The sequence below is a fragment of the Photobacterium angustum genome, assembly GCF_003026365.1.
Classification (GTDB): domain Bacteria; phylum Pseudomonadota; class Gammaproteobacteria; order Enterobacterales; family Vibrionaceae; genus Photobacterium; species Photobacterium angustum.
Map to the genome: position 1 here is coordinate 115,344 of NZ_PYOM01000006.1, position 57,671 is coordinate 173,014.

At 37.9% G+C, this 57,671-nt stretch carries 54 protein-coding genes, 2 tRNA genes and 1 pseudogene (2 of these 57 cut by a window edge); 28 read left to right on the top strand and 29 right to left on the bottom strand.

What is annotated here, in order from left to right:
- Positions 1–141, bottom strand: the beginning of a protein-coding gene (locus CTN01_RS08000) for a TetR/AcrR family transcriptional regulator (RefSeq protein ID WP_045149974.1). 447 nt of this gene lie to the left of the window's left edge; the window shows 141 of its 588 coding nt (coding positions 1–141); it begins with the start codon at positions 139–141; its stop codon lies off the left edge, out of view.
- Positions 142–386: 245 nt separating this feature from the next.
- Here CTN01_RS08000 and CTN01_RS08005 point away from each other — a divergent pair, with 245 nt between their 5' ends.
- The 3 genes and pseudogenes from CTN01_RS08005 (at position 387) to CTN01_RS08015 (ending at position 1,628) form a co-directional block, all read left to right on the top strand.
- The gene (locus tag CTN01_RS08005; protein WP_045082508.1) at positions 387–698 is read left to right on the top strand and encodes a hypothetical protein; all 312 of its coding nucleotides are present in this window, start codon (positions 387–389) and stop codon (positions 696–698) included.
- Positions 699–768: 70 nt separating this feature from the next.
- Positions 769–1,400: pseudogene (locus CTN01_RS08010) on the top strand (HD domain-containing protein).
- Positions 1,401–1,537: 137 nt separating this feature from the next.
- Positions 1,538–1,628 (top strand) — tRNA-Ser (locus CTN01_RS08015).
- 130 nt (positions 1,629–1,758) lie between these two features.
- Here CTN01_RS08015 and CTN01_RS08020 read toward each other — a convergent pair.
- Positions 1,759–3,273: an adhesion domain-containing protein gene (locus CTN01_RS08020; protein ID WP_244156093.1), complete on the bottom strand. Its 1,515-nt coding sequence runs from the start codon at positions 3,271–3,273 to the stop codon at positions 1,759–1,761.
- A gap of 4 nt (positions 3,274–3,277) precedes the next feature.
- On the opposite strand from CTN01_RS08020, the gene CTN01_RS23005 reads away from it, so the two are divergent.
- On the top strand, positions 3,278–3,505 hold the full coding sequence (locus tag CTN01_RS23005) for a hypothetical protein (protein ID WP_244156092.1): 228 nt from the start codon (positions 3,278–3,280) through the stop codon (positions 3,503–3,505).
- A 574-nt stretch (positions 3,506–4,079) separates the two neighbouring features.
- Here CTN01_RS23005 and CTN01_RS08025 read toward each other — a convergent pair.
- Positions 4,080–4,589, bottom strand: coding sequence for a hypothetical protein (locus tag CTN01_RS08025; protein ID WP_045149973.1), 510 nt, complete (start codon positions 4,587–4,589; stop codon positions 4,080–4,082).
- 248 nt (positions 4,590–4,837) lie between these two features.
- Here CTN01_RS08025 and CTN01_RS08030 point away from each other — a divergent pair.
- Positions 4,838–4,928 (top strand) — tRNA-Ser (locus CTN01_RS08030).
- 214 nt (positions 4,929–5,142) lie between these two features.
- On the opposite strand, the gene rpoS is transcribed toward CTN01_RS08030, so the two are convergent.
- Positions 5,143–6,003 (bottom strand): RNA polymerase sigma factor RpoS, encoded by an 861-nt coding sequence (gene rpoS / locus CTN01_RS08035; protein WP_052666696.1) that lies wholly within the window; start codon positions 6,001–6,003, stop codon positions 5,143–5,145.
- A gap of 280 nt (positions 6,004–6,283) precedes the next feature.
- On the opposite strand from rpoS, the gene CTN01_RS08040 reads away from it, so the two are divergent.
- The gene (locus tag CTN01_RS08040) at positions 6,284–6,658 is read left to right on the top strand and encodes a hypothetical protein (RefSeq protein WP_045149969.1); all 375 of its coding nucleotides are present in this window, start codon (positions 6,284–6,286) and stop codon (positions 6,656–6,658) included.
- A 17-nt stretch (positions 6,659–6,675) separates the two neighbouring features.
- The gene (locus tag CTN01_RS22755) at positions 6,676–6,828 is read left to right on the top strand and encodes a hypothetical protein (RefSeq protein WP_005364124.1); all 153 of its coding nucleotides are present in this window, start codon (positions 6,676–6,678) and stop codon (positions 6,826–6,828) included.
- A gap of 46 nt (positions 6,829–6,874) precedes the next feature.
- Here the strand turns inward: CTN01_RS22755 and CTN01_RS08045 are convergent, their stop codons facing one another.
- Positions 6,875–7,765: a LysR substrate-binding domain-containing protein gene (locus tag CTN01_RS08045; protein ID WP_045149968.1), complete on the bottom strand. Its 891-nt coding sequence runs from the start codon at positions 7,763–7,765 to the stop codon at positions 6,875–6,877.
- Between the two features lie 172 nt (positions 7,766–7,937).
- Between CTN01_RS08045 and CTN01_RS08050 the strand changes: the two genes are divergently transcribed.
- Positions 7,938–8,489 carry a YbhB/YbcL family Raf kinase inhibitor-like protein gene (locus CTN01_RS08050; RefSeq protein ID WP_425259202.1) on the top strand — a complete coding sequence of 184 codons (552 nt, stop codon included), beginning with the start codon at positions 7,938–7,940 and terminating at the stop codon, positions 8,487–8,489.
- Positions 8,490–8,562: 73 nt separating this feature from the next.
- Here CTN01_RS08050 and ald read toward each other — a convergent pair whose 3' ends face one another.
- The gene (gene ald / locus CTN01_RS08055; RefSeq protein ID WP_045149964.1) at positions 8,563–9,681 is read right to left on the bottom strand and encodes an alanine dehydrogenase; all 1,119 of its coding nucleotides are present in this window, start codon (positions 9,679–9,681) and stop codon (positions 8,563–8,565) included.
- Positions 9,682–10,079: 398 nt separating this feature from the next.
- Positions 10,080–10,472 (bottom strand): H-NS histone family protein, encoded by a 393-nt coding sequence (locus CTN01_RS08060; RefSeq protein ID WP_045149963.1) that lies wholly within the window; start codon positions 10,470–10,472, stop codon positions 10,080–10,082.
- A gap of 958 nt (positions 10,473–11,430) precedes the next feature.
- Between CTN01_RS08060 and CTN01_RS08065 the strand changes: the two genes are divergently transcribed.
- From CTN01_RS08065 to CTN01_RS08085, 5 genes are all read left to right on the top strand, one after another.
- Positions 11,431–12,804: a lytic polysaccharide monooxygenase gene (locus tag CTN01_RS08065; protein ID WP_045149962.1), complete on the top strand. Its 1,374-nt coding sequence runs from the start codon at positions 11,431–11,433 to the stop codon at positions 12,802–12,804.
- 68 nt (positions 12,805–12,872) lie between these two features.
- Positions 12,873–13,157: a hypothetical protein gene (locus CTN01_RS08070; RefSeq protein WP_107342132.1), complete on the top strand. Its 285-nt coding sequence runs from the start codon at positions 12,873–12,875 to the stop codon at positions 13,155–13,157.
- 358 nt (positions 13,158–13,515) lie between these two features.
- Positions 13,516–15,426 (top strand): BCCT family transporter, encoded by a 1,911-nt coding sequence (locus CTN01_RS08075; RefSeq protein ID WP_045128101.1) that lies wholly within the window; start codon positions 13,516–13,518, stop codon positions 15,424–15,426.
- Positions 15,427–15,614: 188 nt separating this feature from the next.
- Positions 15,615–15,968 carry a putative quinol monooxygenase gene (locus CTN01_RS08080; protein ID WP_005364132.1) on the top strand — a complete coding sequence of 118 codons (354 nt, stop codon included), beginning with the start codon at positions 15,615–15,617 and terminating at the stop codon, positions 15,966–15,968.
- Positions 15,969–16,056: 88 nt separating this feature from the next.
- Complete coding sequence (locus tag CTN01_RS08085) at positions 16,057–16,335, top strand: hypothetical protein (RefSeq protein ID WP_045149959.1); 279 nt, start codon at positions 16,057–16,059, stop codon at positions 16,333–16,335.
- Positions 16,336–16,393: 58 nt separating this feature from the next.
- Here CTN01_RS08085 and CTN01_RS08090 read toward each other — a convergent pair whose 3' ends face one another.
- From CTN01_RS08090 to CTN01_RS08105, 4 genes are all read right to left on the bottom strand, one after another.
- Positions 16,394–17,200: an ABC transporter ATP-binding protein gene (locus CTN01_RS08090; RefSeq protein WP_045149958.1), complete on the bottom strand. Its 807-nt coding sequence runs from the start codon at positions 17,198–17,200 to the stop codon at positions 16,394–16,396.
- Between the two features lie 46 nt (positions 17,201–17,246).
- On the bottom strand, positions 17,247–18,971 hold the full coding sequence (locus CTN01_RS08095) for an ABC transporter permease subunit (protein WP_045149957.1): 1,725 nt from the start codon (positions 18,969–18,971) through the stop codon (positions 17,247–17,249).
- Between the two features lie 736 nt (positions 18,972–19,707).
- Positions 19,708–20,658 carry a magnesium/cobalt transporter CorA gene (gene corA, locus CTN01_RS08100; RefSeq protein ID WP_005364138.1) on the bottom strand — a complete coding sequence of 317 codons (951 nt, stop codon included), beginning with the start codon at positions 20,656–20,658 and terminating at the stop codon, positions 19,708–19,710.
- A 542-nt stretch (positions 20,659–21,200) separates the two neighbouring features.
- Positions 21,201–22,244 (bottom strand): GMP reductase, encoded by a 1,044-nt coding sequence (locus CTN01_RS08105; protein ID WP_045082497.1) that lies wholly within the window; start codon positions 22,242–22,244, stop codon positions 21,201–21,203.
- 410 nt (positions 22,245–22,654) lie between these two features.
- Here CTN01_RS08105 and CTN01_RS08115 point away from each other — a divergent pair, with 410 nt between their 5' ends.
- Complete coding sequence (locus CTN01_RS08115; protein WP_045128010.1) at positions 22,655–23,008, top strand: hypothetical protein; 354 nt, start codon at positions 22,655–22,657, stop codon at positions 23,006–23,008.
- A gap of 73 nt (positions 23,009–23,081) precedes the next feature.
- On the opposite strand, the gene CTN01_RS08120 is transcribed toward CTN01_RS08115, so the two are convergent.
- Positions 23,082–24,089, bottom strand: a complete 1,008-nt coding sequence (locus tag CTN01_RS08120; protein ID WP_045149955.1) for an AraC family transcriptional regulator — start codon at positions 24,087–24,089, stop codon at positions 23,082–23,084.
- A 171-nt stretch (positions 24,090–24,260) separates the two neighbouring features.
- Here CTN01_RS08120 and CTN01_RS08125 point away from each other — a divergent pair, with 171 nt between their 5' ends.
- Complete coding sequence (locus CTN01_RS08125) at positions 24,261–24,632, top strand: MFS transporter (protein ID WP_045149954.1); 372 nt, start codon at positions 24,261–24,263, stop codon at positions 24,630–24,632.
- Complete coding sequence (locus tag CTN01_RS08130) at positions 24,625–25,848, top strand: HlyD family secretion protein (protein WP_045149953.1); 1,224 nt, start codon at positions 24,625–24,627, stop codon at positions 25,846–25,848. The genes CTN01_RS08125 and CTN01_RS08130 overlap by 8 nt, the downstream gene beginning before the upstream one ends.
- A 57-nt stretch (positions 25,849–25,905) precedes the next feature.
- Here CTN01_RS08130 and CTN01_RS08135 read toward each other — a convergent pair whose 3' ends face one another.
- Both CTN01_RS08135 and CTN01_RS08140 read right to left on the bottom strand, forming a co-directional pair.
- The gene (locus CTN01_RS08135) at positions 25,906–27,078 is read right to left on the bottom strand and encodes a cation:proton antiporter domain-containing protein (RefSeq protein WP_045132172.1); all 1,173 of its coding nucleotides are present in this window, start codon (positions 27,076–27,078) and stop codon (positions 25,906–25,908) included.
- A gap of 213 nt (positions 27,079–27,291) precedes the next feature.
- A complete protein-coding gene (locus CTN01_RS08140) occupies positions 27,292–27,606 on the bottom strand; it encodes a hypothetical protein (RefSeq protein ID WP_005364154.1) in 315 nt (104 codons plus the stop codon).
- A gap of 315 nt (positions 27,607–27,921) precedes the next feature.
- Between CTN01_RS08140 and CTN01_RS08145 the strand changes: the two genes are divergently transcribed.
- Entirely contained in the window at positions 27,922–28,245 is a 324-nt protein-coding gene (locus CTN01_RS08145; protein WP_107342133.1) for a hypothetical protein, read from the top strand.
- A gap of 118 nt (positions 28,246–28,363) precedes the next feature.
- Here the strand turns inward: CTN01_RS08145 and sstT are convergent, their stop codons facing one another.
- The 7 genes from sstT to CTN01_RS08180 all read right to left on the bottom strand — a co-directional run bounded on the left by sstT (position 28,364) and on the right by CTN01_RS08180 (position 37,087).
- A complete protein-coding gene (sstT, locus tag CTN01_RS08150; protein ID WP_045082492.1) occupies positions 28,364–29,605 on the bottom strand; it encodes a serine/threonine transporter SstT in 1,242 nt (413 codons plus the stop codon).
- Positions 29,606–29,972: 367 nt separating this feature from the next.
- On the bottom strand, positions 29,973–31,667 hold the full coding sequence (locus CTN01_RS08155; RefSeq protein WP_045149952.1) for a BatD family protein: 1,695 nt from the start codon (positions 31,665–31,667) through the stop codon (positions 29,973–29,975).
- A 19-nt stretch (positions 31,668–31,686) separates the two neighbouring features.
- Complete coding sequence (locus CTN01_RS08160; RefSeq protein WP_107342134.1) at positions 31,687–33,726, bottom strand: VWA domain-containing protein; 2,040 nt, start codon at positions 33,724–33,726, stop codon at positions 31,687–31,689.
- Positions 33,719–34,684, bottom strand: a complete 966-nt coding sequence (locus CTN01_RS08165) for a vWA domain-containing protein (protein WP_045082489.1) — start codon at positions 34,682–34,684, stop codon at positions 33,719–33,721. The genes CTN01_RS08160 and CTN01_RS08165 overlap by 8 nt, the downstream gene beginning before the upstream one ends.
- The gene (locus CTN01_RS08170) at positions 34,677–35,186 is read right to left on the bottom strand and encodes a DUF4381 domain-containing protein (protein WP_045149951.1); all 510 of its coding nucleotides are present in this window, start codon (positions 35,184–35,186) and stop codon (positions 34,677–34,679) included. The genes CTN01_RS08165 and CTN01_RS08170 overlap by 8 nt, the downstream gene beginning before the upstream one ends.
- 3 nt (positions 35,187–35,189) lie before the next feature.
- Entirely contained in the window at positions 35,190–36,134 is a 945-nt protein-coding gene (locus tag CTN01_RS08175) for a DUF58 domain-containing protein (protein WP_005364170.1), read from the bottom strand.
- Positions 36,131–37,087: an AAA family ATPase gene (locus CTN01_RS08180; RefSeq protein WP_045082486.1), complete on the bottom strand. Its 957-nt coding sequence runs from the start codon at positions 37,085–37,087 to the stop codon at positions 36,131–36,133. Before CTN01_RS08180 ends, CTN01_RS08175 begins: the two co-directional genes overlap by 4 nt.
- A gap of 695 nt (positions 37,088–37,782) precedes the next feature.
- On the opposite strand from CTN01_RS08180, the gene CTN01_RS08185 reads away from it, so the two are divergent.
- The 6 genes from CTN01_RS08185 to CTN01_RS08215 all read left to right on the top strand — a co-directional run bounded on the left by CTN01_RS08185 (position 37,783) and on the right by CTN01_RS08215 (position 43,142).
- On the top strand, positions 37,783–38,523 hold the full coding sequence (locus tag CTN01_RS08185) for an SDR family oxidoreductase (RefSeq protein ID WP_045149950.1): 741 nt from the start codon (positions 37,783–37,785) through the stop codon (positions 38,521–38,523).
- Positions 38,524–38,571: 48 nt separating this feature from the next.
- The gene (locus CTN01_RS08190) at positions 38,572–39,777 is read left to right on the top strand and encodes an acetyl-CoA C-acetyltransferase (RefSeq protein WP_005364181.1); all 1,206 of its coding nucleotides are present in this window, start codon (positions 38,572–38,574) and stop codon (positions 39,775–39,777) included.
- A 70-nt stretch (positions 39,778–39,847) separates the two neighbouring features.
- On the top strand, positions 39,848–40,198 hold the full coding sequence (locus CTN01_RS08195) for a phasin family protein (protein ID WP_005364186.1): 351 nt from the start codon (positions 39,848–39,850) through the stop codon (positions 40,196–40,198).
- A gap of 120 nt (positions 40,199–40,318) precedes the next feature.
- Positions 40,319–42,094, top strand: a complete 1,776-nt coding sequence (gene phaC / locus CTN01_RS08200; protein ID WP_045149949.1) for a class I poly(R)-hydroxyalkanoic acid synthase — start codon at positions 40,319–40,321, stop codon at positions 42,092–42,094.
- A 249-nt stretch (positions 42,095–42,343) separates the two neighbouring features.
- Entirely contained in the window at positions 42,344–42,748 is a 405-nt protein-coding gene (locus CTN01_RS08210; protein WP_045149948.1) for a DUF4332 domain-containing protein, read from the top strand.
- A gap of 97 nt (positions 42,749–42,845) precedes the next feature.
- Positions 42,846–43,142, top strand: a complete 297-nt coding sequence (locus CTN01_RS08215; protein WP_230626997.1) for a DUF1496 domain-containing protein — start codon at positions 42,846–42,848, stop codon at positions 43,140–43,142.
- Between the two features lie 58 nt (positions 43,143–43,200).
- Here CTN01_RS08215 and CTN01_RS08220 read toward each other — a convergent pair whose 3' ends face one another.
- The 7 genes from CTN01_RS08220 to CTN01_RS08250 all read right to left on the bottom strand — a co-directional run bounded on the left by CTN01_RS08220 (position 43,201) and on the right by CTN01_RS08250 (position 52,000).
- Positions 43,201–43,500 carry a DUF406 family protein gene (locus CTN01_RS08220; RefSeq protein ID WP_045082482.1) on the bottom strand — a complete coding sequence of 100 codons (300 nt, stop codon included), beginning with the start codon at positions 43,498–43,500 and terminating at the stop codon, positions 43,201–43,203.
- A 115-nt stretch (positions 43,501–43,615) separates the two neighbouring features.
- On the bottom strand, positions 43,616–45,532 hold the full coding sequence (locus tag CTN01_RS08225; RefSeq protein WP_045149947.1) for a RecQ family ATP-dependent DNA helicase: 1,917 nt from the start codon (positions 45,530–45,532) through the stop codon (positions 43,616–43,618).
- Positions 45,533–45,643: 111 nt separating this feature from the next.
- Positions 45,644–45,988, bottom strand: a complete 345-nt coding sequence (locus CTN01_RS22915; RefSeq protein WP_080901984.1) for a hypothetical protein — start codon at positions 45,986–45,988, stop codon at positions 45,644–45,646.
- A 147-nt stretch (positions 45,989–46,135) separates the two neighbouring features.
- Positions 46,136–46,624: a TIGR00645 family protein gene (locus tag CTN01_RS08235; protein WP_045082480.1), complete on the bottom strand. Its 489-nt coding sequence runs from the start codon at positions 46,622–46,624 to the stop codon at positions 46,136–46,138.
- 171 nt (positions 46,625–46,795) lie between these two features.
- Complete coding sequence (locus CTN01_RS08240) at positions 46,796–47,659, bottom strand: phospholipase A (protein ID WP_045149945.1); 864 nt, start codon at positions 47,657–47,659, stop codon at positions 46,796–46,798.
- A 176-nt stretch (positions 47,660–47,835) separates the two neighbouring features.
- A complete protein-coding gene (locus CTN01_RS08245; protein ID WP_107342135.1) occupies positions 47,836–50,883 on the bottom strand; it encodes an efflux RND transporter permease subunit in 3,048 nt (1,015 codons plus the stop codon).
- Positions 50,884–50,887: 4 nt separating this feature from the next.
- The gene (locus CTN01_RS08250; protein WP_425259174.1) at positions 50,888–52,000 is read right to left on the bottom strand and encodes an efflux RND transporter periplasmic adaptor subunit; all 1,113 of its coding nucleotides are present in this window, start codon (positions 51,998–52,000) and stop codon (positions 50,888–50,890) included.
- A 186-nt stretch (positions 52,001–52,186) separates the two neighbouring features.
- Here CTN01_RS08250 and CTN01_RS08255 point away from each other — a divergent pair, with 186 nt between their 5' ends.
- Together CTN01_RS08255 and CTN01_RS08260 are read left to right on the top strand one after the other, a co-directional pair.
- Positions 52,187–52,786, top strand: coding sequence for a TetR/AcrR family transcriptional regulator (locus tag CTN01_RS08255; RefSeq protein WP_045149944.1), 600 nt, complete (start codon positions 52,187–52,189; stop codon positions 52,784–52,786).
- A gap of 200 nt (positions 52,787–52,986) precedes the next feature.
- Positions 52,987–53,364, top strand: a complete 378-nt coding sequence (locus CTN01_RS08260; RefSeq protein ID WP_045128026.1) for a YgiW/YdeI family stress tolerance OB fold protein — start codon at positions 52,987–52,989, stop codon at positions 53,362–53,364.
- Positions 53,365–53,426: 62 nt separating this feature from the next.
- Here CTN01_RS08260 and yidA read toward each other — a convergent pair whose 3' ends face one another.
- Complete coding sequence (gene yidA / locus CTN01_RS08265) at positions 53,427–54,239, bottom strand: sugar-phosphatase (RefSeq protein ID WP_045149942.1); 813 nt, start codon at positions 54,237–54,239, stop codon at positions 53,427–53,429.
- Positions 54,240–54,562: 323 nt separating this feature from the next.
- Between yidA and CTN01_RS08270 the strand changes: the two genes are divergently transcribed.
- The 3 genes from CTN01_RS08270 to CTN01_RS08280 form a co-directional block, all read left to right on the top strand.
- The gene (locus CTN01_RS08270; RefSeq protein ID WP_045149941.1) at positions 54,563–55,564 is read left to right on the top strand and encodes an ABC transporter substrate-binding protein; all 1,002 of its coding nucleotides are present in this window, start codon (positions 54,563–54,565) and stop codon (positions 55,562–55,564) included.
- Positions 55,565–55,661: 97 nt separating this feature from the next.
- Entirely contained in the window at positions 55,662–56,555 is an 894-nt protein-coding gene (locus CTN01_RS08275; protein WP_005364222.1) for an ABC transporter permease, read from the top strand.
- Positions 56,552–57,671 carry the 5' portion of a quaternary amine ABC transporter ATP-binding protein gene (locus CTN01_RS08280; RefSeq protein WP_045149940.1) on the top strand. The gene runs 140 nt beyond the window's last position, so only the first 1,120 of its 1,260 coding nucleotides appear in the window; its start codon is at positions 56,552–56,554; its stop codon lies beyond the right edge, outside the window. The genes CTN01_RS08275 and CTN01_RS08280 overlap by 4 nt, the downstream gene beginning before the upstream one ends.

The following is a 57,671-nucleotide window of genomic DNA, read 5'->3' on the forward strand; positions in this document are numbered from 1 at the left end:
ATAATGATAAAAAGAGCCTTTAGGTACTTCTGCCGCACTTAATAATTGTGATAAGCCAACACTCGTAAATCCTTTCGTGACCACTAGCTGGTAACCAACATTAAGAATGTGCTGCCGTGTATCAATTGTTTTTTCGTTCATGAAGTTACTATAGAATAAATTAGACCAGTCGTCTAGTGCTTAGGTTTGAATGATTTTACTATAAATGAGCTTAAGAGTAATGATTTGATGTTTGATGCTCTATTTTTAAGCATGCTCTGCTAAGACTGGTCACCCATTTACTGTGGGGTATTTGTTTTATTGTGTGTAAAACAAGATTATGAAACTATAACGATCTTCAAGCAGAACGCTTTTCTGCTTAATTTATTAGTTAAAAAGGTTAAGTGATGGATTTTCAAAATTACTACGAGATCATTATAGAAGTACTGGTTGATAATTTTGATTTAGACGATGGCGAATACTATGGCGAGGTCATCTTAACGGATGAGCTTTATCAAACAAGCTGCGATATCGCTAAAAAGTTTGATGTTGGCTTTAATGACGAGCATACCGCATTGGCTGTACTTGAAATGTCTAAGCAAGCAGGTGTAGAGCCAAATACATTCTCTGTATCATCAGCCGCTGTTGGTTGTGTTGTTGATTACTTAGAAGATAACTTTGTTGTCGAATTCGATGATGAAGAGTTTGACGAAGAGTAATTCGTCGTATAAAGAAATATACCAATTGAAGCCGACATGATGTCGGCTTTTGATTATCAGAGGCGATGATATGCATCTCAAGACATTAGAATCAATATTAATGACAAAGCTTGAGCTGTTAAATAGTGCAGATGCGGCGCATGATAAAGCGCATGTTTTACGTGTGGTAAAAGTAGCAAAACAGCTTGCTAAGCAAGAGCAAGCTCAATTAAACATTATTCTGGCTGCGGCCTATTTACATGACTGTGTTGCCGTTGCTAAAGATGATCCTCGAAGAAAACAAGCTTCCACACTTGCCGCTAATGAAGCGATTGAATTTTTATCAGGAAAACAGTTACTAGTGAACATCATGATGAGATTCATCATGCGATTGTGGCGCATAGCTTTAGTGCTGATATTAAGCCGTTAACATTGGAAGCAAAAATTGTTCAAGATGCTGATAGATTAGATGCACTTGGCGCGATAGGTTTAACACGGTGTATTCAGGTTGGCACATCTTTAGGTCGACCATTGTATGCCCTTGACGATCCTTTCTGTCAAAAACGGCAACCTGACGATACGACATATACCCTAGATCACTTTTATATTAAGTTACTCGGTTTAGCTGACACCATGCAAACAGACGCAGCGAAGATTGAAGCGCTTAAACGGATTGAGTTCATGAAAAATTATCTCCTACAGTTAGAGTCAGAGATAGGGTGAGATAGTATAAAGAATAAACATTTATGCTGTGTTTGGCATTGCTGAAAGATTAAATAGTTAGATAACGTTGTAATAGTAACCACTTAATTAAGTTGGTTATTTACAACCGCGTATTATCTCCGTACTATTCGCGACATGGAGAGATGGCTGAGTGGTTGAAAGCACCGGTCTTGAAAACCGGCATACGTTTATAGCGTATCTAGGGTTCAAATCCCTATCTCTCCGCCATATTTTAAGCCTCGTCAGAAATGACGGGGCTTTTTTGTTTTTAGAGTAGTGATTAGATGAATAAATGATAAAAAAACCAGTTAGTTTATTCCAACTGGTTACCTGTAGTGATCACAGATGAAGAGATATTTTAATTCGTTTCAGGTACGCAAACACTAAAATTAAAGGTTGCATCTTCTTCGGTATAGCTTTCACCAGTATGAGTTAAATCTTTACTTATGTGTGTATTTGTCTTTGTACTGGGAACCGTACTTGTCCAATAATTAGCGGCATATATAGGCCAACCATAAGCTTCTTTAAGATCATCTATAGTGGTTTGAAGTATATTTAATTCATGTTCAGTTGCTAGCCTTTTTTCTAAACCTTGGCAACTAATATTAGATTGTTGCCACGTACCAACGCCCCAGTTTGTTTCCTTTTCATTAACGAATTGGGGGTTATTCACGTCAAGCATGAGTTCAGATAAGCTAAAAGTAATACCCATTACCGAAAATTCTTTTTGTACATAGATGCTGGTCAGGGCTTCTTTGTTACTGGTTATTTTACTTTTATTTGTACTGGTAGCATATATGGTTACAGGAGTATTAGTTAGTAACTGTGCAATAACAATGTTTCCTGCTTGAACAAAAGAATTTGGAGCCTGTTCTTGATCTAAATGCCAATTAACATTATTCGTTATATCTAAAGAGATCACGTCACTTGATTCTTCCGTAATATAATCCCCCATAGCTTTGAAAATGCGAGTTCGCTTTAAAGGTACAGATAATGGATACTGATGTATTTCAGAAATTGTAATGTTAGTTAATGTTCCTGGCTTAATATTAAATCTTTTTGCAGTTGAAGAATTATTATCAGTAACTTCTGCTGTAATTAGGGCTGTCTTAAAATTCCTCTGAGGGAGAAAAGTATTGTATCCAGTTTGTTTTAGAATGGTTTGATCTGAGCTTGACCATGAAACAAATGATGTTAAATCTGCAGTAATGTGTAAGCCTGTAATGCTGTCTGAAATTGCTGATGTATAATGGCCTATAGCTGAAAATGACGCTTCTACACCATTAATCAAGGTGTCTGATTTATCCGGCCCCACAATCTCAATAGAATCTAATAAAGCATCAGCAATCGTTAGTTCCTGTTGATTACTTTTAATATTAATCATTTTTGCAGAGATAGTCGCTTTACTATTTGCAGTAGTGCTGTAAGCCGTGAAAATATTACTATTATTGATATTATAGAAGATGTTAGGCGCATCTGAAATCCACTCGACATCATTTGTAATGTTAATATCTTTAGTAGTTACGCTATCAATCTGATAAGTACCAATAGCCGTAAATCCACGACTTGTACCATATAATACATCACTAGATTGTGATGTGTTTGTTGATTTTATGGTGATGTTTTTTAATGTAGCATCGCTGACTTCTAATGAAATAACATTGCTACTGACGCCATGAATAGATGCTGTTAAAGAAGTGATTTCGCCAAAGTTACCTACAGCTCTAAAACGATTGTCTTCAGACAAATCTTGAGCAAAGCTTGTATCATTTAGCATCCATGAAACATAATTATTACCATTACGTTTTGAGTTATCACTCCATTCAACAATTGTATCTAATGTTATCGATGTCCCTCTGGGAACGAAAGTCATTTGGGTGTTATCAAAATCCGCAGATTTTAAGCTTGGTGTAATGGTAACAGCGACAGGTTCTAAAATAGAAAGAGGCCAAACCGCAGTTATGTTATTTGCTTTTGCTGTAACATTGATTTTACCTATTTTATTTGTATGTAATAGTGAAGAATTTTTAAAGCTAGCAATAGTAGGATCACTACTAATCCATTGGGTTGATGCGGTAATATTATCTGAACTACCGTCGCTATAATGACCAATAGCTTTTAATTCAAACGTTATATTAGATTAAGCTTCATTCGCGTTTAAGCCATCGAGCTCTGTAAAGGTACGCTCGATTGTGATTTTTTTTAGCTGCTTTTTAACTGGATCTGTATTGCTGTCATTACCACCGCCACATGCGGTTAATGTCGACGTTACTATTATAAAAATAAATGTTATTGAAATTGGGATTTTAATTTTGTTCTTTATTTTTTGTAATAACATAAGTTAAATAGCTTCCGATTGAACATTTAGAACAGTGTATTTTATAGCTTTGAAATATTAACGAATAATAATATGGGGACAATAAACATCATAATGTGGACAGTTTTTTTATTTTAAGACGTTATGTGAAAAATTATGAATGGAATGAGGCTAAAGTTGCTTAACCAATAAATAAGGTTAGAAGATAATGGAAATTTAGCGGATAGGTGGATGTTTGTAACCGTAGCGCTAACTTTATTATGAGTCTACGATAAAGATCGTTAGACTATGAAATATCATCGTGGAAGCTTCTTGAAAAGAAAAGCATTAAAAATAGTTATTATTTTTAATGCTTAATCTTTTTAGCATTGAGCATATTGGCTAATAAAATCCGCTTGAGCCATTGCCATAATTGATGCGGTTAAACGTAGAGCTGCATTTATAGCATCATCAGACTCATTTAGTGACCGTAATAACTCAACATGTCCATCTAAACAACTGTAGCCTTGGTTTACCATACAGGCTGCAATACAAGCATAGTAGTAAGCTGTTTCATCATCGATATCCAAACTATGTAATGGTTTGAGCTCTAACGCATTACTTTGTTTTATATTGGATAAATGTAAGTTTTGAATTGCCATATAGTAATTATTCGTCATTGCCATACGCATGACGGCATGTTTAATATCGGCGAATTGTAAGCTATTAATATCACCAACTTGCTGTTTGATACGTTGTAGCACAGTACTATTTTGTGTAGCGAGTGCTGCCGCATAAGCAATATATTGAATTCGGTTATTCGCAAGCAACGATTGCCGAGAAATGAGTGAATGAAGTAACTCTGAATTATCAAAAGTAGTGTCAGTTGGCATAGCAATGCTTCCTTTACGCTAAGAAAATGTGCGAGATAACTGCACGATTGCTTTTAATGATATTCCCTTCATTCAGCGACGCAATTGTCAGTTATGCAGCATTACTGTGTAGAAATGATCAGAATTGTTGATGAGTAACGTTGTGATAGGTAAGTGATTTAGTGAAATAGACGTTTTTGTTTCTTTCTTAAGCAGTTAAACGGCTATTTATTTACATAACTAAAAATAGTGAGTAGTATTCGCAGAATGGAGAGATGGCTGAGTGGTTGAAAGCACCGGTCTTGAAAACCGGCATACGTTTATAGCGTATCTAGGGTTCAAATCCCTATCTCTCCGCCACATTTTAAACCTCGTCAGAAATGACGAGGTTTTTTATGTCAAAATATTATTGATGACCATCAATAACCCCGACCCGAAGAGTGTTAAAAAAAGCGTTAATAGTTGTAAGCTATTTGGGCTAAAAGCTTATTTATCTCTGAATTTAATTGTTTGTTGAAAGTTTATATTTGTCACCCTTAGAAAATTTTCACAGTAGATAACCTTGATTTATTTTTTAAGCCATATTTGAGAATAAGATTTCTAAATCATAATTTTCTCGTGCCAGTGAACGTTTTAAACTACTTAAGGATTTTATTTGAAGTTGACGTATACGTTCTCTTGTTAGTCCAACAGCATCGGCAACTTCTTGTAATGTATGAGGCTCGTAGCCCATCAAACCAAAACGACGACAGATGATCTCTCTATCTCTTCCATTAATACTATTTAGTATCAAGTTCGTGATTTTTACCATGTCATCATTATCTACTTCCGCACTCGGCGATGTTATTTGTTCATCCGCCACTAAATAAGCAATGGTGTGTGATTTTTCAGTATCACCAATAGTTTGATCGAGTGAAACGACATTAACTTCATTAGAGAATAAGGCTGATATTTCTTTACTTTCTTTGTTGAGTGCTTGCGCAATATCTTCGTGAGTAGGTTCATTATTATTTAGCTTCATTAGCTCACGATGAGTACGAAGTAATGTATTGATTTCTTTGGAGATATGGACTGGTAAACGTATCGTTCTATTTTGATTGTGAATAGCTCTTTCAATGGTTTGTTTAATCCACCATGAAGCATAAGTGGAGAAACGAAACCCTTTTTCAGGATCGAATTTTTCAACGGCAGTCATTAAACCAATGTTACCTTCATCGATAAGATCATTTAATGAGAGATTAGAAGCCCGATATTTTTTTGCAATGCTAACAACAAGCCTTAAATTAGATTCAATAAGAACTTTTTTTGAAGTAAGATCACCAGTTAAAGACTTACGGCTATATTGAATCTCATCATCTTTATTAAGTAAAGGTTTATTTGAAATATCATTAAGGTATAGGCGTACTACATCCACTTCAAAACTTGTCGTTTCCATTTTATTGTCCTTAATAAAAGAAATGCAGGGTTGCAATCAATCCGTGAATGCATTGTTAAGCATATAAATATAAAGGTTAATAAAATGCAAAGGATTAATTGTAACATTTCTGTAATATTTAAATGTCGAGTGTTATATCTTTAAAGTGATTGGCTTTATATCTAAACTGAGTAATCGAAAAACGTAATATTATTTTTATATTACTTTTTTTTTTCTGATTATATGTTATTGCAGTATATATCGTCGTATTATAAAAAAAATAAATATTGAGTTTATAAACATGTCATCATTAATTAAAAAAGTGTCTCTATCAGTCGCGCTGTTATCTTCTTTATGTTTTTCTTATGCTAATGCAGCTGAGATATCTGGTAACTCGATTGTGGTTCAATCATGTATTGAAAACCAAAATTTTGATGAGCAAGGTTTGATTCACTGCTATCAACAAGCTGAAGCAACAGCAAAAGATCAAGTTTACAATTTATCAGGTCAAGGTGAGCATTATAAAAATGCTATCGATACCCAATGTCAAAAGTTACAAGTAAAACTTAATGCAGATGCATCAATGATTAAATCTGACAAAGAAGCCAAAATAGCGGTTTGTTATGCTAATGGCTGGTCTCGTGCTCGTGATGAAGTGTTAAATGAAAAATACTAATCTAAATGTGAGGGATTATGCGCCATTTATCTGACTATCAACAACAAATAGACGTAATTGTTCAAGAGCATTCAGGAAGTCTTGAGCAATCACTAGAGTCTTTACAGCGATTACTAGATGCTATCGCTGATGATACGGCATTAACAGATAGTCAATTAAAACAGGATTAAGTTTGCTTTAGGAATAAACGGATGAAGATACAATGCTCATCCGTTTTTATTTGATTTTAGATAGTTGTAAAATGGAATTGTATAACAAAGTTGTAGATGAATTATTTTTATTTTCTTGAGGGCATACGAGATAATACGTTGGCATTTTATCGTTAATGTAAACGATATTGAGTCGCTCAACCAAGGTACCATCATTGAGTTGCTTTTGGACTAAGATTCTATTAACAAAAGCAATGCCTAAACCGTTACAAGCCGCCTCTATGGCTTGAATTGAATTCTGGAAAAAAACTTTGCTCTGATTTTTGTTCGGTTTGATCTTCATGTTGTGTAAAACAAGATCCCATTGAATTAGACGATTAGTCGTTTCTATCAATGTGATTTCACTTAGTAGTTGCTCGGTGAGTTTTACTTTAGATGAAGGAATATAATCAGGGGTACAAACTGCAACCATCTTTTCTTTAAATAAGACATCATATTCATGGTGCTCTGGTGGTTCTAATCCATATCGAATCGCAATATCTATATTCTCTTTACCGAAATCGAGCGTTTCTAATGTATCAATAAAGTTGAGCGAGATCCCTTGCTGAGATAACTGTCGTATATTAATAAGTGGTAAAAGCCATTTATTTAATAATGTTGGTGGTATCGCGATGGTTAACTTTTGATTTTTAGAGATACCGAGATCGGTCGTCGCCTGTTCTAACTCATTTAAAATAATAGTCGTGCGGCTAAAGTAGCGAAGTCCTGCATTAGTCAGAGTAATACTGCGGTTGTGTCGTTGAAATAATTTTTGTTCGATAAAATCTTCAAGTGTGTTGATCTGATGACTTACAGCACTAGGTGTTACACATAATTCCTCTGCGGCTAATTTAAAGCTTTGTAGTCTTGCTGCGGCTTCAAAATAGATAATGGCTTTTATTGGTGGGATGACCCGCATAGAGATACCTTCAGGTTATTTTTTCTCAATTTACAACGTATTTTTATGAGTTTGTAGAATTAATTGTTTAAGAACATAATTTTAAAAAACAAAATACGTTTGGCAGTATACCAATTTAGAGTGCTTTTATACTGCTAGAACGTTATTTATTCTATATTGATGAGAAAAAATGATGAAGATCAAACAAGTAGTCGCAGCCGTACTTCTAGCAGTTCCTGCATTTATGTCACAAGCGATGGTACTAACTAGCCACGATATTACCAATGATAAAACATTACAAAATCAGCAATTGTTTAATCAATGGGGCTGTACAGGTAAGAATGTATCGCCACATTTAACATGGAAAGATGTTCCTGCTGGAACAAAAAGCTTCGCTGTTACTATGTATGATCCCGATGCGCCAACAGGAAGTGGCTGGTGGCATTGGAGTGTTATTAACATTCCTGCAGATGTGCATAGTTTAGCGGCGGGTGCGGGTGCTGTTGGCGGAAAAGCGTTGCCGAAAGGCGCAAGTATGGTAACCAATGATTTTGGCTTCAAAGGTTTTGGTGGTGCATGCCCTCCACCTAATGCAAAACCACACAATTATGAAATTACAGTATATGCATTAAATACGGCGAAGATTAAATTACCTGAGAACGCATCACCTGCATTAGCGGGTTACAACATTCTTGCTCATGTTATTGGTAAAGCAGAACTTGTTGCACCAACAAATGCACGTTAATTGAGATTAAATGAAAAGCCACTTATCTAAACTGATAATAGTTTTTATAAGTGGCTTTTTATATCGACGAACTTTATTCATTCAGCTTTTTCTCTGCTTCTATGTAAGGGAGGTGAAGTGATAGTGCAACGTTTTTACAGGTTATATCGCCCTGATAGATATTGAGTCCATCACGTAGATGTTTATCATCGAGAAGAGCTTGTTTATAGCCTTTATTTGCTAACGCAACAATATAAGGCAGTGTTGCGTTATTTAAAGCAACGGTTGAGGTACGGGCAACGGCGCCTGGCATATTAGCGACACAATAATGTACAACGTCATCAATAATATAAGTAGGATCATCATGTGTTGTTGGATGCGATGTTTCTACACAGCCACCTTGGTCAATAGCAACATCAACAATGGCAGATCCAGGCTTCATTTTTTCTATCATTGCTTTTGTGATCAGTTTAGGTGCCGCAGCGCCTGCAATAAGTACGCTTCCAATAACAAGATCTGCCCTAATTACATGATCTTCTATTGCAGTATTCGTCGCATAGATTGTATTAATTTTACCTCCAAATTGTATATCCAATTGGCGTAATACATTGATATCGCGGTCTATAATAGTGACATTAGCTTTTAAGCCAATTGCCATTTGAGCTGCGTTACTGCCGACGACGCCTCCACCAATGATTACAACATTTGCCGCATTAACACCGGGAACACCACCTAATAAAATACCTTGTCCACCGCGTGATTTTTCTAATGCAAATGCTCCTGCTTGAATAGACATTCTCCCAGCGACTTCAGACATTGGAGCAAGCAGGGGAAGTTTATTGTTATGATCAGTGACTGTTTCATAAGCAATACAAATAGCTTTAGATTTGATTAAGTCTTTAGCTTGTTCGAGATCAGGGGCTAAGTGAAGGTAAGTAAAAAGAACTTGTCCCTCATGTAATAGTTTACGCTCACTGATTTGAGGCTCTTTTACTTTAATGATCATTTCAGCAGTAGAAAAAACATGTTCAGCTGTTGGTGAAATAAAGCCGCCAGCGTCAACATAGTCTTGGTCGTTAAAGCCAATACCAGTACCTGCTAGGGTTTCTATATAGACATGATGCCCGTAGGCTGTGAGCTCTTTTACTGCGGTTGGTGTCATACCAACACGATACTCGTGGGGCTTGATCTCTTTAGGTACGCCAAGAATCATAGTCTTACCTCCTTCTATGTTTAGAAAAGCAGCAACGATTATCTTTTTGGAGTAATAAATAGATTAAGTAAAACGTCTAGACCCAAGCAACTTGAAAATAACCTACGATTACATGGGTTGATTTCTTTGATGCAAATCCGTAACAAGAGTTTGCAACTTAAGCTCGCTTAGGTATAACTGTATCTATGTGTCTCTATATTATTATAACGTAACATTTTGAGATCATTTGTTTTTTTATATTATTGTCAATATCTATTACTATTATTATATGGGTGCTAGAGAACAATAAAAAAACAGACAATATAAAAAGATAAGTAGAGGGGGAGGTATTAACAGTGAATATTAGGAAGAAGTAAAAGTCGCTATTTATTAGCGACTTTTCACTTAATGTCACGAAATTAAATTTCGAACTCAGAAAGTTGTGCGCCATTATCTAGCAGTTGTTGCAGTACTTTTGGGGTACGGCCTTGGCCTGTCCATGTTTTTTCTTCGCCGTTTTCATCAGTAAACTTATATTTAGCAGGTCGAGCAGCGCGTTTTTTCTTTGCTTTTGGTGCATCACCTAAAAGTGCTACAAGCTCTTCTGCAGTAATACCTTCAGCTTCAAGCATGTCACGGTATTTTTGAAGCTTGGCTTCTTGCTCTTTGTTTATAGCATTTGCCGCTTCTTCTTCCTCACGTCGTTCTTCAACAACTTGAGTGAATTTCTGTAGGCCTTCTTGAAGATCTGCAACTGACATTTCACGTGCTTGTGCACGCAGTGAACGTAGGTTTAAAAGAATATCAATCATGTAATTTGATTCTGAAATAAAAGAAATATTAGAACCTATTGTACTTAAGTTTTTAAATAAGGCACGAAAAATAAAGCGTTATATTTGAAACTAAATCTCATTTTTTAAAATTAATAAAATACAAAAACAGTAATTGTAAATATAGAAATGAAACACGCTAAATATTGAACGCTATTTTATCTAGAATGCGAAGATGACGAAGTGTAAGCATAAAATAACGTTTGTTTTGTGAACAAAGTTCAGGAGAGCCAATACGAGCATTCACTCACTTCAACTGTCATTAAGTCATTAGTTATATCTTATTCGTTGTTGCTTAGTTAGAAGGTGAAATTCGCCACGAAAAGATATGCTAAAACTGACAACCAATCTTTAATGAAAATCATTATCATCTATTGTGTGATTTGAGCATTGACCTCTCATATATTCGTTGTAAATGATTTTTCATCTGTAGTGTAGTAAAACCCTTAATAAATTAATGTTTAAAATAAAACTGACGATTAAATAATAGGTTGCTTGTAATCTTAAAACATTTTTTAATTATCGGTTGTCGTTATATTGACATATTTAGAGTTGGTTTTTTGACGCTGGAATAATATATTCTTAATTTTAATCTTTTTTATTTTAATAATGGTGATGTGTGACGTTTATTTTTGAAATATATGTCAAATCAACATTTTTAAATGTAACAAAAAGTATACTTTCAACGTATTTGTGATGAGGTTAATTGTTTAAAAACAATTGTTTGAGTTGTTCTTGTTTGTAATTTTATCGTATTGATTAATTTTGTTTATTATACGTTTCTTGTTCTATGATTTATAAAATGCAGCAGCGGAAGGAATGAGTTCTTTCGCTTTCACTGTATAAAAAGAACCATAAAAATGGATTAACACAGTGGTCAAAGAATAGTGATGTAGATTTTAAAAAACTTAGATCACGACACATTTATTGAGAGAAAATAATGTCATCTAAATTAAAACAACTATCTTTATCTGTAGCATTTGCTCTAGCTAACGTTGCTGCAATTGGTACTGCAAATGCTCACGGTTGGGCAGAGTTTCCACCTGCTCGAACTGTTATTTGTGATGCTGACGGTAACTACTGGGGCGGTCAAGCACCAAACTTAGCGTGTCGTAAGTTATTTGCTGAAAATGGTGGTTGGCCATTTACACAGAAGAATGAAAACGCTGCAAACACTACAGATTATAAGAATATTGAAGCTGTAAAAGTTTCTGTTCCGAATGGTTTGTTATGTGCCGGTGGTGATACTAAAAAGGATGGTTTAGATATTCCTTCTCAGCACTGGCAAAAAACAGAACTGATCCTTGATGAAAATGGTGAGTTCGATTTTGTGTGGACTGCAACCGCGGCACATAACCCATCTTATTGGGAATTTTACTTAACCAAACCCGGTCACGATTTTTCAAAACCTTTAAACTGGGATGATCTAGAGCTCGTTGATACGGTTGGTAATGTGATGCCAAATGCTGGTTCACCATATAAAACGTATAACTTTAAAGTGAAGCTTCCAACTGATCGTTCAGGTGATGCTGTACTTTATTCTCGTTGGCAGCGTATTGATCCTGTGGGTGAAGGTTTTTACAACTGTAGTGATGTTATTATTAAGCAATCTGACAATGAAGGTGAAGTAACGCCTCCACCAGTTGTTGGTGGTGACATGAATGCAATTCCTGGTTACTTTGTTCCTGTTGGTTACCAAACTCCAGCTGTTGGTGAAACAGTACGTTTCCGTCTAATGGCACCAGTAACAGGCGCTGAAGTGTTTGATCACCGTTTAGTGATCACTGCAGCTAACCAATCTACATGGATTGAAACACTAGCGACTGAAATTAATGCTTTAAATTCAGAAAAACTATTTGTTGGAGTATGGAATCAAACTTCAGGTAAATACGAGTTTGATACTTCGAATGTGCATGCCAATAAAGTTTGGGTATCAGAGAAAGATTACGCATTTGCAGTAAGTATCTTTGCTGAACTTGAACCATTACCACCAGTTCCACCTGTTGATCCTGAATTACCAGAAGGTAGTTGGAATAAATCTGCAACTTACTTAGCTGGTGATGAAGTAACACATGCCGGTAAAACATGGAAAGCCGGCTGGTGGACAACAGGTGATGAACCAGGTAAATCAGAAGTATGGAAAGTTGTACTAGGTGAGGGTGAAACACCTGAAGTTGGCGCTTGGTCAGCAACTCAAGTTTATAATGAGAACGATGTTGCAACCCACAACGGTTCAAGTTGGAAAGCCGGTTGGTACACTAAAGGCGAAGAGCCTGGAACAACGGGTGAATGGGGTGTTTGGCGTAAGCTGTAACCTCAACTAAAAGAGAAGCCTATATCTACATGATATAGGCTTTGTTTCATTTGATAAGTTAGAAATATATGAGTTCGTCAGATATTTTGTCGGCAAGAATAGAAAAAAGTTTTGATCGCGCTTTATCTAAAAAAGGCTATCTATCATTATGCTCTATTATTGAAAGCCAATATAAAAGTAAGCAAAGTTACCCAATGGTATTGCGCAAAAACACAGATAAAACAGTGCAGTATTCCGTCTTTAAAGATCAAAGCATAAAAGGGGTTGATCTGGCTCGATATAAAGTTAAGCAGCCCAAAAAAGAAGGTGAAAGTAAATACTTATCAATGACCTCATTATTTGATTTAGCTTAATCATCATTTATGAAGCGAAGCCCGAAAAGGCTTCGCTTTTTTTAGGGATATTTATGAGCTGACCAGTTATAGATTATTAATAGTCACTTATAAGAGTACGTTTTTTTGGAAGAGAAAGGAGATGTGAGGAGGGAAGTAATACCCCTCAATTGTATCAAAATGTTAATTCAGTAACGTGTTATTGCCTGTTTTTTAATATATATGCAGGTTAGTGCTCAGAAAATGAATAAAAACAGAATTGATAAAAAAAACTTATAGCCTCAATTAAGTTTTCTGTTTGTGTTGTTGTTGTTAAAAGATGAACATTAGTTTTACTTTTACGGACTATGTGTAGCAGTAAGGAAACATAGTGAACACAATACAAAAAAACTTTAAGTTGATCGATAAGCCAACATTCTTTGGCGCACTAGCAATGTTGATCTCGGTGGTTGTTCCACTGATCCTTTTTCCTAAAGAAGGGGCAATCTGGATTGCGACAGCAAAAACATTCATGACAGATAAACTAGGTTTCTTATATCTAGCGTTAGGTTTGGCTGCTGTATTTTTTATGGTTTACATTATCTTCTCTGATATTGGCCAAATTAAATTGGGTGATGCAGACGAAGAGCCTGAATTTAAAACCGCTTCATGGGCTGCAATGCTATTTTGTGGTGGTATTGGTGCAAGTATCCTTTATTGGGGTGCTATTGAGTGGGCTTACTACTATCAAAGTCCGCCTTTCCAATTAACACCAGGAAGTGAAGAAGCGGTTCGCTGGGCTGCTACTTATGGTGTATTCCACTGGGGACCTGTTGCGTGGGCTATTTACCTTGTACCGGCTGTGCCAATTGCTTATTTCTTCTATGTTCGTAAGCAGCCTGTATTAAAAGTTTCTGCAGCACTAATGCCTGTTATTGGTGAAGCGCGTAGCTACGGTTGGACTGGTAAAGTTATCGATGTTCTTTTCATTTTTGGTCTATTGGGTGGTGGTGCAACGACATTAGGTTTAGCCGCTCCTCTTATTACTGAAGGTGCTAACTATTTATTCGGCACGCCAAAAAATACAGAAACACAAATTTTCGTACTACTAATCTGTACTGTAATTTTTGGTTACTCTGCTTATGCGGGTATGGAAAAAGGGATTAAGATCCTAAGTAATATCAACTTCTGGGGTGCGTTAGGTTTACTTGCGTTTATCCTTGCTGTTGGCCCTACCATTTTCATGCTTGAAACGGGCTTAGATTCTCTAGGTCGCATGCTGTCTAACTTCTTTGTTATGGCAACATGGGCAGAACCTTTTGGTGGTTACGGTTCGTTTGAAGATACTCACTTCCCACAAGATTGGACAATCTTCTACTGGGCATGGTGGTTAGTATTTGCACCAAGTATGGGTCTGTTTATTGCGCGTATCTCTCGTGGTCGTACAATTAAACAAATGGTTGCAGGCTCTATCTTCTTCGGTTCTATGGGCTGTTTCCTATTCTTCATGGTACTTGGTAACTTTGGTTTATCGCTACAGTTATCAGGCCAGTTAGATGTGGTTTCAATCTTGAATGCAGAGGGCGCGACTAAAGCAATCTTCTCTATTCTTGAGCAGCTACCATTTAGTACGCTTGTTATTACCGTGTTTACATTGCTGTGTTTGATCTTTACAGCAACAACGTTTGACTCAATCTCGTATATTCTGGCATCTGTAGTACAGAATGATGTAACTGAAGAACCAATGCGTTGGAACCGTTTATTCTGGGCTTTTGCAATGTCGTTCATGCCATCGGTATTGATGTTCATGGGGGGGCTAGCAACGCTTCAGACTGCGGCGATTGTAGGTGGTTTACCATTACTGTTCATTACTGTAATGCTAATGATTTCAGCCGTTAAAGCTGCAACATTAGACTTGAGTCACCAAGAAGGCTACGAAGATCCTGTTATTAACATCGAAGATTTACCGGATGTTGACCCATGGTCAAAAGAAGGTATGGCGCTAGCGAAGTTTGAGCAATTAAAAGATGTTGCGATTGAAGCGGCAGATGCTGAGCGTGATGCACTGAATGCAATCTGGAAAATTAAGAAAACTATTCGAGCTGAAGCATTAGCCCGTGGTGATAGTGGCGCGGATATGGGTGAAGTTCCTGCTGAATTAGCAGAAGAGTTACACCGCCTAACCACAGAAGCGATGGCAGCGAAAGAAACCAAGCTTGAAGCATCAGCACAAGCACAGGAAGCACGTGTTGCTTTCAATGACCTGATGAAAGAAAAAGAACAAGCCGCAATAACTGAAGCAACAGCTTAATAGCTAACGTTAAAGAGTTAATGCAGTAATAAAGCGATCCCTCGGGGTCGCTTTTTTTATATTACTGGTATTGAGATAATAAAATAAAAATAACAAAGATTTAACAAGTATCTTTGTAAACATTGATACGTTAAAATTTGCAACTTATCGATATGCATCATCAATATGGCACAAGAAGGAGAATAATAATGACAAGCCGAGTATATGTACTTGCTCAATTTAAACCAAAAGCAGGGAAAGAAGCTGAATTATTTAATGTGTTAAAATCATTAGAGCCGGATTCATACCGTGAAGAAGGTTGTATTCAATATATGTTGACGCGTCAGATTGATCATCCAAGTGCAACTCGAAATGATTATCCGATTGTTTTTAATGAAATCTGGCAAGATGCTGAATCTTGGGCCGCTCATGGTCGACGTAAACAAATTCAACATTTCTTTAATAGCCAAGTTAAAGATCCAGCTGGATTAGTCGAAGATGCCATTGTCACCGCTTACAGTGATGAAGGTTATGATTATGATGCGCCGTGTTTTGATGTATAGCTGTTTATAATATTATTTTCAAAATCTGACACTGTGCCTTAGTTATATCGGAAAATAACTAGGGCATTTTTAATTTACGGATGTAGTAATGCGAAAAACTGATAAAAAACGAGATAATACTATTGTCTCGGTATTAACTCAGGTATGTCACCTTGCTCAAGAACAAGATCAAGGTTTTCAATGGTTAACGCATAAAGTGAATTACCAAGATTTTCCAGGCAGTTTAACGGTTACTTGTGTTTATGATGTAATGCCTTCTGATGATGTCAAAAAACAAATGTGCGAACTCATTCAATCAAGATTGCAACAGCAAGCAATTTTATTGAAAACCCCTGCTCGACAAGTGCTGTTTAAGGTAGAAAAATAGGTTAAAAAGCTCGTAAGATCCTTGTCTTTACGAGCTTTTGTCTTTCGTTACAAATTGTTCATTCGTTGTGCATTAATTGTTCGACGATTTCTGCTTTTAAGGCGCTTAAAGCTTTATCATTTAGGTTTCTTGGTCGTGACTGATCAATACTAATATCGCTCTGAATGCGCCCAGGGTTACTACTCATAACAATGATACGATCAGCCATTGTGATTGCTTCATCAATATTATGGGTTACCATTACAATGCTTTTAGTTTTAAGGTTATTTGAGTCCCACAATGAAATAATATCATCTCTAAGACGTGTTGCTGTGAACATATCAAGAGATGAAAAAGGTTCATCCATTAACAGAATTTCTGGCTCTACAACAAGTGCTCTTGCGATGCCTACACGTTGTTTCATTCCGCCAGATAAAGCACTTGGTAAGTTTTCAACCTCAGCTTCTAACCCAATCATTTTGATGGCTTCAATGGCTTTTTTATGGCGAAGTGCAGGTGACATTCCTTGAGCTTCAAGCCCAAATGCCACATTTTCTTTAACCGTAAGCCAAGGTAATAAAGCATAACTCTGAAAAACCATAGAAATATCACCAACAGGGCCTATCATTGGCACATTACAATAATGGACACTCCCTAACGAAGGGGTAATTAGTCCAGCTATGATTCGAAGTAGTGTTGATTTACCTGTACCTGAGCGACCAATAATTGCAACGATCTGATCTTCATACAAATTTAAGTTAATGTTGCTGAGCACTGTTTTTTGCTCTGTACCTTGTGTAAAAGTGTGCGTGATCCCGTTTAAGGTCATCATCTCTGTATCATTTGAGAAGTTGTGCTTGTTAAGTGAAAGTGTTGATTGAGTCATAGTAAGCCTTTAATTTTTTGAGTTATAAGTTCTGGTTAGCATGGCGTTAGGATATTTTGTATTTGCGCTCTGTTAACTTATAAAGTGGATTCCATATAAATACGATACACAAGCCAACTAATACAGACATGGCCACACAGCCTAGTGCTGCCTGTGGTAATGCATTATCTATTGTGGCTTTAGAGATATAGAAGCCAAGCCCTGAGGTATGGACGGTCGATACTCCCCATTGCAATAGTTCAGCACAGATTGCTGAGTTCCAAGCCCCACCTGCGGCGCTGATCACTCCGGTTAGAATATAAGGAAATATTGCTGGCAGCATAAAACGTAACCACCATGTTCGGCCTGTTAACTTAAAGAGTTTTGCTAGTTCAATCATTTCTTGCGGTAAAGTTGTAACGCCAGCAATAACATTAAAAAGTACATACCAAGTTGTCCCCATCATAATCAATGGGATGGTCCATAAGTTTAATGATGTATTGGTTGCCATTAATGCAATAGTAACCAATGGAAAAAAGATATTTGGTGGTAATGCTGAGCCTATTTGAATAATAGGCTGCGCGATACGAGTTGCTTTAGGGCTCAAACCAATCCAAACACCGACAGGTACGCCAATAACTAAGCTTAATAACATTGCCGCTAATACGCGTAATGTTGTTTTTGTCATTAGTGGAACCATGGACAAAATTTCATTTTTAGGTACGTAATGCCATAATTCATAAGACCATGTTGTACAAAAATACAGCACAATTGCATACCACGATATCACCGAAAATAGTTTTAATGTTTTTGGTAAAGCGTAGCTGCTCCTAGTTGGTAAATAGCGGCGACCACCATTTACAAATATTTCTGCTGTATTTTTGATAGGGCGAATAATGCGCTTTAGCAATAAAGTGTCGCTTAATACGTTGTAAAACCATGAAGTATTGTGTTTATGAGTTTTTACCGATTCATATTTAAACTTTTCAGACCAACGAACTAACGGACGGAAAAATAGTTGATCGAAAACCATAATGTTTATGATTATGGCGAGCACAGCCCAAATAATCATTTTCACATCAGCATTATTTAGAGCAATTTGAATAAACGTTCCTACGCCATGTAAAGGCATATCTTTACCTGATAGTGGAATAATTTCAGCAGCGACAATAGCAAACCATGCTGCTGATTGAGAGACCATCGCATTCCAAATTAATCCAGGAATAGTATATGGAAATTCGACTCGCCAAAACTTTTGCCAAGGTGAGAGGTTAAATAGTTGCGCTGCTTCTTGGATCTCTTTAGGAACGATCCTAAGTGTTTGATAGACCACTAACGCCATATTCCAAGCTTGTCCTGTGAAAACACCAAAAATAGCAGCGGCCTCTAATCCCATCACACTGTTTGGAAATAAGTTGATAAATATAATCGTGGAAAAAGTAATAAATCCAAGTAAAGGTACTGATTCCATAATATTGATAAAAGGTAGAATTATTCGTTCTAAATGTTTATTTTTAGCGGCAGCAACACCTGCTGTGATAGCAAATATAAAAGAAAAGAACATACCAATTACAAGCCGCATTGTGGTACGTAACATATCGTAAGGTAACTGAGATAAAGACCCTTTAACTTCTGGTTGAAATTGATCTAAAGAATGGTGCATATCATGCCAACCATGCTTATAAAGAGTAATAGCGATAATAAAAATAGTAAAAGTAATAATATCTTTACTATTGAGTGAGAAAATAAAAGGCTTATTGTTTTTAAGCTGCTTTTGTAATGCTAAGGACATGAAAAGTCCTCCATAAATATCATGGATATAGTATGAGTAATATCAATTATAAAAAGAATATTACAATATAATGAATATTTAGGTTGAAAACGAAAATATATTTTAAAGATGAAAACTGCTTAGTAATGAGTCATATTTATTACAGTCGACAACAGATGCTTAAATTTTATTTAAGGTATTGAATATCAATTAGAAAATATGACATCGCATAAAGCTAGTCTTTTTTTATGGGTGGTGGTTGTAATGAAAGGTAACGAACCATGATGAAACTCCATTTTTTCAATGGATTAATACAATGCTGTAAAGCAGTTATAAAAGGGGGAAGTTATTTTAGTATCTACAAGGAGGCTGTAGAGGAGTTGAAAGTGTTTTCATCTTTTTCTCCTAAAATATCTTTAGTTAATAGTAATTAATGTGTCTTGCTGTTTACGCTGGTCATAATAGTATGGATAAGAATAATGTAAACCTTTTTTATCAACTAAATTAAAGTTACATAATTTCATTCAAGTTATATTCAGATATAAAAGTGAAAGATATATGAATAAATTAAGTTGATTACGGCTTATAACAGCAATATTTGATTATTAATTAAATATAATAAGTAAGGTTTATTGGTAAGTGAAATTTAGTTTTTAATAACTCATAATTGTTATATTTTAAAAGATATAAAAAAGCCCACAATGAAAGAGGCACTGAGGGCTAGTGTTTTCGTTATAGTTATATTCAGGTTAACTTGCTATAACCAACCTTTACGTTTGAAGTAAAGATAAGGCGCAAGAGCTGCTAACACCATCAGCAATAGAGCATAGGGGTAACCTAATTTCCAATGAAGTTCCGGCATAAACTCAAAGTTCATTCCATAGCTTGATGCAACCAGTGTTGGTGGGAGGAATACGACAGACACAACAGAGAAAATTTTAATGATACGGTTTTGCTCGATATTAATAAAACCCATAGCTGCATCCATTAGGAAGTTAACCTTTTGGAACAGAGACTCATTGTGTGGCAATAATGATTCAATATCGCGTAATACTTCACGTGCCTGTTCAAGTTCACTAGCAGGTAAACGGGCTTTTCGAACTAAAAAGCTTAGTGCACGTTGGGTGTCCATTAAACATAAGCGGATTTTCCATCCAGCGTCTTCTTGCTCTGCAAGATTAGATAAGGCCTTGTCGAAGTGTTCGCCCGGTTTACCACCTAAAATGACTTTACCAATTGACTCTAATGCGCTGTAAATGTCTTCAATAACATCAGCCAGTTGCTCAATTTTTGTTTCAAATAGATCTAACAGCAATTCATAAGCGTTACCTTGTTGTAAATGTTGAGTACGTGCTCGCATTCGGTAAAGACGAAATGCAGGTAATTCACGCTCACGTAAGGTAAATAAGCGACCATCACGGATGGTAAAAGCCACTGTTGAGTTATTGGCATAATCTTCAGCATCTTCATAATAGAAGAATGAGTGAATATGAAGACCGTCTTCATCTTCAAAAAAACGCGCGCTAGCCTCAATATCTTCAAGTTCAGGGCGAGTTGCTAACTCTTGACCTAACTCTAGTTGAACGCGATCTCGTTCTTCTTCATTGGGTTCGATAAGATCAACCCATAATGCAGATGAAATGGGATCTTGTGCTTCCAAATCTAAACGTTGTAAACGGAAATCGTTTAATTTAAAGGCGTTCAGCATGTTTTATATCTCAAATAATAGACAACACTTTAAAGCATGATTTGAAGTTCAATGAATACAACTTCTACCAATAGAAAACTGGCGTAATAAGATTTTAAACAGAGGCACGAAAATAAGAGGTGGTGCATGTTGGCAGCTAAGTACTGTCAACTCACATGTCATAAAAAGGGAGGACAGCTTAACAGGAAAAAATCTCAATCCAGTATCGACTGGGTATGTTCAAAACGGTGTCCTCTTAAATAATGGTGAGCGGATATTACGCCTGACAACCCAAGTCAGCAACTTGCGCTATTGCAACATTAGATTTGCACTAAGATAAGTTAGGCAAATAGTTTATTCAGTGTTGATTCAGGAAGGTTATTCTGAGCTGATAATCAGTGGGGCGGTGGTTGGTGTTATTTAGAGAGGTGTTTTCTATACTAACGTTAGGGTGTTAATGAAGAACTATGGTAAAGAATAAAGCCTTCTTCAAACACGGAAGCCGCGAAGAAAAAGGCAATATCAATTTATGCTAGTAACAACATCAATATTTAATCAATAACTTACTCTTTACCAAATACGTTGTTTTCTTGCTCTTGCACACGAATAAATGTTGTACGCTTAGTTAGCTCTTTAAGCTGTGCAGCGCCAACATAAGTACATGTTGAACGAACACCACCCATAATATCTTGGATTGTATTTTCAACAGGACCACGGTAAGGAAGCAATACAGTTTTACCTTCTGCTGCACGATACTTCGCCACGCCACCTGAGTGCTTGTCCATTGCACTTTGGCTCGACATACCGTAGAACTTCATGAATGTTTTGCCATCTTGCTCGATAAGCTCGCCGCCGCTTTCATCGTGCGCCGCTAACATACCACCAAGCATAACGAAATCAGCACCGCCACCGAAGGCTTTTGCTACGTCGCCAGCACATGAACAGCCACCATCACCGATGATACGACCACCAAGACCATGCGCAGCATCTGCACACTCAATGATGGCGGATAGTTGAGGATAGCCAACACCCGTTTTTACACGTGTTGTACATACAGAGCCCGGGCCAATACCCACTTTAACAATATCAGCACCTGCAAGAATCAGTTCTTCAACCATATCACCTGTAACAACGTTACCAGCACTGATCACTTTATCTGGAAATTCAGCACGTACTTTTTCAACATACTCAACAAGGTGTTCAGAGTAACCATTGGCAATATCAATACAAATGAAGATCAAATCATCTGTCATTGCCATGATGTCTTTGGTTTTTTGGAAATCAGCGTCAGAAGTGCCAGTAGAAACCATGGCATTATTCAGAACAGAGGCGTCGTTGTTGTTAATAAAGTCAGCCCATTGTTCAACAGTGTAGTGTTTATGAACTGCTGTCATCACATTGTGTTTTGATAAGGACTTAACCATTTCAAAGCTACCAACAGAGTCCATGTTTGCAGCAATAATGGGTACACCAGACCATTGACGACCACTATGTTTGAATGTAAAATCGCGGGTTAATTCAACTTGAGAGCGACTTTTTAAGGTTGAACGTTTTGGACGAAACAGTACATCTTTAAAGCCCAATTTCAAGTCTTGTTCGATACGCATGGTTATTCCTTAAACTTATCTTGTCGAATGCTGCTCAACGAAATTTTTACTGGCAGGTAAACATTTTCGCTTTATGAGCGCGCACAAAAAAACCGGAGCGTTGGCAGACGCTCCGGTTTTCAACATTATAGGAAGCAAATTTTTAAAAACAACCCTATAAATGTAAATAAATGTGTATTTATGAAGATAAATTAAGATAAAAATAGTCTGATTTTCTATCAAAGTAATACTTTTTATAAACTTTTCGCTTCCATTCTTGGTAAATCCTTGCATAATTTCCTGCGTAGTTTGTACTGATAAAAATAAAATTTAAAATAATTCGTATCTTTAAAATGAGAAGCTATTCTTAAAAGGTGGCCAGTTTGTAAAGCTATCTTTTTCTACGAAGGGTTGTGGGAAGGTTTAATTTGTTGAAGAAAAGAAAGGTAAGGAAAGTTTTTCCTCTCGATTTTTATGGGGAAGATGGTAGTTGGCGTTTCATCATTCGGGCTGAGCAGCCTGAAGAGATCATTGATGCAATGTATTGGCGTGCTTATATTTCTTGTCATCGTAAAGATTTTGATTTGTTGCATATGGCGTGCGATAAATTTAACTACAAATATAACTACTCATCATCTGATTCTTCTGAAATACACTATGGTTTAGGCGGAACACCATTGCGTGTCAATATGATGGGACCTATCGTGTTGATGTCGACAATTCGAGATAAAGTAATTAACGCTACAGCAGATGACACAGATATAACCGCACAAGCTGTCGCTTAAAATTAATGATTAAAACCGAAAAAACGTTAACCAACTGAGTTGTTTAACGTTTTTTTGTTTCTGCTATTTGCGATTATTGTTTTTCTAGTAAACGCTGCTGATATTGTATTGGCGTTACCCCTCGGTTTCTCTGAAAGGCTTTGTTAAAGCTTTGGACATTTTTATAACTTAAATTCGCAGCGATCTCTGCTATTGGCAGCCCGCGTTGCATGTACTTTATTGCAACATTACATAATACATAGTTAGTGGTATCGGTGAATGTCCAGCCAAAGCGGTACAATCGTCGTTGCAGCTGTTGTTTTGATAAATCTAAACGTTGGGCAATAAAATCGAGATTAGGATACTGGTAATAGCGTGAATAATTGATCAACTCAAACATCAATTTTGCGGTATCAGTCGGTTGTGGCATGTTCAAAAAATCATCAAGTTGTAAATTTGACATTAGCATGGGTTTCTTGAATTTAAGAATACGATTATCGACGTGCTCCAAAACTGACATAGGGAGCCAAACTTGGGTTGAAGATGCGTTCCAACGAATAGGGCATTGAAAATAATCATTGATAGCTGAGTTGTGTGTTTCAGTAGTATTTAGTCTGATTTTTAATGGAGTAAAGTCGTTCCCCAAATACTCACGAATTGTTTGAACAAATAATATCGCTACCCGTAAATTATCATGCAGCCCTCCTCGTCCTTTAGAGTAAGGGTTGTGATAAGTCCATTTTAAGATATTGCCCGAAAGTTCGCTGTGGTAAGACGCACCGCTTTGCAAGCATGATAAACCATAGTTGATTCGCCGCAGTGCTAATGGCAAATCGGGGCAACTTAAATACCATTCACCTAATCCTCCCATTTGTTCAAATGTTATCTCTTTAGCCAGCTTTACCATATAAGCGGAGTCACCGGTAAGTTGCTCTATACGTTCTAACCAAGCTAAATAATCATTAAAAGGAATCAGCGACATGTTTTCTTTAAGTAACAGATCTGGCACTTCAAGCTGGCTGAATGAAAGGTCGTAGTGCTTTAGGAGTGCACTATTGAGAGGCTTGATAAATAAGGTTCTTATAAAAGCAATATCTAACATGTTAGCAGGCCGATAAAAAGCATGTAATGGATAGAATATATCAAACAATAGCTATAAATGATGTTTTCAATCTGCTTTTGTTTCTCAATACAGAAAATTACTCACAATGAACTCAATTAATAACGCTAATCCGTTAAATAAGAATAAAGACTAAATTAATCGGAGAATTTAATGAGTTTATTTAGCATGCCTTTCACTGGCACGAATATAGATACGGTATTACATATTGTTGCAGGCGTTGTCATGATTGGCACGATTGCAGCGATTGGCATTGGTTTTTGGAAACTTCATGAATTACCTATTCATAAAGCATCAAGTAGTCAACATCACCAAATAGGATTAATTACAGCGTTAACCTGGATAGGTTTCATCTGGCATTGGGTATGGGTACTTGCAGTGATTATTGCGTTCGTTGATGGAGAGCAAGCACTGAAGCGATTACGTGATATCTGGCATGGCGATAGTCCTAATACAAAATCGAATGGTGTAGATAATGATTCATCTTTAACGGTACAAACGAAAGAGGAGCAGACAAATGCTTGAAGGTTTAGCTGTATGGGCATTATTTATTTATCTGCTCCGTTTAGTTGGCATGCCATGGAATAAGTTTACTAAGGCTTTTGCGTATATTGGCGGTGGTAGTTGGCTAGTGTTTGTATGGTACGGGTTAATTACATTCGCACCGATGGATTTATCTGGGGGCTCATTAGTACAGTCACCCCATATTCAGTTAAGGCCTGCCGCAACAACAATTAATGGCCATGTTAAGGCTATTCACGTTACACCGAATAGTCAGGTGAAAGAAGGAGATTTAGTGTATGAGCTTGATACGGAACCCTATCGTATTGCGCTTAATAAAGCCCAAGCAAGTTTAGCATCAGCAGAAGTGGCTTTAGATATTGCTAAAGAAGATGTTGATATGGCACAAGCGAGTTATCACGCTGCAGATAAAGATATTGAGATCGCGCAAAATCAGCTTGTTGCAGCGAATGAAGATTATAAATTAAAGCAAGCAATGCTAAATCGCTATATTAAGCAAAATAAAGTAGTACAACATACGATTACGCAAAGTAAATTAGACGAGCAGCGGACAGCTGTAGAAGTTGCTAAGTCACAAAAGGTGATGCTTGCTTCACAAATTGAAAAAGCAAAAATATCAGTTAGGAAAGCGAAGTTGGCATTAGAAAAGTCACGTTTAGCCGTTAATAGCCGTGAAGTTGATGTTGATACACAGCATGAAAATGTAGCAAAAGCACAATGGGATTTAGATCATACTAAAGTGTATGCACCTGCAGATGGTTATGTAACAAACTTTATTATGCGTGAAGGGCAGTTTGTAGGCTCTGTACCTCGCATGCAAATGTATACCGATGAAAAATACGTATTAATGCGAGTTAACCATCAAGCTATCCGTAATGTAAAAGTGGGACAACTGGCTGAATTTGCAACGGCGGTTTACCCTGGAAAGGTGTTCAACGCAGAAGTGGAAGGTATTGTTGAAGCAACGGGTGAATCACAAGGTAACTTGATTGGTCGAGAAACCAATGTGCGCCAAACAACGGGGGCGAATATGGCTAATAAACATCACTTCGTCCGCCTGAAAGTACTTGAAACGGAAGGTTATGATATTCCAGTTGGCTCGGTCGGTATCGGTTGGATCAGCGCAGAAAAGCCGATTAGCTTCTTAGGTTTCTTAGATGTGGTACGTGGGATCATAATTCGAATGAAGTCTCAGCTCTTCTATGTATGGTCAATGTAAGTAATTACTTACAATATACAATAAGCCAGCCCTCTTATTATAAAGAGGCTGGCTTCTTCAGTCTTGGCGTAACGTATTAACATTCGATATAGGGGTTGGGTAACGACTCACTATCCAATAGGTTGATAGAATGAAAGTTGTTAATGTTACGATCTGAATAAATGTCTTTCCTTGTTCAGAAATTAATCCATTAGCGACGGCTGTGTAAGCGAGCAATAAAGAAAACTCGCTGGCTTGGCTTAATCTTGCACTCAACTCTTTGTTTATAGGAGCTTCTGTGTTTGAAATTATAAGAGCGCGATAAAATCCCCATGCCTTGAGACGAATCAGTACTACACCAAATAAAATCCCCCATAAAGTATAAATATCGCTGGCCAGTACATTAATGTTTGCACCAATAGCAAAAAAGAACAGGATTAAAAAAAACTCTCGTAATGGCTTCAAATGAATAGAAATAACATTGGAAATGGGGCTAACGGCTAACAATGTACCCGCGATAAACGCTCCTGTTTCGTAAGATAGGCCAATACGATGGCTGATTTCAGCCCAACAGAAACACCATGCTAGGGTAGCGACGAAGCTGTATTCTTGAATAACATCAAACTTTTTCATTAGTGGCAACAGAATAAACTTAACGGCGAAGTACGCACTAACAATAACAATCAGAAGCTTGGCGAATATTAAAAAGATAGCAAGGTCGATACGCTGCTCAGTATCGATATTGAGCAGTAATAAAACAGTAATTGCTAAAATATCTTGAATTAACAAGATACTGGTCATTATTTCTCCCATTTTCTGATGGTGAAGCGTTGTGGTAGGAATTAATTTAAGGCCAATAACGGTACTGGAAAACATCATTGCGGCTGCTGTGATAATGGCATCTTTGAGAGGAAGTTGGATCATTAATGCAAAAAGCAGTGTGCAAATAAAGAAAAATAGGCTGCAACAAAGCGTGATAAGAGCACTTTCTCTAAACAGACGTAGCAAGCGTTGAGGTTGTAAGTTTAGGCCAAGTAAAAAAAGCAATAAAATGACACCAATATGTCCCATTTGGGTAATCGCTTCCGCATTATTGATCATGCCCAGCCCATAAGGACCAATAATAATGCCCGCAACGATGTACGCGATGATGATGGGTTGTTTGGCAAAGAGGAACAAGCTCCCTAAGCCCGCAGCACTAATCACAATCGCGCAAAGCTCGAAAATCATGGTATTGATACTATCAACCATCGTCACCTACCTACCTAGCTATGAAACGCAGCATGCGTAGTTGATTTCAGAAGGCAATGATAAAAGCATAGTGGTTGTAAAAAAAATGGGTTGAATGTTTTTGCGACAAGAAATTAGGAATAGGTAAAAGCGGGGGCGTAAAGTGATAAATAGCGAAGAGATAGATAGAAATAAACATAGATAACGCTGAGTTATCTATGTTTATTGATGCTATTAAGCGCGATACCGTTTGTATTGCGATAAGACATCGGCAATTAATTCAGGCTCAGACAGCCCATCAACTAAATACGATTGCTGATTGTTTTTAATCATTACCTCAAGGTGAATTTGTTCATTATCAGTATTTTTATGGAGCTGTAATGCGTATTCATAAGGTTGATGTCGATTGTTATCAATCACCAAACGAATACGACCATCGATACAATAAAGATCTGTATCAAAGCCGTCATCGGCCAGTTTTTTACTGGCTTTGGTTAAGGCTGATCTTGCGATTGTATAGATATCGGCATGGGAAGAGTACTGTGCCATGTATTGTCTCCCTCTGTTCTAAAATATGCTAGGACGTTGGTAAACGTCTGTCGCTGTCAGAAGATTTTATCGGGCAAAGACAAGGTGTTACCAACTAAAAAAATCAATCATTATCATCAGTTCTACTTATTAAAATGTAACTAATTGTTAATGTTTAACTTACTGATTTTAAAGCTATATGAAAGGAGGGAATATCCATTTCAGGAATAATCAATAGTTGATTTTTTTTATTATTTCATTTTAGTCAGAAATTTTAATCTCTGTTGCTACTATTGAGAGGTGCAATAAATTCAATATGTTAAAAGGAATACATGAATGTATAAGCGTTACCTTACTTTAATCCCCGTAGTTGCTTTATTGACTCTTTCAACGGCCCATGCCGATTCGCTTATTCAAGGATTAAATCGCGTCGATAATTCTATAGATAAAGTACAAAATACAATTCATGGAACGCAGAACTCGATACGTAATGGCCAGAATAAAGTCGATAATACACAACGTGCTATCAGTGAAATTCAAGATGGTACTTATGTAGAAAAGCGTGTTGAAAAAAAAGTGAGCAATCAAAAGCGTAAAGCCGTGAATGGGGTCATTAATAAGTCAACGAATGCGATTCGTAAAGCAACTTACGTTTATTAAGTTAAGCATAACTAAGTTAAGTATAGTGATAAAAAAGCGGCGATATCATTATCTCTATAAATAGAATGATATCGCCGCATTTTTTACCCATAATTTGGGTTAAGCATATAAGTCGTAATTATGAGTTTTGTAATTTCGCCTTCGCTTCTTTTCTTTCTGCAGCTCGACATGCCGCAGCGGTAAATACCACATCAGTTGAACTGTTTAACGCTGTTTCTGCTGAATCTTGAATCACGCCAATAATAAAGCCAACAGCAACAACTTGCATTGCTACTTCACTCGGGATACCAAATAAGCTTGAAGCTAAAGGGATCAACAGTAGTGAACCACCGGCGACACCTGATGCACCACAAGCTGATACCGCAGCAACAACACTCAGTAAAACGGCTGTTGCTAAATCGACTTCAATACCTAAGGTATGAACGGCAGCAAGGGTCAATACAGTAATAGTGATTGCAGCTCCCCCCATATTGATGGTGGCGCCCAGTGGGATAGACACAGAGTAAGTATCTTCATGCAGGTTAAGATCTTTACAAAGTTTCATATTTACTGGGATGTTGGCAGCAGAACTACGAGTGAAGAACGCGGTAATACCACTTTCACGTACACAGCGAAAAACAAGTGGATAAGGGTTTTCGCCTGTTTTTACGTAAACGATGATTGGGTTAATAACAAAAGCAAGAATCGCCATTGAACCTAATAGTACGCCCAGTAAGTGAGCATATCCTGCTAATGCAGCAAAGCCTGTTTTAGCAAAGGTTTCAGAGACTAAGCCAAAAATACCAATAGGCGCTAAACGAATAATAAAGCGAACAATGAGTGTTACGCCATTCGACATATCATGGAAAACTTGTTTAGTCGCATCGCTTGCTTGGTGAAGAGCAAAACCAAGTGCTATAGCCCATGCTAAAATACCAATAAAATTACCGTTCATAAGCGCATGAACTGGGTTATCAACAATCTTAAATAGCAAGGAGCTAATGACTTCTGCAATACCTTCCGGTGGTGCAATTGAATTGGAACTAGCAACAAGCGTTAAAGTGGTCGGGAAAAGAAAGCTCATCGCTACAGCAGTAAATGCCGCCATTAAAGTGCCAAATAAATACAACACGATAATTGGCTTCATGTTGGTATGTGTGCCTTTCTTTTGGTTGGCAATAGATGAAGCAACCAAAATGAAAACAAGAATAGGAGCAACGGCTTTTAGCGCTGCAACAAATAATCCCCCAAGAAAACCAACACTCATCGCTGATGATGGTGATAGTGTCGCAAGTAATACGCCAGCAACAATACCGACCATAATTTGTATAACTAAACTACCATTGGCCACTCTGGCTAAAAAAGGTTGTGATTGACTCATATAACATCCTGCATTTTATGTTCTGTGAATAGCTTTTTATTTTGCGTCTGAAACATTTTTTAACAGGATCTGTTTGAAATAGCTAGTTATCTTTTTATAAGGTTTTAACCAACATTAATATAACGTTATATTTAACATTTTATTATCAAGATATGATGAATTGGCATACAATCAGCTTGTTTGATAACGATAAATAGCAATGAATGTATAATGTGTGTTAATAGATGTTATCTAGTCATGCAAATCTTGATGGAAATGCAAAAAAACAAAAAGAATTAAATGCTTTAATATGTAAGAAAATAAAACCTCTGCTACAGCATTTATATCTGCAACAGAGGTTTTTGAGGTCGCTATTTAATGAATATATTTATTTAGGATCTAAGTCTGAGAGAGATGATTTACGTGATGCTGTTGCTTTCAGTTGCTGTGCTTGATTAAGCAATTGCATAATACGTTTATCGTTCCATTGCTGGCGATCTTGGCTATAAGTTGATGCCATAATTTCAGCTATAGCATTATCTAATTGTTCTGCTAGATCTGGATTCGCAGCTAGTTTCTCATGCTGCTGCTGTTTCCATTGTTGGTAGTAAGTCTGAATTTTTACTGTTTCGCGTTTGGTAATGGCTTGTTTCAACGCTTGCTCTACATTTGTAGTACCCGATTGAAGAACGATTTCGGTATTTGATGCAGGTTGCGTTTTACGTGCTTTGATTAATAGCCCAAGCGTTATTAACCAAAGTAAAGCAAACACTGCTGTCGCCCATTGCCAGTAGTCATGTTGTGCTACATTGCTATGCGCATTGTTAACATTGGCATTATTTGGAGGCGTAACAACGGATGGTGCTGTTAATGCTGGTGGCGTAATTGTACTTCTTGCATTGGGATCGACCGTTACATTTAATGTTAGCCCATCAACTTTTGTTGTTTGCTGTTTTTCTTGTTGGGTATTCCACCAATTAATGCTAACAGCAGGTAATTCAATCTTGCCTGTTTCACGAGGTATGATGACTTGCTTTAACGTCATTGTTGTATAGCCATTCCCTTCTGAATATTCAGGTTTCTCATCATAACTTCTTACCGATGTTGGATACGTTAAGCTGATATTCGGCATATTACTTTGTGCAATATTTTTAATACGCAAGGTTAAAATACGCGTAATAGGCTCGCCTACTTTTGCATCCACGGTTGTTTTACCATTGACTGATGGTTGCCATACTTGGTTGAGTTGCAAATCAGAGGTTGGTAGCCATAAACCTTTATAGTTACTTGGTTTTGCTTTAATTGTAAGTTCAATATTTTTTGCTGTTTTATCCACAGGCATTGTTAACGTTGAACCGAAGCCACGACTCCCTTTAATCACGCTACCGCTGAATTTCGCACCATGTAAGGTGATATTTCCGGGCTTATCTGCTGTGATTTGATAATTGCGGGTGATCACAATATAGCGACGTCCATTTTGAACAACCTCGTTTTGAGCATCTTGCCCAACTTGCGTTGCTGTTAGTCCATCACCATAAGGTGGTGCTAAAGTCGCTTGATCCATTTGCTCGCCAATTAAGATACGCACCCGATAATTAATTGACTCACCTACATAGATGGTTGATTTATCGTTAATACCTTCAATGGAAATAGATGATTGGTTCGCGTTGGCTGCTTGTGTTTGTTTACTGCTTTTCAAAACAGTAATCGTAATTGGTTCGGTTTTTGAGCTACCAATTTGAAACGCAGGGATCGTAAGAGTGCCAACCTTGGTTGCAGCTACTGCTACTGTCCAGCTAGTGTTACGTGAGATAACCCCATTAATCATCGAAGTACCGCTACTTACGCTAGGGCGGCCATAAGCAAAATCAGGACTTAATGGTGCAAGATCAAGTGAATTTGTATTTACACTATCATCGACAGCAACCGTTAATTGGAAAACCTCATTAACACCAACAATATTTTTAGACACTGTTGCTTCCGCTTGTGCCGCCATCGCTTGGGTTGATAGTAGCGCACTGAAAAACAAAGCAATGTACAACAATGGTGTAGTTACTTTTTTGCCAAAAAATAATTTATTCATAAATCTATTCATTGTCCTATTACCATGAGTTCTCAGTTTTTTGCTGCGCTTCTTTCTGTTGCGCTTGCAAAATTAATTGAGCTCGGATCAAACCACTGGTGTCATCAGGTACTTGTTCCAATTTCTTCAAAATAGGGTTACTGGCTGAAAGCACTTCTCCGTCTTTTGCTGCTTGGTCACTCATTTGTACTTGATTGTTGTTATTTGTTTCTCTGCGTTTATCTTGCTCAGACTTAGTGGCTGATTTTTCCTCTACTTGCTGTTGCTGTTGCTGTTGCTGTTGCTGTTGCTTTGCTGCTTGTTTTGCACTTTCATCAGCACGATGTTGTTCAGCCGCTTTTTGCTTGGCTGTTTTCTCTTTTTCTGGCTGTGATTGTTTATCACTATTTGCCTGTTGAGATTGCTGCTGATCTTTTCCTTGTTGTTTATCAGGCTGACCTTGTTGCTGTTTACTTGTGTTGTTCTGATCCTGCTTTTGGTTATTTTGTTTAGATTTTGAAGACTGCTTATCATTAGATTGTTTGTTATCCGATGATTTTTGCTGATCTTGGTTTTGTTGTGACTGCTGGCTATTATCTTGGCTCTGTTTTTTATCATTAGAGCCTTGTGATTGCTGCTGTTGCTTGTCACTCTTCTGCTGATTCTGCTGATTCTGCTGATTCTGCTGATTCTGCTGATTCTGCTGATTCTGCTGATTCTGCTGATTCTGCTGATTCTGTTGCTGTTGTTTCTTTTGTTGCTCCAGTGCTTTCTTTACGATATCGAGGTTTTTCTTAACATCTGGGTAGTTAGGATCGGCTTTCTGTAGCTTTTCATAGGTATCTACCGCTTGCTGTAATTTACCACTTTTTGCATAAGCATTACCTAGGTTGTACTGCGACATTGAATCATGTAATGGCTTTAAGGTTTCAATGGCTTGAGCATAATTCTTTGCTTTATATTCAGCGATACCTTTCCATTGCGGAGATTCAAAATCTTGTGCCGCTTGCTTATATTTACCATCGGTATAAGTTTGGTAAGCTTGCTGCTCAGCATTTACCCATGGACTCGCTTGTGCATGATCTATGGGTAAAAAGAAGAACATAGTGGCAATGACAACGCCACGACGGAAACCAAGCAATGCCAGTAATAACAAAGGTAAAACTAACCAAAATCCGCCATTTAAACGTTCTTGTAGTTCTTTTTGTTGATCTTTTTTACCGCTATCTTGTGGTTTTGCAGTGAAGTGGACAATTGCATTAACATCTTGGTCTGTCGGTTGAACCATCTGTAAAATACCACCCGTTTGCTTAACAATAGGTTCTAGTGTTTTCAGATTAATTTTTGAAATAACAGGTGAGCCATTATCCATTAATAATCGACCATCAGGCAGTGGAACAGGTGCTCCATCAACTGTGCCCATTGCTAAGATAGAGACACGATATTTAGTACCTTTTAATTCGGCTAAACTTTTCGCTGATTCCTGCTTAGACATACCGTCGGTCACTAAGATAATATCACCCGTACTATTACCAGCCTGTTTAAGTAACTTTATCGCTTCAGCAATACCTGCCGCGGCATTACTACCAGGAATAGGCATAATCTTTGGTGATAGGCTAGGGATCAAGTTTGCTAAAGTATGGCTATCTGCCGTTAACGGGCTCACTTCATAACCATCCCCTGCATAGGTGACAAGTCCTGTACTGCCTTCTTTCCACCCCGGTAACATATCAAGTGCTTTGAAACGCGCTTGTGTCAAACGGTTCGGCTTTATATCGGTCGCATACATAGAACGGGACATATCCATTACCAATACGCGTGCGCCACTTAGGTTATAAGCAGGTAGTTTTACTTTTTGCCAACTAGGGCCAGCCATCGCAATCACAGCGATTAGCCAGCCCAAAGTGAGTATGGCAATGGGCCATGATGCCGATTTAGGCTGAGCCATACCTAACTTTTTTGCTAGGTGTGGCGCAATTAACCCTGTGGTTTGTTTCTTGGTTTTAAGCCAAGGTAAAAGAAAGATTAATGGCACAAGTGCCAAGAACCACATTGGGTGCATAAAAGTAAAATTAGCCATGACGTCTCCTCATAACAGCAATGACGACAGAAAGTAGTAATGCTATGGCTAAAGGATATCGGAACAACTCATCACGTGGACGCCATGTTTGCTGGGCGTTATTGACAGGTTGAAGTTTATTGATGATGTCGTAAATTTTCTCAAGCTGTTGTGGATTACGTGCTCGGAAATATTCACCGCCCGTCATCTTGGCGATTTCAGTTAAAGTCTTTTCATCAAGATCTTGTGATGGATTGACGATGCGATCACCGAAGAAACCTTGTTGCACCATTTGATCGGCACCAACACCTACGGTATAGATTTTCACACCGCTTTCTTTGGCTAATTTAGCTGCTTGGAGTGGATCAATAACACCAGAGGTATTTGCACCATCACTTAATAAAATAATTACCCGTTGTGGCGCTTTACTGTTAATAAAGGTTTTAGTCGCAATACCTAGGCCTTCACCAATTGCAGTGCTTTGTCCAATTAAGCCTAAAACAGTACGATCTAGTTGTTGTTCAACCGTCTTACGGTCAAATGTAAGAGGTGTTTGTAAATAAGCATGATCAGCGAAAAGGACTAAACCTAAGCGATCACCTTTTCGTTTTTCAATAAAATCCGATAACACATGTTTTACTGCTGTTAAGCGATCAACACTTTGCCCATTTTTAGTCACCATATCTGGAATTGACATTGAGCCCGATAAATCGACAGCTAATAACATGTCACGGTGTTCTGGTTTTATTTCGATAGGGTTCCCGTACCAAACCGGTCTTGCAGCAGCACAGACAAGACAAGTCCACAGTAAAGCCATTAATACTTTACGTATGATAGAGCGAGGCTGTTTTTGACCAACACCGCTGGGTAATTTAGGTAATTGAATTGCCGCAGGTTGCACAACAGGTTTACTAAAACGGTAAACTAGCCATGCTAAAGGCAACAATGCCCAAGCCCAAAGCCATACAAATTCAAACATTTGAAGACTCCTTTTGCGTCATGCTGGGTAGTTTTCGTGGCGGCAAAGCATGTTTAAGCCATGTATTTGCCATTATTTTACATTGCTGAAAGTCATCACTACTCAATGGTGTGTTTGAAAATGAACCTGATAGCCACACCGATTTAAGCTCTGAAAAGCCACTATATTTTGCGGGGAGTTGATTATCTAAAAATGCTAACCATACCTCACCTGTTAATGGCGCAACGACAGTACGCGAGTAATAACTTAATGCAGCTTGTTTTAGTAATGTATTGAGAGCGGGTAACCCTTGTTCCTCTGTTATTAGCAAAAGTTTCTGTAATGCTTCTTTTTGTGCAGCATCAGCATGCTTTTTACGCCTAATAAGAGTGACTACTACTGCAATAGAGAAAATCACAACAGCAAATAATACCCACCATCCCCACGCTAAAGGCCAAAAGTTAGGAGCTTGAGGTAGATGTATATCCGCTAAAGGGAGTTGTTGAACGCTTGGTGTTGCCATTACTTAACTCCTTTGACGCGTTGTTAATTGCTGCAACAAAGGTTCCGCTGCAGATAAATAATGTAGAGGGATCGCCAGTGATTTCGCGATATCAGCCACAAAGTTTTGATGCGTTAGATACTGCTGACTTAATGAATCACGTGTTTTCTTTGATGAAAAATTGAGCCATGCCGATTGTTGTTTATCGGCAACGTGTTCATAGCCTCTAAATTGTGTTTGTCCTTGTTCCAGTGGATCATGGATTTGGACAAATTGAATTCGGTTATGCTGACGTAACTGTGTTAATCGTCGCTTATCATTGAGTGATAATTGGTTAAAATCACTGATAATAATGATTTCACTGCCTTTTGAACAAAGGTGGTGTAATCGTTTTAATGCATCAGAAAAGTTAAATTGTTGAGGCTCTTCTAATGCATTTAATGCTAACTGTTGTGATTCAATAAGCTTATTGATTATATGAAGTGGACCTTGCTGGCGTGCTGTTGGCTTACATTCATTAACATTCAAACCGTTATAAATTACTGCCCCTATACGATCTTGTTCACTTATAGCGAGCCAGCTTAATAAGCTAGCAAAGTGAGCCGCTTGAACAGATTTCAGCATTAATTGTGAACCGAATTGCATGCTTCGGCTTAAATCAATCAGCAACATAACGGGTTGCTCGCGTTCTTCGGTAAATAGTTTGGTATGTGTTTTGCCAGTACGTGCGGTTACACGCCAATCAATAGCTCTAATATCATCACCAGCTTGGTAGGGACGTACTTCTGAGAAGTTCATTCCACGTCCTTTGTGGCGACTTTGATGTAGGCCATTTAATTGTGACCAGATACTGTGCGCTGGTGGCAACCAACGCACGGCCTGATTCTTATATTGCAGTAGCTCAGCCAAACACACATTAACCCCATCGCTATGGGGTGGCAGCGCTACGGTTAAGTGTGATTTGCTCATATACTAGCGACCTGTGAAATCAATTCTTCAACTACGCGATCTGCTGCAATACCTTCAGCTTGTGCTTCATAGCTAAGTAATAAGCGATGACGTAAAACAGGGTATGCCATTATTTGGATATCTTCTGGTGTAACAAAATCACGACCACTTAGCCAAGCGTGAGCTCGAGCACAACGATCGAGGGCTAATGTTGCACGTGGGCTAACACCCATTTGAAGCCAATCTTTAAGCTGAGAGCTGAACTTTTCAGATTGGCGTGTCGCCATGACGAGACGAATAATGTAATGCTCTACATCTTCTGCCATATGAATGTTAAGCACTTCTTTTCGGGCAGCAAAAATATCATGTTGGCTAATATGAACAGGCTCTGCTTTCTCAATACCTAATGCTTCACCACGATTTAGACGTAAGATCTCTAATTCACTTTCAGCACTTGGATAATCGACATTAAGTTGTAATAGGAAACGGTCTAGTTGTGCTTCAGGCAGTGGGTAAGTACCTTCTTGCTCAATTGGGTTTTGCGTTGCCATTACTAGGAATAATTCAGGTAATGGGTATGTTTTTCGACCTGCGGTGATCTGCTTTTCAGCCATCGCTTCAAGCATTGCAGCCTGTACTTTTGCTGGCGCACGGTTGATCTCATCTGCAAGGATTAATGAGTTGAAGATAGGGCCTGGTTGGAAAATAAATTCAGCTGTTTCAGGACGAAAAATATCAGTACCTGTTAAATCAGCAGGTAATAGATCGGGCGTAAACTGAATACGGTGAAATTCACCTTCAATACAATCAGAAAGCACTTTAACAGCGCGTGTTTTTGCCAGTCCTGGAGGACCCTCTACAAGGATGTGCCCATCAGCCAGTAAAGCAATTAATAACTGTTTCACTAAATCGGGTTGACCAATGACTTGGCTTTGTAAGTAGTGATTTAATCGTTGAAAAGTACTCGCTAACATAAATTCATTTTCCTTTAGAGCTTACTTAATACGTTAAGTAAAAAAGCTGAGACTATCTAATATGGCTTTAGTTCACGTTTTTTAGATTATCAGAATAGCTGTTAGCCATTCATTCGATACGTTTCATATATATCAGGGCAGCAAGAAAGTTATCAAGTCACTTATGTCGTCTTCTGTTTTGAATTATTGCAAACAAAGGTTGAGATAGAGCTGCTTAAAAAATAAACGCGAGTGGTATTTCAAAGGCGGCGCATAACTTTACTCACAACCAATTAACAAGAAACTTAAACTTAACAATTTAGTTACATTTATTTTATTTCAGGTTTGGATGTTATTTTTAACCATCTGTTTTTTTATCGAAATAATAAATATTTACAAGAATGCCATGATATAAATCAACATCCCAATTGTTAAATTAAAATGTGTCGCTTTAATCATATTGAGTGATTTGTTAATACTAGTGTCACATAGCATTAAAATTGTTAATTACTTTCTTGCTATCAATATGCATCTGTGTTGTTATATTAAGTATGCAACGGGTTTGTAATATAGCTGTATTATATGATGCTTAATATGTGAACCATGTCGTATAGGTAGTTCACATATAGCTCATAGGCTAAATTGTTAAATTATGAGACAAACCTTGAGTTTATCAAGTGTATTAATAATTAGATAAAAAAAGGAAGGAGCCTTAAATGAGTAAAGTAGCATTAGTTACAGGTGCTAAGGGTGGTATTGGTTCATCGATCACTCAAGCATTAGTCGATGCAGGTTTTCGAGTAGTTGCAACATATTACCCAACAGGTGAAAAAGCGGCTCAAGAGTGGTTCGCGGCTAATAATTATTCATCTGAGTCTGTTCGATTATTTCCACTCGACGTAACTGATACGAATTACTGTCAAGAAGCACTAGCAACATTGCTTCAAGAAGAAGGCCAAATTGATGTTTTAGTCAATAACGCTGGTATCACTAAAGATACTACATTCAAGCGTATGACTGCTGATCAATGGAATGCAGTAATAGATACAAATTTAAACAGTCTGTTTAATGTTACTCAGCCTTTATTCGATTCAATGTGTAAAAAAGGTAATGCTCGCATTATTAATATTACATCAGTGAATGGACTTAAAGGTCAGTTTGGTCAAGCAAACTATTCAGCAGCTAAAGCCGGTATGATTGGCTTTACAAAAGCACTAGCAGCAGAAGGCGCTCGTGCTGGTGTAACTGTAAATGCCGTTGCTCCTGGTTATACAGGTACGCCAATGGTTGAAGCGATTAAACCTGAAGTACTTGATTCAATTAAAGCTGAAATTCCAATGCGCCGTTTAGCGCTACCACAAGAAGTAGCAGCAGCAGTGACATTTTTAGCAAGTGATGCAGCAGCCTATATTACTGGTGAAACATTATCAGTAAATGGCGGCTTATACATGCAATAAGCATGATTGACTGATTATTGAATTTTTTAAGTAAGGACGCGAATTAATATGGCTAGGGTATTTATTGTTGCTGCAAAACGTACACCAATTGGTAGTTTTAACGGCGCACTAAAATCAGTAACAGCAGCAGAACTTGGCGCAGCCGCAATTAAAGGCGCGTTAGCAGAAACATCAGTGCCAGTAGAAGCGATTGATGAAGTGATTTTCGGTAATGTCGTTGGTGCTGGTCAAGGTATGGGACCGGGTCGACAAGCTGCTCTAAAAGCAGGCATTCCAAATGAAGTACCTGCATACACATTAAATATGGTGTGTGGTAGTGGTATGAAAGCGGTAATGGATGCTGCCGCGCACATCAAAGCTGGCGATGCTGATATCGTGGTTGCTGCTGGCGCAGAAAACATGTCTCAAATTCCTTTTTGTGCATCATCGAAAATTCGTGATGGGCAAAAAATGGGCAACCTTGAACTTAGCGATTTATTAATTGCTGACGGTTTAACGGATGCCTTTAATAATTACCACATGGGTGTAACCGCTGAGAATGTTGTTGAGAAAGTAGGCTTAACACGTGAACAGCAAGATAACTTCGCACTAGCGAGCCAACAAAAAGCGGTTGCTGCTATTGAGCAAGGCAAATTTGTTGATGAAATTACACCTGTAGAAGTGGTAGGTCGTCGTGCAACTGTTGTTGTTGATACCGATGAGTACCCGAAACAAGACGCTTCAATCGAAGGTCTGGCAAAACTACGACCTGCATTTAAACGTGATGGTTCTGTTACTGCTGGTAACGCATCAGGTATTAATGACGGCGGTAGTGCAATTATTGTTGTTTCAGAAGCGGCAGTAAATAAATACAACCTTACGCCACTTGCTGAAATTGAAAGTTACGCGCAAGCAGGTATTGCTCCTGAAATTATGGGCTTAGGGCCTGTACCAGCAGTACTAAAAGCATTAGATAAAGCACAACTATCAATTGATAAAATTGAGCGTTTAGAGTTTAACGAGGCCTTTGCTGGTCAAGCTCTAGGTGTGCTTTATGAAGTAGCAAAAGAAACGAATTCAAAAGTTGAAGATCTCGTTGAACGTGCAAACGTCAATGGCGGAGCTATTGCTCTAGGTCATCCACTAGGTGCATCAGGTAATCGAATTTTAGTGAGCTTATTACATGAAATGCGCCGCCGGGAAGATCAGTACGGTATTGCGACCTTATGTGTAGGTGGTGGTATGGGTACAGCCGTTATTCTAAAACGCGTTTAATTTTTATCTAAATATCGGCGCTGTATGAGGATACATGCAGTGCTTTATTACTATCAATGAGGAAAGATCTATGTATACGGAAATGTTTAAGTCGTTCTCTGAGCAAACTGAAAAATCACTAGCACCATACGTTAAGTTCAACAAACTATTCACTAAGAATGTTGAAGAGCTAACTGAGCTACAACTTGCAGCAGTTCGTGCATACAGTGATTTAGGTCTGTCTCAGCTTAAAGCTGTTAGCGAAGTAAAAGATATCCAATCTCTAACTGCGTTCAATAGCCAACAACTTGAAACGTTGACTAAGCTTTCTAAGCAGCTTATTGATGATAGCAACAAGTTCAACGCTGTTGCTCAATCATTCAAAACAGAAGTAGAAGAGCTTGTTGCTGACAATGTTAAAAAAGCAACGCCAGTAGCTTAAGGTTTATTTCTAGTCGCTCTCATTTATATGAGGGCGACTTTTTGTTACAGCTTATCTCAATTATGCTGAGTCAACTGTTCCCAAGTGTAATTGAATTAGTCCAAGTACAGGGTTTTTGTTATGAACAATCACTTCTTTTCGGACTACTTTGCCAAGCTCCAAGATATGAACCAGCTATGGTGGAAGGAGTTAGACTCCGGCAAGGCAGCCATGAACACCCCATTAAATAAAGCGCTGAATGATATTAATTTGGAAGATACTGCAGAGTTTTTTGAAAAAGCAGCATCACAGCCAGCAGCACTTGCTCAAGTCCAAATGGATTGGTGGGAAAAACAAGTTAAGATCTGGCAGAATATTGCTATGCCATCAACTGAGGGTGGACAATCTCTAATTAAGCCAGCAAAAGATGATAAACGTTTTAGCGATCCTGCATGGGAAAATGAAGCGTTTTACAATTATATTAAGCAATCTTATTTGCTTTTTAGCGACTCAATGCGTGAAGCGATTGATTCTATTGAAGGTGTTGATGAGAAGGCAAAAGAGCGTTTAGGCTTTTTTTCACGCCAAGCAATCAATGCGATGTCGCCAACAAACTTTGTTACTACAAACCCAGAACTGGCTAAGTTGACCGTTGAAACTAATGGTGAAAACTTAATTAAAGGGATGGAGTTACTGCAAGAAGACATGCAGAGCAGTGCGGATGTCCTGAAAATTCGCATGACTAATAGCGACGCATTCCAACTGGGTGTCAATATTGCAAATACTGATGGTGAAGTTGTATTTAAGAATGAGTTATTTGAACTTATTCAATATAAGCCATTAACTGAAAATGTTAATAGTACACCATTGTTAATTGTTCCTCCGTTTATCAATAAATATTATATCCTTGATTTACGTGAAAATAACTCAATGGTTCGTTGGCTTGTAGAGCAGGGTCATACTGTCTTTATGATGTCTTGGAGAAATCCAGGTACACCACAAAGAGATGTGGATTTTGAAAACTATGTACTAGACGGTGTTATCCCTGCCGTTGACGCTATTGAAGATATCACTGGCGAAAAACAAATCAATGCAGCAGGTTACTGTATTGGTGGTACATTATTAGCGACTACTCTGGCGTATTACGCAGCAAAACGTATGCGTAATCGTATTAAATCAGCAACATTTTTTACAACATTACTCGACTTTTCACAACCGGGTGAAATTGGTGCTTATATTAATGATCCATTAGTATCTGCAATTGAAGCACAGAACGATGTAAATGGTTATATGGACGGCCGCTCTTTGAGTGTGACGTTTAGTTTATTGCGTGAAAATAGCCTTTATTGGAATTATTATGTAAATAATTACTTAAAAGGAAATAGCCCAATAGACTTCGATTTACTTTATTGGAACGGTGATAGTACGAATGTTACAGCTGCATGTCATAGTACTATTTTACGCGAGTTCTATTTAAATAATAAGTTAGTCGATAATAAAGGAATAAAAATTGGTGGTGTTTTTATTGATTTATCTAAAATCAAAGTACCAACATACTTTATTTCTACTCAAGAAGACCATATCGCTTTATGGCAAGGTACATATAGAGGCGCTCAGAAGCTAGGTGGGAAGTCGACATTTGTACTCGGAGAGTCTGGTCATATTGCAGGGATAGTAAATCATCCTAAAAAGAATAAATATGGTTTTTGGCTAAGTGATAAGCAAGATGAAAACCCAGAATCTTGGTTAGATAATGCTAAACGTCAGGATGGCTCTTGGTGGACGCATTGGGATACTTGGTTAGGGGATTTTAATAAGAAAGAAAAAGTGCCAGCGCGTGAAATTGGAAGTGATAATTATAAATCACTTTATACAGCGCCTGGAGATTATGTGAAAGAAACACTGCCACTTAAATAACTTCCCTGAATGAAAAAAGCTCAGCATTATAAATGCTGAGCTTTTTTTTTCGTTATATGCAAAATTGGAGCTTAGGCTAAGATTTAAAGATTACTTTCTTAACCATTTTTAAAGGTTTTGTGAGCGAAACAGCATATTAATTTGTCTATTTACTGGATTGAAATTATTTTTGCACTTTTTCGAGTTTTTTAATTTTCTGTTGTCTATTATGTTGTAATGATGGACTTTATTTAATTTTTGGAGCAGATAATGACTAAACTAGCAACTATTGAAGGTATCGGTGAAGTATATGCGGCTAAATTAGAAGCGGCAGATGTCCATACGATGGAGCAATTATTGGATAAAGGTCAGAAACCTGCAGGCCGAAAAGCTATTGTTGAAGCAACGGGCATTAGTAGTAAATTAGTATTAAAGTGGATTAACCGAGCTGATTTATCGCGTGTTAAAGGTATTAGCACTCAATACGCTGATTTATTAGAGCTCTCTGGTGTTGATACTGTTCCAGAACTTGCGCAGCGTAATGCAGATAATTTACATGCAAAAATGCTAGAAGTGAATGAAGAAAAGGCGTTAGTTCGTCAATTGCCGGCATTGAAAAGCGTTCAAGATTGGATTGCACAAGCGAAAGAACTTCCACGTGCGATTGAATATTAGTATTTGATCTAATGAGAAAGCAGCCACTTTGGCTGCTTTTTTATTATTTGAAAAATATAGTCGCCTATAAAAATAAAGGATTTAAATGGAGTTTGGGATGATGAAGGGGCGTTCTATTAAGTGTTTCGTTATAAGTGGCTTAGTGATGATACTCTTGAGCTTACCGACACAGGCGAAAACCTACAGTGTTGCTGATACGTCAAAAATAGAGCCAAGCATTGAGTTTAATCTTGATGGGCAAGTAACCAATCAGCGTTTATGCTTCTATGAGGATAAAGCTTATTCATTGGGCGCTATTATTGATATCGATGGTTATAAGCTTCAGTGTGCTGTTGAAAATGAAGTGGAATTGAACGGCCGCTTAATGTGGAAAAGCTTAGTATTGGTAAAATAAAGCCAGAAATGATTATCAATATTGATAATCATTGCTGGCTAAAGCTAAAGAACGATAATTACTTAGCTAGAGAGCGGCTACGAAGTTCGAAAATTAGCTTCTCAGCACTGCATTCGAATTGAATGCGCGCTGTTAATTCTGTGCTATTTTCATCTACTGGGGTTGTTTCAACTTTGTAGTTAGCATTTACTTCTTTTGCTAGTGCAAGGTAGTTTGCTAATTCTACTTCTAGTGCATCTTTACCTTGAGCAAAGATTTGAACGTCAGCAGTATCATCGTTTTCTTTGATGACAAAACCTAGTTCGCCTGATACGCCACATGCTTCACAAACTTGGTATTCTTCTTTTTCAATAGTCATAACTTTAATCCCCATAGGTTAAGAGGCTATTCTAGAACGTTGTGATTTAGATCGCTATTCATTAATAATGAAAAGTGAGTTTCATATATCTAAATTGATAAAGAATTAACATAGACTAGCCATATAAGCGTGTAATGTGAGCAAAAGTTTGCTCAAAGGGGTACGCTTCAAGTTGACCAAAACCATCAAATTGCTTGGCTTTTAACTTGGTGGTCAATGGTGTTGTCATGCCATTTAAAAATCGTGTAATAGCAGCAACAGATGGTGGAATATCACAAGCATTGATGAATTGATCGCACCATTGGGTTAAAACCTGATCGGAAACCTCAGGTAGTATCGGTAATGGTGGCAATGTGATGCTTTTTCCTCGACAAACAGAGCAATGGTTACAATGTTCTGGAGCATGATGGTCAGCAAAATAGCGCGCTAATTGATAGCTTAAACAGGTTTTGCTTTCAAAAAAATCAATCATACTATTGATACGTTTTATTTCACTATGCTCTTTTTGTTGGAACAGTTGATACAGTGCCTCACTCTCAACATCGATATCAAAGTGATGATTTTTTATAGCATACACATCCGTCATTTGTTTGCTTTCTAGAGTGATCCACCCTTTTTCATTAAAATAGTCAATCGCTGCAACAACACGTTTTCTATCTGCATTATAGCCTTGCCATAATGCGTCCATATCCAGTGTATTCCATACTCTTGCTTTTGTTGAACAAGCAAAAATGGCTTCGACGAACTGGCGACGCTCATTATTAAAATGGGATAAAATTTCATGCTGGCTAATGTTGAGCTTGTAACGGTAATCAGCAAAATAAGTATATTGAGGTTCAATGATCTGGCGAATCTCTAAATAGACCAATAGTGTTTTTAAAGGCAATAATCGAATATTGGCGTCTTTTGATAGCCGATTATTCATTACTTCCCACTGTTGTGATTGAGTTTTGATTTCATTTAATACGGTCGCTATCGAACTGCGATCAGGCGTATCTCCATAAATGAAATTTTGTAGCACATTTAGACCTGATTTATTTGCAATGACTGTGCAGGTTGAGTTTTCACCATCACGACCAGCTCGGCCTATTTCCTGACTATAGTTTTCAATCGATTTTGGTAGATCAAAGTGGATCACTTGGCGAATATCAGATTTGTCGATCCCCATGCCAAAGGCGATGGTAGCAACAATGCAATTAATTTCTCCAGCCATAAACTGCTGTTGTATATGCTGACGACGATCGGCATCCATACCTGCATGGTAAGCCTGAGCGGGAATATGATTACTTGTGAGAGTTGCCGCAATCTCTTCTGCAGTATGCTGTAAAGTGACGTAAACAATAGATGGTGTATTAGGTTGTGCTATCAATTGTTGTTGTAATACATCCAATTTTTCATCATCTTGGGCTGCTAAAATAGAGAGATCAAGATTTTTGCGATAGAAACCTGTTACGACTATATCATCTTTTGCAATATTGAATTTATCTTGCATATCATTAATAACAGCTGGTGTCGCCGTGGCTGTTAATAGTAGTACTTGCGGAATATTTAAAGACTGTTGGTAATAAGGTAATTTCAGGTAATCGGGTCTGAAGTTGTGTCCCCACTCTGAAATACAGTGAGCTTCATCAACGACGAGTAATGAGATAGGAACTTGACTGATAAAATGTCTAAAACGCTCGTTTTTCAAACGCTCAACAGAGATCATTAATACTTTAATTTCGCCTTGGCGAATATTCTGCATAACTTGCTGAGTCTGTTGCCAAGTTTGGCTTGAGTCGATAGATGCTGCGGGAATACCTTTTGATGCAAGGAAATCAAGCTGATCTTTCATTAATGCTAAAAGTGGTGAGATCACCAGTGTTAGGTGCGGTAATTCAATTGCAGGGAGTTGGTAACACAGTGATTTACCTGAGCCCGTTGGGAAAATAGCGGCAGCAGAATGGCCATCAAGAACACGAGTAATGACTTCTTCCTGACCCGTTCTAAGAGAGTCAAAACCAAAATATTTTTTAAGTGTTTGATGATACATGCTTAATACTCAATTGTCTTAATTGATAGCATCATACCGTATGTTGATGTCGTTAGGGGAACGGGATATTAAAACACGTTACAAAATTGCGAAATATTTATCGTTGTATTCCTAGCGACTAAATGTATTAATAGGGATATGTAAATGGACACCGTAAGCATCATTCTCACTATAAGACGTGATATACAAACGTGTATCAGAATCAAAATTTATCGCGATATTTGCTTCTTGATAGGTAGATGATATTGATGTCGGCGTGAGGGGCTGGAAATTATTTAACGCTCTGTTTACACATAAGCCAGCATGGAAAAATGATAGCTGGAGTAGTGTTTTACAGTTTGTAGAATCATACATTAATACCGCTCTTGTTTCGATGTTGGTAATAGGAGAGTGGTTATTGAAACTATACGCTGATGGTGACGAAAGCAGTAAAAAAAACAATAAGTATAATTTCATTGGTCTTTCTCGTTATTGGGATATAACAAGAAAATGCATATAGTGTTCCAATATGATGTTTATTGCTAATTATTCATTATTCGTGAAATAGGGAACAATAGGGCGTTTTTAGATAACGTGTGAACGCATCCTTGCGTTATTGTTCACTCAGTGTTTGGTGATCTTATCAAGATATCCCATCGCAAAAGCAGATAATACAAAGGTAATATGAATGAGCAAGTACCAGAGTAATTTTGAGTTATCAATATTTTCTATATTCATAAATATTTTTAATAAATGAATTGAAGATATTGCAACAATAGAGGCTGATACTTTGTTTTTTAATGAGCTTGCATCAAGTTTACCTAACCAACCTAACTTGTCGTCATGATCATCGAGATCTAGGCGTGAAACGAAGTTTTCATAGCCAGAAAACATCACCATAACAACGAGTCCGCCAACAAGAGCAATATCAACAAGCGAAAGAATAATCAGGACTAAGTCCATACTTTTCATTGTGATAATGACAGGGATCACATCAAAGATTTCTTGAAAAAATTTGACTGAAAGTGCCAATAACACAAAGCTGAGACCGAAGTAGATAGGTGCCATTAACCAACGTGACCCATACATCATTCGTTCAAATATTTTTTCCATCACAAAGGTGTCTCTTAAAAGTGGTAGGGATAATCGAAAGCGGGATTTTAGATCGAAAATCTAGGAGTGAATAGTTTGAAATGTACTATTAAGTATTTTTTGCTGATAGTTTTACGCCTGAAGTGAATAAAAGGTTCTATCTTAAGTATACAGATAGAACCTCTTTATTGATTAGAAAGAAAAACCAATACCACCTGCATTATCGTAATGGTTGTAGTCAGATATCGAAATACCGTAACCACTTTCTAACATCATATATCCACGTAGGCGCTTATAGATTGGGAAGCTCCATGTAATGCGCTCATAACCACGTGAAAACCCACTTTCCAAAGCGTTACGTACAGTCAGTGAAATAAGATTTTTATTATCAACAGACCAGTTCAAGCTGACGCGTCCGTATCCCATGTAGTTGGTAATATCTTTATTGTAATCTTTTGCACCAAAGTCGAGACGTAGCCATGGCTTGATACTTAATGTGTAGTTGTTATGTTCGAATGCGAAGTCAGCAAATGCACGATTCCAACTTCTTTCTTGTTCACCACCTCTACCATTGGATTCATGGACGAGACCAACAGTTGTTCCAGCATACCCCAAAGTATTATTTTCGGCTTTTTCAGGCAGAGTCCAAAAAATAGATGGCTCATATTCTGTGTCTCTAAAATAGGCTGAAGAAGCATACGCTTGCCAATTTGAACGCTGTGTATAAGCCACATAGAGCTTGTCGTTTTGATTTAAAATACCAGAAGCTAAACGGTACTTTAGGCTTATCTGAAAGTTAACGTTGTACTTACTTAATTTACCGTCTTCAGGAATAACCGATTGGTATTCTGGATAGTTAGGTTTTTGAGTGTAGTAAAAGGGTAGAACGTAATTGTCTTTATACTGCTGAAGCAATAGGTTATTTGAGCTTGAGTAATCTAATGAGTTATTAATAACGTCTTCAGCTAAAACATTACTGGAGAAAAAAGTACAGCCAATTAGTAAAGTAGAAAGAAGTAAAGGGTATCTAATTGGTTGCCATGCAAACTGCGTCATAATTTTTTATCGTCACGGTCATTTAAGAGTAATTTCTTATGATCATAGACAGGATTTTTATATTATGTATACCGATATAAATGAAATCATAAATTGGCTGGGGTTATTTATTAATATGAGCATGAAAAAGGGACGTATTACTATACGTCCCTTGGAGAGGTTATCTGACTAGGTGGTTACTGTTGTGGTTCGATTTCTACTTTAAACAGTACTGCATAAAGTAGTGGAATAATCACTAAAGTTAAAATGGTTGCAAACAATAAACCAAACATGATTGTTACTGCCATACTCTTGAAGAAAGGATCAACAAGTAAAGGAGCAACGCCTAAAATTGTGGTCAATGCGCCAAGTAAAACAGGGCGTGCACGACTTAAGGCTGAGTCAATAATTGCTTGGTAAGGTGTTTTCCCTTCTTTTATCTCCACATCTGTTTGGTCAACCAGAACAATTGCATTTTTAACCATCATACCAATTAAGCTTAGGAAACCAAGAATTGCCATAAACTCGAAAGGCGTTTGGAAAATAACCAGACCAATGGTAACACCAATAATAGCCAGTGGTGCTGTTAGCCAAATAATCAATGGTTGCTTTAATGCGTTAAACATAAAGATCACGGATAAAATCATCGCAGCAAAACCATAAGGTGCAGAAATCGCAAGTCCTTCATTTGCGTCTTTGGATGCTTTATATTCACCGTACCATGTCAATTTATAACCTGGTGGTAACTCGATAGCTTCGATTTTTCCACGTAGTTCATTAAAGGCATCGGCTGTTAGTACACCTGGTGCAGGATCTGCCTGAACCAAAATCGTTGGTATACGGTTAATTCGACGTAATATGGCATCTTCCCACGTGACATTAACAGACTCGATTAATTGGCTTACAGGGATAGGTCCATTGACCATACGACTATGTACTTCTGTGTTTTCAATAGCACGTTCATGGGTACGTTCACTTTCTGGTGCACGAACGACAATCGGAATTAAGTCATTTTCTTCACGATAAACCCCAACCGTGCGGCCTGATAACGTTTGTGCAATTGCTTGGCTAATTTCCTGATTGGTTAATCCATAACGCTGCGCCTTTTCAGTTGAATAAACAGGCTTAATAACAGGCACTTGTTGACGCCAATCATCCTGAACAGCAATCAAGTTTGGATCAGATAGCATGATTGCTTTCGCTTGTTCAGCAAGATCACGTAGGACTCTACTGTCAGGACCTTGGAAACCGGCTTCAATCTTTTTACCGCCCCCACGACCTAGCATGAACTTCCATACTTTGATCGAGGCTTCTGGGTATTTGTTATCAAGTTCAGTTTGTAGCTCAACAAGTAATGGAGCTATGTTACGGTAATCATCAATATCAATCAGTAATTGACCATAACTTGGATTTCGTGCTTCTGGTGCATAAGTCAGCATAAAGCGTAAGCCACCACCACCAATGAAGCTTGAGATATTCCCGATACCTTCTTTATTGGTAATATCTTGTTCAATTCTAGCGATCGTTTTTTCTGTATTGGTGATGTCTGTTCCCTGCGGAAGGTAAACATCAACAACAAATTGCGCACGCTGTGATTCTGGCATAAAGCCAGGTGGTACAAATTTCATACCCCAAATAGCGCCAACCAGTGTTGCCAGTAGCAATAGTCCAGTTATTTTACGGTGTGATAAAACCCAAGTTAATAAAGCTTTGTAACTTTCTACAATTTTACTTGGCTTAGTATCTTGTTGCTTGATCTTAACTTTTAAGAACTGATGGCACAGTAGCGGTGTTACGGTAACAGCAAAGACCCAGCTAAGTAGCATAGAGTATAAGATCACCCAAAATAGCGAACCAGCATATTCACCCATATCTGACGGTGATAAGCCAATCGCACTGAAGGCACAAATACCCACAACAGTACCACCTAAGAGCGGCCATTTAGTTGCATTGACGACTTCAGGAATAACGACATTACGATCTTCATTGTTTTGGAGGCGTACAAGAATACTGTCAGTTACCACAATGGCATTATCTACCAACATGCCTAATGCGATGATCAGCGCACCTAACGATATCCGTTGCATTGCGATGTCATCAATTAACATGATGCATAGAGTACCGGCTACTGTTAGTAACAATACAAAGCCAATAATCACGCCAGATCGAATACCCATAAATAGCAGTAAAACGATGAAAACAATCACCACCGCTGCAATCAAGTTATCGATAAAATTCGTTACAGAATCACGAACAGAATCTGATTGCATTGAGATAACATGAAGATCCATACCCAGTGGACGTTGGTTTTCAAGTTCAGCAATACGTGCTTTAACCGCATCACCCATATCAACCACGTTACCACCAGTGACATTGGAAATACCAAAGCCAATTGCACGTTCGCCATTAAAGCGCATTAGCATACTAGTTGGTTCTTGATAGCCACGGCTAACATCGGCAATATCTTTTAAACGTAAAACAGTATGGTTATCACCAATACCAATTTGAAGGTTACGTAAATCTTCAAATGAATTAACGTTAGGTGTGGGAATAACCGGTAGACGCATGCCATTAGATGTCATACTACCTGCAACATTAACAATATTTTGTTTTTGTAATACCGATAAAACGTTATCAACTGACAAACCGTAATTAGCTAAGCGCTCACTGGTGATTTCAACAAAAATACCTTCTTGTTGCTCTGCCAACGTTGCCGTTTTAGCAACTCCAGGTACTAATACAAGTTCACGACGCAGTGAATCGACGTAGTCTTGTATTTGCTTATCGGTAAAGCCTTCGCCTGTAACAGCGAAAAATAAGGCATAAACATCAGAAAAATCATCGTTTACGATTGATGGTCCAGCCCCCGGAGGGAGCCGTCGTTGGGCATCAACAACTTTACGACGTAGCTTATCCCAAACTTGTTGAAGTGCCGCCTGATCTTTTGAAAATTCAAGTTTTATCTCAACAGTAACTTCTGACATCCCTTGTTTGGAAACAGACTTAACTTCTTTTAGTTCCTGTAAAGACTGCACCGCACCTTCAATGACATCTGTTACTTCGTCAGAGACTTCTTGTGCTGTTGCACCCGAGTAAGGGGTAACAATGATGGCTTGGCGGATCACAAATTCAGGATCTTCAAAACGACCTAGCTTTAAGTAACTGATGTAACCGCCAATCAAGATCAGTGCAATGATCACCCAAACACTCGTTCGTTTGGCGATGGTATAGCGCGCGATATCCATCTATTTACGCTCCATTTTTTGTGCTGTCAGTGTAAGGACGTACTTCCATACCTGGCTTCAACTTAGACACACCAGCGATAACAATACGTTCACCAACTGTCAGGCCATTAAGTACGGTAATACAGTTTTTGTTGACACTACCCACTGTGATGTAGCGTTTTGATACAAAATTGTCTTTATTCACTACCCACACGAATTGTTTGCTCTTGTTATCTGGAACGACAGATGTCAATGGAACAATAATTGGGTTTCGGTTTTCTTGTGGGCACAATGCTAGGTTTGGAGAAACCTTAACGGGCATACCCGGTAAGAGATTTAACCCTTTGTCGTCGTTAATACTGAGGACAACAGAGAAGGTTTGTGTGATCGGATCGGCTTGGGTTGAATAGGTACGCAAACTCAAAGGCAATAATTGCTCTGTATTATTATTTAACTCTGCAACGGCTTCGCTACATGTCATTCCAGAAAGCATGACACTGTCTGTAATATTAATAACCACTTCTAAGTCATCGATATTATGTAATGTTAATACAGGATTATTAGCCTGAATTTGGACGTGATTATCAATTAACTTACGTCCAATAATACCGCTAAACGGTGCAACTAACTGGGTGTAATTTAGTTTGTTCTTTGCTTCTTTAACGCGGTTTTGTGCCAAGTTATAACGCACAATCAACTTATCTAAATCACTTTTAGAAATTGCTTGGCTGCTTTCATAAATGGCTTTACCACGTTGATAGGCTTTACCTGCATCGTTTAATTCAAGTTGCGCGGCAGCAAAAATAGTTTGGGCATCTTTAGGATCAAGTTTTGCTAATAGTTGACCTTTAGTCACACGGTCACCTTCGTTAACAAAAATATGGTTTACTCGACCTGTTACTTGAAATGATAAATCGGCACGTTGCGCAGAGCGAATGACACCATTAAAGCTTAAATTAGTATTTGCTTTGGGCTTTACAATTTCAGTAAGCGCAGGGCTAACGATGGGCTCTTTAACTTGCTCTTGTTGTTCTTTATCGCCACAACCTGACAGTAGGACAAGCGCGATCGATAAACTCACTGCGAGTTTACTAAATGAGAATGATGCCATTTTGGACATTGCTGATTGAGTTTTCACCGGATTCTCCGCTATCAGTATGGGACGGGATAAAATTAGAAAACATGTTTATTCGTATGGAAATATAACAAGTAAACTTTTGGGTGTATTTTATGAGGGAATGGCATTTTGTAAACTGTTAAGTATACTTTTTTGTGACAAAATGTTAGATTAGGCTCACAGGCGGTGAAAATAGGCAGTGAATCAATGAAGCAAACGGAACGTAAGCATTTAGCAATTATTGCGGCAGCAAAGGCAGAATTTATCGAACATGGATTTATTGCTGCGAATATGGATAGAATTTCACAGGTTGCTGAAGTATCAAAACGAACCTTATATCGTCATTTTGATAGTAAGGAAGCGCTATTTATTTCAGTTCTTAAGATTATTCAAGACTCAGTGAATGAAAATGTGCAATACCATTTCGATCCACAAACGCCATTAAAAACACAGTTAATTGAAATTACACGTCGTGAAGTTGATATTTTGTACTATACATATGGTATCTCTCTTTCTCGTATTATTGTGATGGAATTTATTCGCCAGCCAGACTTAGCCAAAAGCTTAGTGAAAGATTTGTATAGTACCAATGCAATTGCTGATTGGTTTAAATTGGCGATTAAAGAAAAAGCAATTGTTGATAAAGATGTCGCTTTGTTAACAAATATCTACATGAGTTTATTCCAAGGTTTATTTTTCTGGCCTCAAGTAATGGAATTAGCACCACCTTGTGAAGGTATGCAAGTAGATGAAAATATTAATACTGTTGTTGATGTATTTTTGAATTCGTTTGCTATTACCAAGTAATCTTATCGATAAAAAAGATTTCTCGATATTTACAATATTATTTCACGTTCTTTTGATGTTTGGCATGATATAATTCTATAAAGAAATAGTTGGGCTAATTAAATGCCTATTTGTAGTTGTTAGATATTAATGTGAATTTGGTGTGGCAATAATATTTATTGTCAGCCGTAATATAATATTCATAACCTTAGGTTAACGTGATGAAAAAATTATTAGTTGTTTCTGCTTTTTTACTTGCATCAACATCAGCGTTTGCTGCAACTACTGCTGCACCAGCGCAGCCTGCACAAGGGGGGTTTACTGGTCCTTCAGTAACTCCTGTGATCACTACAGTTATTAAAGCGAAAGACGCACAAGATGACGCGGTTGTGGAATTAACGGGTTACATTACCTCATCTTTGGGCGACGAAGAATATATCTTTAAAGATGGTACTGGTGAGATCAAAGTAGAAATTGATAATAATGATTGGAATGGTGTGAATGCAACACCGTCAACTAAGTTGAAGATCCGCGGTGACGTTGATAAAGACTGGTCTGAGCGTGCAATTGATGTGAAAAACGTTATTTTAGTTGGCTAATCTCGCAACTTTGAATAGGTTTGTGAACCGCAACTTTTATTGTTAAAAGTTGCGGTTTTTATTTATTTCATGTCTAAAATAAATTCATTAATAACTTTTGCAACACCAGCATTGTTGTTAGTGTCAGTAATAAAATTAGCGATGGCTTTCGTTTCATCTGTTGCATTTCCCATTGCAACACCAAGACCAGCATACTCAATCATATGGTGATCATTGCCGGCATCCCCCATACAAATAACTTCACTTTGTTTGATGTCTAAGTATTCTGCTAGTGCTTCAACGCCCACGCCTTTATTACTATTTGGATTCATAAATTCAAGAAAGAAGGGAGCACTTTGTACAATCGTGTAGGATTGATAAAGCGCTTTTGGTAATTGAGCAATAGCTGCTGATAAGCGATCAGGTTCATCGATTATCATCACTTTCATTACTTCTTCGTCATTTTCTAGTGTTGCAAAGTCTTCAATAGTAATTGCCAGACCATTAATTTTTGCTTCATGATCAGTGTAATAGTTATTTTCTGGCGTAATTAGACCTTGGCGACGAGTAAATGCATGAACATGAACACCAAGATCATGAGCCAGTGAGGCTATATTTTTAGCGTCTAATCCCGTTAGTGTTTCACTGCGAATAACTTCTTTATTAGAAACACGTTGAACGAGTGAAGCGTTGTAACTTAAAACAAAGTCGTTGCTGCCTGTCATGTCTAATTCGTTTAGCGCCCATGTCATTCCTTCTAAAGGGCGCCCTGATGCTAATACGATCGATACCCCTTGTTCACGAGCCGCTGAAATTGCAGCCTTATTTTCTTGGGAAATAGTACCGTCAGAACTCAGAAGAGTACCGTCCATATCAAGTGCAACTAATTTATACATCATTATATCCATTACAGAATTAAAACTGGTTTCATCATAAGCAAATTGAGCGCCGAAAACGATAAGAATTATGTTTAATAAGCGTACTTTTTCTGATTAATCGCTAACAAGTTTATGAATGTAATAGTCATTCAGTTGATATTAAAAATTGTTACCAAATAATTATTTATTGTTAATAAACTTGGTGTTTTTGGTTTAATTTGTTTAGACTACTAAATAAATTGGCACAATAAATTGCCTTTTGAGTAGTTATTAGCGCACAGAAAAATTGTTTTTACTCGTTTGCGCTGACCGATTCGATATAAATGATAAGGATAATATTTATGCGAAAGCTTCTGGCTGCGACGGTATTGCTATCAGCAATGTCAGCAACTCAAGTTCATGCAAGTGAATGTGGAAAAGTCACTATTGCTGATATGAATTGGAACTCAGCAACATTATTAGCCAACGTAGACAGTTTTATTTTACAACATGGGTACGGTTGTGAAACAGATCTTGTTCCTGGCGATACGATGCCGACAGGTACATCAATGGTAGAGAAGGGCGAACCGGATATTGCACCTGAATTTTGGAGTAATTCGATGAAAGCCGCGTTAGATCGTGGTGTTGAAGAAGGGCGTATCCAATATGCAGGTACGAGCTTTTCTGATGGTGGTGAAGAAGGCTTTTGGGTTCCAGAATACATGGTGAAAAAAGATCCAAGCCTAGCGACTATTGAGGGCATTAAGAATAATGCCAAACTTTTCACTCATCCAGAAGACCCTGAAAAATCAGCATTTTATAATTGTCCAGCAGGTTGGAACTGTCAGATTTCTGCCGGTAACCTTTTCGAAGCACTAAAACTTGAAGATGCAGGATTTGACCTTATTGATCCAGGTTCAGGTGCAGGTCTTTCGGGTTCAATTGCTAAAGCTTATGAGCGTGGTGAAGCGTGGTTTGGTTATTACTGGGCACCGACAGCGGTGTTAGGTAAGTACAAAATGGTAAAAGTAGACTTTGGCTCAGGCGTTGATGCGAAATACTTTAAAGAGTGTTTAACCAAACCTGAGTGTGTTGATCCGAAAGCTTCTATGTACCCACCGTCAGAAGTAGATACCGTTATTACTACCTCTTTTGCTAAGCGTGCACCTGAAGCGGTGAAATACTTAGGTCAACGCTCTTTTACTAATGCACAAATGAATAGCTTTTTAGCGTGGATGGAAGACAACCAAGCTGATGGTGAAACGGTAATGGAAGAGATTTTAACTAATCACGAAGATATTTGGGTGAAGTGGGTTTCTCCTGAAGTTGCAGATAAAGTACGTGGTGCTTTAGCTGATTTGTAAGCTGTACGTCTACAGTGGTAGCTAACTACCACTGTAGCCACTTCGCTAAGGATATAGCGTATGTGGGAAATAAAAGTAGTATGTATGGATAACATTTATGTCAGATAAATCATGGTTAACTGAATTTCCACAGCTTGAGCGTGCTCAGTTAGTTGAAATTCGCAAAACGTTGGATGGTGCTTACCGTTCTTTTTCTCGTGAATATGGCGATACAATCGAAGGTTTCTTCGATCCTCTTCTTTCTTTTCTTATCTGGTTCGAAAAACTCTTACTCGCTACACCTTGGTGGATAGTCATTGCCGTATTGGCAGCCATTGCCTTTGTTGCAAGTCGATCGTGGAAATTATCACTCGGTGTCGTGTTGTCTTTTGGTTTCATCGGTGTGTTTGGTATGTGGGATAATACCATGCGAACCATGAGTATTATTTTAGTATCTACGATGGTTGCGATAGGGATCGGGATACCGATAGGTATTGCCATGGCACGTTCAGAGAAGGTTCAACGGGTTGTCACACCATTACTTGATGTGATGCAGACGATGCCTGCCTTTGTTTATTTGATCCCCGTTGTTATGTTACTCGGTCTAGGTAAAATTCCAGGCTTAATCGCTGTTGTTATTTATTCTGTCCCACCTGTTATTCGCTTAACCAACCTTGGTATTCGTTTGGTTGATGAAGAAGTGCTGGAGGCAGCCACAGCCTATGGCGCAAGCCCAATGCAGCGCTTATTTGGAGTGCAGATCCCACTGGCAATGCCTAATATTATGGCAGGAATAAACCAAACCATCATGATGGCACTTGCTATGGTTGTTATCGCTTCAATGATAGGTGTGAAAGGGTTAGGTCAACCTGTATTAAAATCAATTACCAACCAGTATTTCACCTTGGGTTTATTAAACGGCTTAGCGATTGTCGCACTCGCAATTATTTTTGATCGTATATCGCAAAGCTATGCTAAACGTACACAGCAACACTTAGGAGGTCGATCATGAGTTCATTATCAAAGCAGGATCCCCTCATTAGGGTTAAAAACCTCTATAAAGTGTTTGGTCCCAAAGCGAACAAAGTTGTTCAACAAGTGAAATATGGTGCATCTAAAGATGACATTTTAGCGAAAACTGGTCATACCGTTGGTTTAAGCGATATCAACTTAGATATTTACCCTGGTGAAATCTTTGTGATTATGGGCCTATCGGGCTCTGGTAAATCAACCCTGATCCGCCACTTTAATCGCTTGATTGATCCAACTGAAGGGGTAATTGAAATTGAAGGGACAGATGTTATGTCACTCAATGAAAAGCAGCTTCAGGATTTTCGCCGTCATAAAATGTCGATGGTTTTTCAACGCTTTGGTTTAATGCCGCATCGCACGGTTTTACAAAATGTTGGTTACGGTTTGCAAGTACAGGGACTGAGTAAAAGTGCATGGCAAGCCAAAGCGAAAGAGTGGTTAGCGACAGTTGGCTTAAATGGTTATGAAAATAGCTATCCTGTCAACCTTTCTGGTGGTCAGCAACAACGTGTTGGTTTAGCTCGAGCCTTGTGTACTGATGCTGAAATTCTATTAATGGATGAAGCATTCTCTGCACTTGATCCTCTGATCCGTAGTGAAATGCAAGATCAGCTTATTGAGTTACAAGAAAAGTTACATAAAACAATAGTCTTTATTACCCATGATTTAGATGAAGCATTACGTTTAGGCGATCGCATTGCTATTTTACGAGATGGGGTATTAGTGCAGCAGGGTAAACCTGTTGATATTTTATTAAACCCAGCCGACGACTATGTCGAAGCTTTTGTTAAGGACGTTAACCGTGCACGTGCACTGACGGTTGAAACGGTCATGAAGCCACAAGTTGTTCGTATCTCTTCTGAAACGATTGGCGAAGCTGTTGCTGAAATGCGTAAAGTAAAAGATGATTTCGCGTATTACGTTGATAATCAAGGTTATCAAGGAGTGATCACGCAAGAGAAATTAGAGAGCGTAAAAGAATCTGATTATGCTAATGCAATAGATGCTTCAATGCTTGAAGATGTCCCAGCAGTTTCAACTGATGCGCTACTTGAAACCGTGATCCCTGAGACTTTAGATAGTGATCATCCACTGC

What these genes read in the sequence shown, in the direction of transcription:
- CTN01_RS08195 (WP_005364186.1), top strand. Translation starts at nt 39,848, where the DNA reads ATGTATACGGAAATGTTTAAGTCGTTCTCTGAGCAAACTGAAAAATCA.
- CTN01_RS08235 (WP_045082480.1), bottom strand. Translation starts at nt 46,624, where the DNA reads ATGGAAAAAATATTTGAACGAATGATGTATGGGTCACGTTGGTTAATG.
- CTN01_RS08025 (WP_045149973.1), bottom strand. Translation starts at nt 4,589, where the DNA reads ATGCCAACTGACACTACTTTTGATAATTCAGAGTTACTTCATTCACTC.
- CTN01_RS08270 (WP_045149941.1), top strand. Translation starts at nt 54,563, where the DNA reads ATGCGAAAGCTTCTGGCTGCGACGGTATTGCTATCAGCAATGTCAGCA.
- CTN01_RS08095 (WP_045149957.1), bottom strand. Translation starts at nt 18,971, where the DNA reads ATGTCCTTAGCATTACAAAAGCAGCTTAAAAACAATAAGCCTTTTATT.
- CTN01_RS08070 (WP_107342132.1), top strand. Translation starts at nt 12,873, where the DNA reads ATGAGTTCGTCAGATATTTTGTCGGCAAGAATAGAAAAAAGTTTTGAT.
- CTN01_RS08175 (WP_005364170.1), bottom strand. Translation starts at nt 36,134, where the DNA reads ATGAGCAAATCACACTTAACCGTAGCGCTGCCACCCCATAGCGATGGG.
- ald (WP_045149964.1), bottom strand. Translation starts at nt 9,681, where the DNA reads ATGATTCTTGGCGTACCTAAAGAGATCAAGCCCCACGAGTATCGTGTT.
- CTN01_RS08245 (WP_107342135.1), bottom strand. Translation starts at nt 50,883, where the DNA reads ATGGATATCGCGCGCTATACCATCGCCAAACGAACGAGTGTTTGGGTG.
- CTN01_RS08145 (WP_107342133.1), top strand. Translation starts at nt 27,922, where the DNA reads ATGTATAAGCGTTACCTTACTTTAATCCCCGTAGTTGCTTTATTGACT.
- CTN01_RS08125 (WP_045149954.1), top strand. Translation starts at nt 24,261, where the DNA reads ATGAGTTTATTTAGCATGCCTTTCACTGGCACGAATATAGATACGGTA.
- CTN01_RS08105 (WP_045082497.1), bottom strand. Translation starts at nt 22,244, where the DNA reads ATGCGTATCGAACAAGACTTGAAATTGGGCTTTAAAGATGTACTGTTT.
- CTN01_RS08225 (WP_045149947.1), bottom strand. Translation starts at nt 45,532, where the DNA reads ATGTATCATCAAACACTTAAAAAATATTTTGGTTTTGACTCTCTTAGA.
- CTN01_RS08185 (WP_045149950.1), top strand. Translation starts at nt 37,783, where the DNA reads ATGAGTAAAGTAGCATTAGTTACAGGTGCTAAGGGTGGTATTGGTTCA.
- CTN01_RS08080 (WP_005364132.1), top strand. Translation starts at nt 15,615, where the DNA reads ATGACAAGCCGAGTATATGTACTTGCTCAATTTAAACCAAAAGCAGGG.
- CTN01_RS08180 (WP_045082486.1), bottom strand. Translation starts at nt 37,087, where the DNA reads ATGTTAGCGAGTACTTTTCAACGATTAAATCACTACTTACAAAGCCAA.
- CTN01_RS08065 (WP_045149962.1), top strand. Translation starts at nt 11,431, where the DNA reads ATGTCATCTAAATTAAAACAACTATCTTTATCTGTAGCATTTGCTCTA.
- yidA (WP_045149942.1), bottom strand. Translation starts at nt 54,239, where the DNA reads ATGTATAAATTAGTTGCACTTGATATGGACGGTACTCTTCTGAGTTCT.
- CTN01_RS08120 (WP_045149955.1), bottom strand. Translation starts at nt 24,089, where the DNA reads ATGTTAGATATTGCTTTTATAAGAACCTTATTTATCAAGCCTCTCAAT.
- CTN01_RS08260 (WP_045128026.1), top strand. Translation starts at nt 52,987, where the DNA reads ATGAAAAAATTATTAGTTGTTTCTGCTTTTTTACTTGCATCAACATCA.
- CTN01_RS08170 (WP_045149951.1), bottom strand. Translation starts at nt 35,186, where the DNA reads ATGGCAACACCAAGCGTTCAACAACTCCCTTTAGCGGATATACATCTA.
- CTN01_RS22755 (WP_005364124.1), top strand. Translation starts at nt 6,676, where the DNA reads ATGCGCCATTTATCTGACTATCAACAACAAATAGACGTAATTGTTCAA.
- CTN01_RS08060 (WP_045149963.1), bottom strand. Translation starts at nt 10,472, where the DNA reads ATGATTGATATTCTTTTAAACCTACGTTCACTGCGTGCACAAGCACGT.
- CTN01_RS08160 (WP_107342134.1), bottom strand. Translation starts at nt 33,726, where the DNA reads ATGGCTAATTTTACTTTTATGCACCCAATGTGGTTCTTGGCACTTGTG.
- CTN01_RS08165 (WP_045082489.1), bottom strand. Translation starts at nt 34,684, where the DNA reads ATGTTTGAATTTGTATGGCTTTGGGCTTGGGCATTGTTGCCTTTAGCA.
- CTN01_RS22915 (WP_080901984.1), bottom strand. Translation starts at nt 45,988, where the DNA reads ATGAAATTATACTTATTGTTTTTTTTACTGCTTTCGTCACCATCAGCG.
- CTN01_RS08020 (WP_244156093.1), bottom strand. Translation starts at nt 3,273, where the DNA reads ATGACTTTCGTTCCCAGAGGGACATCGATAACATTAGATACAATTGTT.
- CTN01_RS08050 (WP_425259202.1), top strand. Translation starts at nt 7,938, where the DNA reads ATGAAGATCAAACAAGTAGTCGCAGCCGTACTTCTAGCAGTTCCTGCA.
- CTN01_RS08240 (WP_045149945.1), bottom strand. Translation starts at nt 47,659, where the DNA reads ATGACGCAGTTTGCATGGCAACCAATTAGATACCCTTTACTTCTTTCT.
- CTN01_RS08140 (WP_005364154.1), bottom strand. Translation starts at nt 27,606, where the DNA reads ATGGCACAGTACTCTTCCCATGCCGATATCTATACAATCGCAAGATCA.
- CTN01_RS08090 (WP_045149958.1), bottom strand. Translation starts at nt 17,200, where the DNA reads ATGACTCAATCAACACTTTCACTTAACAAGCACAACTTCTCAAATGAT.
- sstT (WP_045082492.1), bottom strand. Translation starts at nt 29,605, where the DNA reads ATGAGTCAATCACAACCTTTTTTAGCCAGAGTGGCCAATGGTAGTTTA.
- CTN01_RS08210 (WP_045149948.1), top strand. Translation starts at nt 42,344, where the DNA reads ATGACTAAACTAGCAACTATTGAAGGTATCGGTGAAGTATATGCGGCT.
- CTN01_RS08130 (WP_045149953.1), top strand. Translation starts at nt 24,625, where the DNA reads ATGCTTGAAGGTTTAGCTGTATGGGCATTATTTATTTATCTGCTCCGT.
- CTN01_RS08045 (WP_045149968.1), bottom strand. Translation starts at nt 7,765, where the DNA reads ATGCGGGTCATCCCACCAATAAAAGCCATTATCTATTTTGAAGCCGCA.
- CTN01_RS08275 (WP_005364222.1), top strand. Translation starts at nt 55,662, where the DNA reads ATGTCAGATAAATCATGGTTAACTGAATTTCCACAGCTTGAGCGTGCT.
- CTN01_RS08005 (WP_045082508.1), top strand. Translation starts at nt 387, where the DNA reads ATGGATTTTCAAAATTACTACGAGATCATTATAGAAGTACTGGTTGAT.
- phaC (WP_045149949.1), top strand. Translation starts at nt 40,319, where the DNA reads ATGAACAATCACTTCTTTTCGGACTACTTTGCCAAGCTCCAAGATATG.
- CTN01_RS08085 (WP_045149959.1), top strand. Translation starts at nt 16,057, where the DNA reads ATGCGAAAAACTGATAAAAAACGAGATAATACTATTGTCTCGGTATTA.
- CTN01_RS08255 (WP_045149944.1), top strand. Translation starts at nt 52,187, where the DNA reads ATGAAGCAAACGGAACGTAAGCATTTAGCAATTATTGCGGCAGCAAAG.
- CTN01_RS08215 (WP_230626997.1), top strand. Translation starts at nt 42,846, where the DNA reads ATGATGAAGGGGCGTTCTATTAAGTGTTTCGTTATAAGTGGCTTAGTG.
- rpoS (WP_052666696.1), bottom strand. Translation starts at nt 6,003, where the DNA reads ATGGAAACGACAAGTTTTGAAGTGGATGTAGTACGCCTATACCTTAAT.
- CTN01_RS08155 (WP_045149952.1), bottom strand. Translation starts at nt 31,667, where the DNA reads ATGAATAAATTATTTTTTGGCAAAAAAGTAACTACACCATTGTTGTAC.
- corA (WP_005364138.1), bottom strand. Translation starts at nt 20,658, where the DNA reads ATGCTGAACGCCTTTAAATTAAACGATTTCCGTTTACAACGTTTAGAT.
- CTN01_RS08040 (WP_045149969.1), top strand. Translation starts at nt 6,284, where the DNA reads ATGTCATCATTAATTAAAAAAGTGTCTCTATCAGTCGCGCTGTTATCT.
- CTN01_RS08220 (WP_045082482.1), bottom strand. Translation starts at nt 43,500, where the DNA reads ATGACTATTGAAAAAGAAGAATACCAAGTTTGTGAAGCATGTGGCGTA.
- CTN01_RS08190 (WP_005364181.1), top strand. Translation starts at nt 38,572, where the DNA reads ATGGCTAGGGTATTTATTGTTGCTGCAAAACGTACACCAATTGGTAGT.
- CTN01_RS08135 (WP_045132172.1), bottom strand. Translation starts at nt 27,078, where the DNA reads ATGGTTGATAGTATCAATACCATGATTTTCGAGCTTTGCGCGATTGTG.